Consider the following 40,600-nt stretch of genomic DNA (forward strand, 5'->3'; position numbering starts at 1 on the left):
CGACCTTACCGATCTTTCTTGAAAAGGAAGTCATTGGTGCTGTTGAAATTGCGAAGGACTATTCAAGGATGAAGCTGCTTGCAGAGAGACTTTTAGACTTGCAAAAGGGCTTAAATAAAGGAAGCAAGAAAAAAACGGTAAATGATGTAAAGTACACTCTAGATGATTTAAAAACAGAGAATGATATCTTTAAAAATATGAAAAACGAAGCAAAAAAGCTGGCAAAATCAGATGCTCCGATCCTTGTATATGGTGAGTCAGGTACAGGAAAAGAATTGTTTGTTCAAGGAATTCACTATGAATCACGTCGAAGCGATGGGCCATTTATCGCACAAAACTGTGCCGCAATACCTGAATCTCTGCTGGAGAGTATTCTTTTCGGGACCGCGAAAGGAAGCTACACTGGTGCAGTTGAGCGTAAAGGGTTATTTGAACTTGCAGATGGCGGAACGCTTTTCCTCGACGAATTACATGCCATGCCAGTGGAATTGCAGGCAAAGCTTTTAAGGGTATTAGAAGATGGTATCGTAAGGAGAGTGGGGAGCGCGCAGAATATCGCTGTTGATGTTCGGGTGATTGCGGCCATGAATGTTCATCCGACTGTAGCATTAGAGGAGCAAAAGATTCGCTATGACGTTTATTATCGGTTAAATGTCTTTACCTTTTCACTGCTGCCGCTCCGGGACAGGCCAGAAGATATATTCTTTCTAACAGACCATTTTATTAAAGGTTTTAATCAAAAATTGCAAAAAAACGTAAAGGGATTAGATGATCGCCTCACTGCTTTCTTTAGGGACTATGCTTGGCCAGGCAATGTCAGGGAGTTAAAGCATACAATTGAATACATGATGAACATATGTGAAGGAAACAATCTAACAAATGAAGATTTGCCGATTATGCTTAGACAGCAGGCTGTAACCCATAAGCCTAAGCGGATTGAAGTAGAAAGTGAGACCCTTTCATTAAGAAAAAACATGGAGGAGCTTGAGAAGAAACTAATTGAAAATGCGCTTAGCGAGTCAGGCGGAAATATCAATCAAGCTGCTAAGCTATTAGAAATTCCAAGACAGACCCTTCAATATAAACTGAAGAAAACAAGTTTTTAGATGCCGAATTTTCGGCATCTTTTTTATTAAAATTATGAATTTTCGATTAAAACTCCAACTATTTTAAAAAGAAATGGATATTATCAAGGTTTTATCGCTTTGGCACACTTCTTGCATATTGATAAAGTGTAAACATTGAATGGAGGAATGCAGTTATGAAACAAACTTTATACAAGCCAGAGCGTCACTGGAAAGATATTGAGCTTTGGAAGGATGTAACCGAAGAGCAATGGAACGACTGGCTATGGCAATTAACAAATACCATCCGTACAGTGGATGATTTAAAAAAGGTCATTAATTTAACTCCTGAAGAAGAAGAAGGCGTTAAAATTTCAACTAAGACGATTCCTTTAAATATTACACCCTATTATGCTTCACTTATGAATCCAGATGATCCGCGTTGTCCAATTCGGATGCAATCTGTTCCGATTTCAGCAGAAATCCATAAAACAAAATATGATTTGGAAGACCCATTACATGAAGACGAGGATTCACCAGTTCCAGGCTTAACACATCGTTATCCGGATCGTGTTCTTTTCCTAGTAACCAATCAGTGTTCTATGTATTGCCGTTACTGTACAAGAAGACGTTTCTCCGGCCAAGTTGGTATGGGCGTTCCAAAGAAACAGCTAGACGCAGCGATTAATTATATTCGTAATACTCCACAGGTTCGCGATGTGTTAATTTCCGGCGGTGACGGATTGTTAATTAACGACAATATTTTAGAATACATTTTGAAAAATTTAAGGGAAATTGACCATGTTGAAATTATCCGTATCGGAACAAGAGCACCGGTTGTATTCCCGCAACGTATTACTGAAAACCTTTGCAATATTTTGAAAAAGTATCATCCAATCTGGCTGAATACTCACTTTAATACATCAATTGAAATCACTGAGGAATCAAAGAAAGCATGTGAAATGCTTGCAAATGCGGGTGTACCGATTGGGAACCAAGCTGTTATCCTTGCCGGAATTAATGACAGCGTAGCAATCATGAAAAAATTAATGCATGATCTTGTCAAAATTCGTGTTCGTCCTTACTATATTTATCAATGTGACCTATCAGAAGGAATTGGACACTTCCGTGCACCAGTATCAAAAGGATTGGAAATCATTGAAGGTTTACGTGGACATACGAGCGGCTATGCGGTACCTACATTCGTTGTAGATGCTCCTGGAGGCGGCGGAAAAATTTCCTTGCAGCCAAACTATCTTATTTCTCAAAGTCCTGAAAAAGTTGTTCTTCGTAACTTTGAAGGTGTTATTACTTCTTATCCGGAACCAGAAAACTATGTTCCAGGGAAAGCAGAAGCTTATTTCGAAGGAATCTATCCTGAATATCAAGAAAAACGCTCCTTGGCGGGAATTGCCGGCATCATGAATGACCAGCACTTTAACCTTATTCCTGAAGGTCTAACACGTTTAGATCGCCGCAATGATTACACTCAAGACCCTGAACATCATTCATTAAAGGATAACCGCAGCAAGCGGGATGAGATGAAGGAGAAGAAATTCCAAGCACTTGCAAAGAAGGAAGAATTGAAAAAAACCGGTACAGCAAATGATCAAGCAAAAGAATAGGGGGTTCCGTCATGAGCCAAAGTTGTGAATGGTGCGACAGCACGAATATTAATGAAATTTCCGATTCAGTATATTGGGAATTGCCGGATGGAACAAGAGCCATTGAAATAACGGATACCCCTGCAGTTTCCTGCAGTGAGTGTGCAATGATCTATCAAAAAGAAGCGACTGTTAAGGGAATTGAAGATCAATTATATTTAATTGATTGCAAACAAATTGGAAAAACTATTACCTATCAGGAATTAATGAATATTCCAAGATTATTAAAGAAAAATTACTTTGATTTTTCTTCATAAGATTCTAAACAGCCAGCAGGATTGCCGGCTGTTTTTTGCTTTTCTCTAGACGAAGGGTTTTCTTTCCGTTATAGTTTTCTTTAAAAACATGAAGGGTGTTTTTTTAATGAGGAAATCCTTTTATCATTTTTTAATGAAATACAGACATCCCGAGCCAAAGGATGCGATTAGCAGATTTGCAAATGAAGCTTTCGAGGATCACAGCTTTCCAAAAACTTCAGAGGATTACAATGATCTATCCTCCTACCTTGAACTAAATGGACATTATTTAGAATCAATGGCGGTATTTGATGAAGCCTGGCAGGAATATCTTTTATCGGAAAAATAATGCTTGAATCGTCTCTAAAAAAAGGGGCGATTTTTTTATTTTCTTTACTTACTTAATTTTTCACTTGCATGTGCCGGTAAATAAATTAGTGCATATACTATTGTAATCAAAATTCACGGCTCAACACCTGAGAGGATGGAGGATATGGAGAAACGAAAAAAACCGAAGTATAAGATCGGTGATACGGTCGTGATTACGATGTATGGTACAGTTGGCAAGGTTACAGATATCAAATGGCTTGATGATCGATACGTCTACGAGGTAAATAAGAGCGATGGCCTTTTTGTTGAATCGGGACTTCAGCTACTTTCAGAATATGAAGGTACTGTGATGGAGCAGGAGCAAATCGATATTGAGTATAAGTTTTTTTTCGGTGATTTGGTTCAAGTGAGCGGGTATGGCGCCGATTTATTTAAAATTGTCGGCTTTAGAACCGAAATCTGGCGCTACAAAGAGGATGCATGGGAAGATGTCATTTATGAGCTCTCACGGGTAAGTGATGGGGAATGGCTTGAAGCAGGAGAGGAAGAATTAACTCTTGTTGCAGATGCAGAGAGTGCAGATACGTTTATCCAAAAACTAGGTCTCCTATACTTAATTAACAAACAGCAGAAACCAGCCAAAACTCAAAAACTACAAAATACCATCAGAAAAGCAGAGTATGAAGAAATCGAGCGAAAAAAAGAAAAAAAAGAGTTAATTGATAATTTACTGGATATATTCAATGATTATCGAATTTTATATGAACTATTTCACGATCAAGAATACTACCATGTGATGAGAGTAATCCTTAGAAAATTGGAAAGCCTCGTGAATAACGATGGTAAAAGCCATGTATAGACTTGCTACCACCTCGTAATTTCGAATAAGAGATACAGAACAAGAGGAATTCCGCCCCATTTAATAAAAAAGAATAATAAATTCGTAATCTTTTCAAATAACTGGAGGGTGAAACCATCCTCCCGATTCACGTCTTCAATAAATGCCTCTAATTTCATTTGTAAGTTTGACATCATCTCACCTCAGAATTGTTCTTTTCACCATCCTATGCTTGTCCAAATCAAAATAGACATGTTTTTTAAGAGGAAAATCGGTAATAATGAAAGCTATTACAATTTGAAACCGACTTTGCATTTTTGTGAACTTACTAGCATGAAAAAGCCTGTTTCATCATAGATTTTCTAAAAAGGGGGCGATGCTAATGAGAGAAATTGAAGTATTTATTGATACAGAAGAAATCGCAGAATTTTTCTTTCATGAGCTTGTAAAAAGGGGATACGTTCCTAGTGATGAGGAATTGGAAGAACTTGCAGATATCACCTTCGAATATTTAATCGAAAAAAGTATTATCGATGAAGAAATTCAAGATGAATAATCTTTTAGAATAAAGCGAACAAAGGCGAGCCTAAGATGCTCGCTCAGGCTGTCGAAAATCTTTCGATAGCTTTTTATTTTGTTTGCCCTCTTTAACAATTCACCGCATTAATTTATTTCGATGTTATTAGAGTTTAGTCTGTGCAATAAGTCTGTTGATTTACGCTACAGGCACTTCGCTTTCCGCGGGCGTGCCGGGGGAGCCTCCTCGTCGCTTCGCTCCTGCGGGGTCTCCCCAGCCCCGTACTCCCGCAGGACATTGAATTGCTTCCTCGAATCCGCCCACGCACGAAGGAAATGCGATAGCATTTCCGAGGAGTCTTCGTGCCTTCCGCTCCAATCAACAGGTGCATTCAATAAAAATTTCAACTCCTAAACTATTTATAATAAGTGAGAATTTGATGTTTAAGCTAATAGAGGTTACTCAAAGTGAGTATGAATTTGTTTCTTTTATGAATTAGTTCCAAATGACCCTCTTTTAGGCTTGATTGCAATAATATTGATTTTTCGGTTCTTCTTGAAAATGTTTATACTTATTGTAATGAGGATAATTGCCGCTGAACTGATCCGCTTATACTTTTTAAGATATGTTTATTAGGTATCTTTTGGGATGCGTTCTGAAAGAAAATATGGTTGAAGGACTTGTTTTATTTACGGAATTGACCCGTTTAAAAGCATGCACAAAAAACATAAATTTACAAATACGTAAAGGTAGAGACTGGCGAATATTTGGAGGAATTAATAATTGATTTGCCCCCCTGTTGATTGGAGCGGAGGGCACTCGACTCCTGCGGGATAGAGAGGTCACTGGAGACCCCACAGGCGCAAGCGCCGAGGAGGCTCCAGGACCTACCCGCGGAAAGCGAGTGACCGGAGCGGAAATCAACAGGCCCTTTTGGAGGGCTAGCAATTAAAATTGGTATTTAGATTTAGCAAAGAAAAAAATTGCCGAGCATAAGATGCTCGTTTTTTGTTTTTAAATGAAAAATTTTACGAAACCTTTTGATATATCCTTCGTATACATGAGTAGTCAGAGATGAAGGAGGGAAGCGGATGTTTAAAAAAATTCTAAAATCGATTTTGAATAACAAACTTAATTCTCATAAATACTCATCTTCAAGCGACGCATGGAAAAAAATGAAACATCATAAACATAACCAACTCGGGTCTTATCATTATAAGAAAAAATATAAAAGTGGAAGCTTTATGTCTAGTTTTTTTAGCAGCTAAGCCAATGATTGAAGGAATTACGATATGTGGAAGAGAATGATTCATACTGTCTCTGGGTTCATCGAAAGACCGTTTCCAAAAGATGCGCTAATTGAGAATCGATATAAAGTAATCGACATAATAGGTGCGGGCAGCTATGGTTTTTGTTATCTTGTGGTTGATCAAACGGATCATGAAATAAAGGTGTTAAAAACATTAAGGCTTCACAAAAGAATAACAGATTCCGGAAAAAGCAGCTTCGAGTTCGAAAAAAAACTTTTGGCATCGATTGAACATCAAGGATTTCCCCAATATTTTGAAGAGGGAGTCCATAAAGGGATTCCTTTTTACACGATGGAATATCTGAATGGGAAAAATTTTGAGCAGCTGATCTTTATCGAAGGAAAAAATTTTTCAGAAAAAGAGGTCTTTTTAATCGCCAGTCAATTGCTGCAACTTATAGGGCATCTACATGACAGACAAATCATTCATCGAGATATTCGTATTCCAAATGTTATTGTTGCAGATTCTACAATCCGGCTTATTGATTTTGGGCTGGCTCGGAAACTAAATCAACTGGATGCCACGAAACGTAAATGGAAAAGAGACCTGCGAAAAGAAATCAACCCGCAAGCTGATTTTTATGGTCTTGGTCATTTTCTTTTATTTTTGCTTTATTCTGATTTTCCATTACCTAATGATAAAAAGGAAAGAAGCTGGGAAGAGGAACTATCGATTTCAAGCGGGGCAAAGCATATTATTAGACGGCTTTTGCAAATTGAGCCAGAGTATGAAAATTGCAGACAAATTGAAACAGATATTTTAGAGGTTATATAGGGGGGAAACCACCAGATGTCATTTTTTAATAAGGTTTTTGCAAGTGTTGGAATAGGAGCGGCAACCGTCGATACAAAGCTTGAAAAGGATACGTATATGCCAGGTGAAACGGTAAAGGGAATCGTTGAAGTAAGTGGCGGCAAGGTTGAACAGCAGGTTGACGATATTTATTTATCATTAAATACAACATACTTAAGGGAAGCCGATGACCGTAAATATTCGGTTACTGCTTGTATTGATCGTTTTCGTTTAACTAGCCCTTTTATGATTCAAGTAAATGAAAAAAAGCGGATTCCTTTTTCTTTCCAGCTTCCAGAGGATACTCCTGTTTCGATTGGCAGATCGAAGGTTTGGGTGTCTACAGGATTAGATATTAAAAACGGGGTAGACCCAAGTGATAAGGATTACTTAAAGGTTGTGCCGAATCCATTAATGACAGCGGTCTTTAATGCAATTGACAATTTAGGGTTCCGCATTCGCGAAGCTGATTGTGAAGAGGCACCGCATCGGTTGCGGCGGAGATTGCCATTTGTTCAAGAGTTTGAATTTGTTCCAGCATCCGGACCGTTCCGTGGGAGATTAGATGAATTAGAAGTGGTTTTCTTTCCTTCAGCCAATGGGTCCATGGACATTATGCTGCAGGTTGACCGCCGTGCCAGGGGATTAGCCGGGCTATTTTCAGAGGCACTGGAAATGGATGAAACAAATGTAAGATTAAACGTTACAAATGCGGACATTCCGTCTTTACAACCAAAAATCGAGAGTGTTATCCATAGATACGCTTAAGCCTTTTACGATGAAGCCTCAGGTTTCATCGTTTTTTTTTTTAGCATTTTCTTTTCAATTTAATGAAAGAATATATTTTTCGACAAAATTAGACCTTTTTCTTGGAAGGAATCGATAGGGTGTTTCTTTAATTAATATAGTAATAATCTTTGATTGGAGGAATATGATGATCAGAATGCTAACCCGAAGAGCAAATATGCAATATGATGTGACGATCTTTCAAACTCCAAAGTACAGAGAGCGTAAAGGCTATAAGGCTGTATACCGGACGTACATTAAAGCAAATAACCGTGAACAATGCCTTCAGGAAACATTTAGCTGTTTTAATGTGGCCGACCGAATCCCTGACAATTATAAAGGACGGTTCCTTTCGACTGGGGATATCATTTTGATCGATGAAGGAAGGGGCGGGCAGCATTACTTCCAATTAAAATCTGGCGGCTGGGAGCCAATAAATCGCCTTCTCATCCGCTAGGAACGTTTAAAAACCTAAGGAAATCCTTAGGTTCTTTTTCGGCCGCCTGTAGCTTGATGTTCTTTTGCATGTGCCTCATGTTCAGCCACTATCGCTTCCGGCGGAATATGATTATTTTTCTTAGGTGAAGCTGTGCGGTTTCGATGTTTTTTTCCCATTCCTTAATCCTCCCTCCTTTTTTTCTTCATAAAATAGTTTCCCACAAAAATAAAAATTCATGTCCGTTCTTAGATTGGTTTTTCATTACAAAATGATTGTGATATATTGTCATTGGTGGGTAGAATATCCACACCAGGGAATAATCGATTTTGATTTTCCTAAGATATGATTGGAGGATTATAAATGAGCGTACATATTGCAGCGAAAGAAAATGATATTGCTGAAACAGTCCTGCTTCCAGGAGATCCGCTTAGGGCAAAATATATTGCAGAAACCTTTTTAGAGGGTGCAGTATGCTATAACGAAGTTCGCAATATGTTTGGTTTTACTGGTACCTATAAAGGAAAAAAAGTTTCTGTTCAAGGAACAGGCATGGGGATTCCATCGATTTCAATTTATGTAAACGAATTAATCCAAAGCTATAATGTCCAAAACTTAATCCGTGTTGGAACCTGCGGTGCCATCCAAAAGGATGTAAAGGTTAGGGACGTTATTTTGGCGATGTCAAGCTCCACTGATTCTAATATGAATCGTCTTACATTTGGTGGAATTGATTATGCCCCAACAGCCGACTTCGATTTATTAAAAAAAGCCTATGATTCAGGCATTGAAAAAGGGTTAAATTTGAAGGTTGGCAGCGTCTTTACTGCTGATATGTTCTACAATGATAATGCAGAACATGAAAAATGGGCCCAATATCAAATTCTTGCACTTGAAATGGAAACAACCGCACTTTATACACTTGCTGCTAAATTCGGCCGCAAAGCGCTTTCTGTTCTAACTGTAAGTGATCATCTACTTACTGGTGAGGAAACGACTGCTGAGGAAAGACAACTAACCTTTAATGATATGATTGAGGTAGCATTAGAAGCCGCAATAAATGAATAAAATATCAACATAACTCTTCTTGGTTCATACTAAGAGGGGTTTTTTGTTTTTAAGAAAGGAACTATATCACCCTGTGGAGAATTTAATAATGACTAGGTGTGACAACAATCATCAAAAAATTGTCGAATTAATGTAGAATGAATGTAAACCGTCATGTTTTATTAAAGATTGTGTGGTGAATTATTTTTATGAAAGAAGAACTCAAGTTAGATATTACCGGGATGACTTGTGCAGCCTGTTCAGCAAGAATCGAAAAAGTCCTGAATAAGATGGATGGTGTCGAGGCCAATGTAAATTTAGCAATGGAATCAGCCGCTGTATCTTATGAAAATGAAATAGTTTCGAGTGATGAAATTATCGGAAAAATAGAAAAACTTGGCTATGGGGCAACTGAAACAGAGGATCGAAATGTAAAAGCACAACATAAGGAAGAAGAGCTGCAACAACGAAAGAATAAACTTTTGTTTTCGTTTCTTTTATCGATTCCCTTACTTTACACTATGCTTGCCCATATCCCTTGGGATTTTGGATTTCCTATGCCTCCTATTTTAATGAATCCATGGTTTCAATTGCTGCTGGCTACGCCGATTCAGTTTTATATCGGGGGTCCGTTTTATACAAGTGCATTTAATGCATTGAAAAATAAAAGTGCAAACATGGATGTCCTCGTTGCGCTCGGTACTTCGGCCGCCTATTTTTACAGTCTTACAGAAGGGGTTAAAACGATCGGAAATCCCTATTACGCTCCCCGCCTTTATTTTGAAACGAGTGCTGTCCTGATTACATTAATTCTGTTGGGCAAATTTTTTGAGGCTCTTGCAAAAGGACGGACGACGGAGGCAATTTCGAAACTGTTAGGACTGCAGGCAAAAGAAGCAACCATTTTAAAAAACGGAAACGAAATCAGAGTTCCACTTGACGAGGTGAAGGTTGCAGATGCTGTTATCGTAAAGCCTGGCGAGAAAATTCCGGTAGACGGGGAGGTTGTTTCCGGACAATCTTCCGTAGATGAATCCATGATTACAGGTGAATCCATTCCGGTTGAAAAAATGATCGGGGATCCTGTTATTGGGTCAACCCTCAATAAAAATGGTACGTTAACAATAAAAGCAACAAAGGTTGGGAAAAATACGGCACTAGCCGGGATCATTAAAATTGTGGAGGAAGCGCAGGGAAGTAAAGCCCCGATTCAAAGGGTTGCTGACACAATTTCAGGTTATTTTGTTCCAGTGGTTGTGGCTTTATCAATTTTAACCTTCTTAATCTGGTACATAATCGTGGAACCTGGCCATTTCCCTTCTGCATTTGAAACGGCTATTGCCGTCCTTGTCATTGCCTGTCCATGCTCGCTTGGACTTGCGACCCCGACCTCCATAATGGTCGGAACTGGCAAAGGGGCGGAAATGGGAATTTTATTTAAAGGTGGAGAACATTTAGAAACCGCCCATAAAATCAATGCAATTGTCCTTGATAAAACAGGGACGATAACAAAAGGGCAGCCAACCGTTACCGATTTTATTGCCTATCAGGATGATAAGAAGGTCCTGCAATATCTTGTTTCTGTAGAGAAGTCGTCAGAACACCCACTGGCAGAAGCCATTGTCCAATTCGGAATGTCAAAAAGAACAAGTACACTTCCGGTCAAACGATTTACAGCCGTTCCGGGTCACGGAATTGAGGCGAAAATTGGTGATGAAGAGGTGGTAATTGGAACAAAGAAGCTGATGGAGATCAGAGGGATTCAATATCAAACTGTTCAAAATGACCTTCTCCACTTTGAAAGCCAGGGTAAAACTGCAATGTTTATTGCAATTCAAGGAACAATAATGGGAATTATCGCAGTTGCCGATACTGTAAAAGAAAATGCCAAGCTGGCAGTTGATCAATTAAAGCAGCTCGGGATAGAAGTATATATGTTAACAGGAGATAATGAAGGTACCGCTAAAGCAATTGCTGGTCAGGTAGGCATTCAGAATGTAATTGCCGAGGTTTTGCCGGACGAAAAGGCAAATCAAATTAAGGAACTTCAATTGCAAGGGAAAAAAGTGGCGATGGTGGGCGATGGAATTAATGATGCTCCGGCACTTGCTCTTGCTGATATCGGAATTGCGATTGGAACAGGTACGGATGTAGCCATTGAAGTAGCTGATATTACCATACTTGGTGGAGAGTTGACATTAATTCCAAAAGCAATCGCATTAAGTAAAAAAACGATGTTAAATATTCGCCAAAACCTTTTCTGGGCTCTCATTTACAACTCCGCCGGAATACCGGTCGCTGCCTTAGGCTTCCTTGCGCCATGGGTAGCAGGAGCGGCAATGGCATTCAGTTCAGTATCAGTCGTAACCAATTCACTTCGTTTAAAACGGATTAAAATTTAATTTCATTTTTGGCGCTGCCTAATGGGGAGTGCCACTTTTTTAGACAACTTTATCTTTTCTTTGTTAATTTTAATAAAAAGATGTTATTCTAAACACTAAGGGTTCATTTTTCATAGAAGACTTATAAATGGAGCTCTGTACATAGAAAAAAGGAAGATGATTGTTCTAGAGGAACATAATTTTTTGGTGAATGAAAGTGGTGAAGGCTTTGGATGAAGAGAAAGTTGGACAAGAGCAAGCAGCAGCAGAAAACAAATCAGGCTATATTCGCTTCAAGAAATTCCATTTTATTATGCTATTGTTTTTCATAATTTTTCTGTCAGCAGGAATAACGGCTTTTGTACTGGCCTTTGGTGAAGAGAAAGTCGTAACAGTTGAAAAAGAAAGGGCAGAATTTAAAAAATTCTATACTGCCTATAATACTTTGAACAATGGATATTTCAAGAATGTGGATCGTCAAAAGCTAATCAATGGGGCTATTAATGGGATGGTAGAATCCTTGGATGATCCTTATTCTGATTATATGAGTGATGAAGAGGCGAAAAGCTTCCATAATACTATTTCTTCTTCGTTTGAAGGAATTGGAGCAGAAATTCAGGAGAAGGATGGACACATTCTAATTGTATCCCCGATTAAAGGTTCTCCAGCAGAAAAAGCCGGTTTAAAACCAAATGATATCATTACATCAGTAAATGGAAAAAGCCTGCAAGGGATGACCTCGACTCAGGCTGTCACCTTAATTCGTGGAAAGAAAGGGACAAAAGTTGAATTAACCATTCATCGCCCGGGCACGGAAGCTCCAGTTAAGGTCCCAATCGTACGTGATGAAATTCCAATTGAAACCGTATATGGTGAAATGGTTGGAAAAGGTATTGCCAAAGTTCAGATTACCAGTTTTTCAAGTAATACCGCAAAAGAACTTGTTACGACCTTAAATGATTTACAAAAGAAAGGCATGAAAGGCCTTGTGTTGGATTTACGTCAAAATCCGGGTGGTTTACTAGACCAAGCCATTAGTATTTCCAGTATGTTTGTTCCTAAAGGAAAAGTAGTTGTCAAAGAACAAGATCGAAGCGGTAAGATTAAAGAGTTTGGCTCCCAAAATGAAGGAAATCCTACGCTTCCTTTAGTTGTTTTAATTGATAAAGGCAGTGCAAGTGCTTCTGAAATTCTTTCCGCAGCGGTTAAAGAATCCGCTGGGGTTCCATTAGTGGGTGAAAAATCATTTGGAAAAGGAACAGTCCAAACAGCACAAGACTTTTCTGATGGTTCTAACCTTAAATACACGATTGCGAAATGGTTAACTCCAAATGGAAATTGGATTCATAAGAAGGGGATTATGCCTGATTATCCGGTAAAACTACCTGATTATGCGTCATTACCAATTATTAATCCGGAAAAGAAGCTGGAACTTTCCAGCTCCTCTGAAGATGTAAAGACAGCACAAAAGATGTTAAAGGCACTTGGCTTTAATCCAGGCCGGACAGACGGATTCTTTGACCAGAAGACAAAAGAAGAGGTTGAAAAATTCCAAAAGGCTCATAAATTAGAAGTAAACGGGTATCTAAAAGGAGACTCGACTATGAAGTTAATGGAACTCTTACGGGACAAAATCCAAAAGAATGATACCCAATTGAAAAAAGCGATTGAAGTGTTAAAAACAAGAATGAAATAAAATGGATAAATCCGGATTCTTTCTTTAGCAGAGGAATCCGGATTTTTTATTTAACATGTATATTTCTTCAGCTGTTTTCCGAAAATGGACAGTAACAATCAGGATAAAGTTGGTGTTTGCAATGAGGAAACTAGTAATCGTGGTGATTGTACTTTCTTTTTTCGGGTATGGACCGCTAAAATCGTTGTTTCATTCTGCTAAAGAGACAGCGAATGAACTGCAAATTTCAGAGCAAAAAAAGGCTGTAAATTTCTTGATTACCGAAAATAATACAGATTCTCAAGCTTCGAAAACAGGTGCTGCTGTTATTGTCCGTTATGACCAAGAAAATCATAAACTAAAGTCGGCCCCCGTATTATTACCGGTCTCAGAAACGGTTGATAATAAACCTAAATTGAAAGAATTAAAACAAACGGTTCAAAAAAATTATGGCATATCCATTGATCATTTTTTCATGCTAAACCCCTCATCTATAAGTAAAATCATTGATCAACTTGCACCGGATGGAGTAACAATTAATGAAGGAAAAGGGCCACTACATGGTAAGGAAGTGCTTGAATACATTCAGCAGGTAGCGGTGGATCCAGAAAATACAGAGGAATTAAAAACGATTATCTCCTCACTGAAAAATGAAATTAAAAATCAATCATCCGATAATCTATTGTTGATAGCACCATCCATTATCAATGAAGTGGCTAACAGCATTAACACCGATTTAGGGAAAGGACAATTAGTGGGCTTGGGGTTATCGGCAATTATGAATCCAATTACCAAAATTGAGCCATTGCAATTTGTCAAAGGAAATGAAAAGGATGATTCAGCTACTGTGAATTCAATCCCTGAAGAGGAAGACCAGTCTAAATCGATCATTAATTAAAAAAGCGGATGAAGGCTCATCTGCTTTTTTCTTTTTACATTAATCCATATCCGTTATAATGAAGGGATGCAAAAACGAAAAAAGGCAGGGCAATAGAATGATTAAATCTGAGGTTTATATTTTGTCAGGATTTTTAGGGAGCGGGAAAACAACTTTATTAAAACGAATCCTTGAAGAGGAGCATAAGCAGGGAAGAAAAGTAGCTGTCATGATGAATGAGCTGGGGGAAGTTTCCATTGATTCCGATGTTGTGGATGAAGACGTTGCGTTAAAGGAATTACTTGGCGGCTGCATTTGTTGTTCGATTCAGGACAAGCTAGAGGCGCAGCTTCAAGGGTTATTAATCGATGAAAAACCAGATGTGATTTATATCGAAACAACGGGGGCAGCACATCCTGTAGAAGTGTTAGATGCGATTCTCTCACCGCTATTTGCAGATGCTTTGCATATTAAAGGTATTGTTACCACTGTTGATGGTTTAAGATGGTTGAATCGGAAATCAATGAGCCCTCAGCTTCAGCAGTTAATTCTAGAGCAAATTAGACACGCTGATTTCATTATCGTGAATAAAATGAGTGAATTATCAGAGTCGGAACAAGCGAAAATTACATTCGAAATCCAAGCATTAAATTCAAAAGCAAGATGCCTGCTTACGAACTATTCTCAGGTTTCGCTAAAACAGCTTAAAGAGATATCAGTTTCTTATCGAGATAAAACGAATACTCACCTAAGCCAGAAAAATTTAAATTTATCTACTTTTGTATACCGATTTCAGGGTCCCGTCAGTCATTCCAGGTTTGAAGAGTTTTTAAAATCCTTGCCTGATACGATCTACCGAATTAAAGGATATCTAAAATTTGATTCAAAAAGCTATCCTTTTTTATTTCAATTCTCTTATGGAATGCCCTTATATATGAAGGAGCAAATGAATTTACCGTTAAACCTTGTTTTTATTGGGGAAAATATCGATTGGGGCCAAATGAATACAGCACTAGAGAAGCTTGAAAATGAATTTGAAAATCAGCATATGGATGAATGATATTTTAGTCTTCAGGTAACTCTTTAAATGTAGTTTATATTCCATGGAAATGGGGGGTTACATGAAGAAGGCAGCTGTGTTTATATTTTTTATGCTCATCCTCCTGAATGGTCAAGCGGTAAGTGCAGCGGAAATCAGTTATAAGATTGAAATGCTCCCTTGGAAAGATGTCAATCATATCTTACCGAAGTACACAAAGTTTATCGTGCTGGATGTGGATACAGGGAAAAAATTTAAGGTGCAACGGCGTGCAGGCAGCCACCACGCGGACGTGCAGCCTTTGACTTCAAAGGATACTAAGATTATGAAAAAAATCTATGGGGGTAAATGGAGCTGGAAACGTCGTGCGATTATTGTTATTCATAAAGACCAGTGGATAGGCGCTTCAATGCATGGGATGCCACATGGTGCCGGAGCTTTGAAAAACAATTTTCCCGGACATTTCTGTATTCATTTTTATGGGAGTACGACACATCGGACGAACTCCATGGACTTATCTCATATGTTAATGATTTTAAAGGCATCAGGGAAACTGGATGATTATTTCGAGAAGGCAAACCCATATGAGATCATAAATGCCTATATTGCAGGATTTATACAGCAGGATTCGAAAATTATTTCCACGCCTTCCTTGCAAAAAATTAAGTGGAAACCGGTCCTTATGAAAATTGATGCAGTTAGAATCTCAAGATTACCTATGCTTCCACCTGAGGATTTATCAGAACAAATTAGTTTGGATATTCCTATTGAAATTGATTGGTACATAAAAAATAGAGGAAGACAAACATTTAATGGGCAAATTCATATGGTGCGGTTTTCACCGATTGAGGGATGGAAAATTGATTCAAAGCAATTTTTAAAAGATAATTATTTACAATAAATTCCTGTTATACTTGGTTGTTGATATCCGCTCCAGGCGCTTCGCTTTCCATGGGCGGTTCGGGGAGCCTCCTCGTCGCTTCACTCCTGCGGGGTCTCCCCTGCCCCGTACTCCCACAGGAGTCTTCGCGCCTTCCGCTCCTATCAACATTGTTTCAAAACTCAATATTGCTCTTTAAAAACTTTACCTACATTAAAAAAACACCTTTATAAATGAATAGGTCATTTATAAAGGTGTTCTTATTTTAAGGTTGTTGTCCAAATTTAATGAAGGTACGCTCATCTTCGATTAGTCCGCAAGCGCCGCATTGAATCCGGAATTCTGGGCCTTGATATGGGATATGAAAAGGTTCTAATTCCGTTTCACCATACTCTCTTACAACCACACCGGATTGTGGGTCAAGCTTAACCGAGTGTGCTACTTGTTCAATAATATTAAATCGACTTCGATTGGTTTTACAATTTGGACATTTATATGGGGTAGACATATATTTCTCCTTTCAAAAATGGTCCTTTTTATTTTTTACAAAATACAAGGAAATATGTAACAATGAGCATAAGGGTGATGATTGGGGTGATATAAATGCCAACTGGGTTGGAGTTTTTTGATCGGTTATTGCATGAATATCGAAAGGTATGGAATAATCGTTTATTAAACGTGGAAAATCAGAACAGTGAGGAAATTTTGAAGGATGCGATAAAAAGAGAATTATTAGATGAAAACTCGCACCCTAGGGTTCGGAAAAACAGATATGAAAAATATTATTCTGCTATCAAAAGATTAGTGGATTCAAATATTTCCACTGAAACAAAAGTTCATTTAATTGAGGTTCATAATCAAATGATGGATGAATTAAAATAAAAAGACAGCCCATTCGCGGCTGTCTGCTTCTTCATTCTGGAGTAAGTTGATCGAATGTAATGGGAATCGTCTCGATTTCCTCTTTATTGATTGGCATGAAAATAAACAATAATCCATTTCGTATTTCTGTCCGAATTTGAGTTGTTTTAATGGGAAAGGGGAGGATTATTTCCTTTTTAAATGTCTGATTTGCTCTTTCCTTAATAAAATATTTTCTTCCTTCCTGTAAGGTTTTAAATTCTCCTGTCATCGTCAATAGCTGTTGATTGACAGTAATATGAAGATCTTCCTTACGCATCCCCGGAATTTCGGCTTCAATCACAAGCACATCATCCGTTTCATATAAATCGCATTTTGGAAAAGAACTCTGTATTTTTGTAAAGGGGCTAATGGAGGGACTCTTTATGACTTTTTCAACACTTTTTTCATCAAAGATTTGCTCCCAAAAATTATCACCTTGAAATTTTTGGGTCAATTCCAGCCATTTTTTAAGTTTATCCATTTCCATTCCAACCACCACCTCTAATTCATCATATTTTACTGGAACAAAAACATACCATAAAAATAGATGCTACATTATTTCTGTCACATCAATTTGAGAAAACTGCATATCGATATTTTTGGGAATTCTTACTTCTAGAGTCCCATCCTTATAATTCGCTGAAGCACCTTTCTTTCTAACAATCGCCGGAAGGGTAATCGTATGTTTATCTTCATATTGGGGGATATGGTCGACAATAAGCTGATTGGAGGTATGGTAAATACGCAGCTGCTTGAGCCATTCCTCACTTTTAATCGCAATCCGCACGTAAACAAAGTCATGTGTTTCAAATGCCGAGGAATTCAATGTACCTGTAGCGCTCTGCTGCTGGGTAGTGCCAGCTGAAGCGAATCCATTAAACATTTCGTTTGGGTTCATCATTCCACGCATGCTGCCGGGTATTACCTTTCCAATGAGGTCCTGGACATAATTATTGATTTCTTCTGGTTTCATGTTTTGCAGGTTATTCTTCATATCCTTATTAAAAGGGAACATATTCCATGGGAACATTTTTTTCATCCTTTCAACTGCCTGAAAAGGGCCTTATTCGTCCTACCACATACTATGCTAGCAAACGCCTATCCGTTATTAAAACCTGCTTTTCTTATTTAAATCAAAGGCTGGGTTAAAGGCCAATGTTTTTATTTTACATCGTTGATTGGAGCGACGAGGAGGATCCCCGGTCAGCCCATGGAAAAAGAAGCGCCTGGAGCGGAAATCAACAACCAGGTTTAACATGTCAAATTCATAAGGTAATGTTTAAAATTTGCATATATAATCAAATCTTTTTAACATATAGTATAAAGATAAATTGGAAAATAGAGAGGTAATGGTGTGTGAAGAAAAAAACTGCTTTGATTACCGGAGGGGCAACCGGCATTGGAAAAATTACTGCTTTACAACTTGCAGAAAAAGGGTATCAGTTGATTATTAATTATCGAAGCAGTGAATTGGAAGCAAAAGAACTTGCAAAGCAGCTCGAGGAAAGTTTTGGAACCGATTGCCTGTTACTTCAAGGGGATGTGGCCAAACAAGAAGATTGTATCCGAATGGTCCACCAAGCATTAACAAGATTTTCTTCGATTGATGTTTTAATCCATAATGCAGGGCCATACATACACGAAAGAAAAAAACTAACGGATTATTCATTCGAAGAATGGAATTATTTATTAAATGGAAATTTGTCAGCTGTTTTTAATTTATCAAAGCTGACCATACCTATTATGAGAAAAAATAAATGGGGAAGAATTATTACAATGGGGTTTGACAGGGTCGAAACAGCGCCTGGTTGGATTTATCGTTCTGCTTTTGCTGCAGCAAAAACGGGTCTAGCATCCTTGACAAGAACGATTGCCATTGAGGAAATGATAAACGGGATTACGGCCAATATGGTAAGTCCAGGGGATATTAGCACCGAATGGAAGGAAAAAACAATTGAACAAGCCTTTTCTTCTGATAATAGTCTTACTTCAGTCGGGAGATCAGGGACAGGTGAAGATATTGCAAGAGTGATTTCTTTTCTCGTCGATGAAAATTCAAGTTTTATAACCGGGAGTATTATCCCTGTGACCGGGGGAATAGATGTATTGGGAAAAGCATTGAAAGACGAACATAATATAAAAGAGTCCTGACCAAAATCATTAGGACTCTTTTTGTATGTTTGCTTGATTCGCGGTTTTTTGAACCCAAAGTAAACGTAATAAAAGACAAATTGCTCCGACTGCGAGTCCCGCAATCAAACCGATCCAATAACCAAATGCACCCAGATCAGTATAAACTGCCATTACATATCCAAGTGGGAGGCCGATTACCCAATAGGATAGAAGAGAGGCTAAGAAGGTAATATTTACGTCCTTATACCCTCGTAGTGCACCTTGGATTGGTGCCTGGATGGCATCAGATAATTGAAAGAATAACGCGTAAAGCAAAAATTTCGCCGTTAATTTTAAAACCACTGGATCTGTCGTATAAATTCCCGCAATATCATAGCGGAATAGCAGTAAGATTATTCCGCATAACCCTGCCAGTAAAATTGCGATTCCAACTCCAAGCCAGCTGTATTCCTTTGCATCCTGATTTCTTTTGGCGCCAATTTCAAAGCCGACCAAGATGGTTAAGGCCATGGAGATGCTGAGAGGAAGCATATACAAAAATGAAGCAAAATTTAATGCTGACTGATGGCTGGCTATTGTATTGGTATCAAAAGTACTCATTAGCAAAGTAACAGCAGCAAAAATGCTGGTTTCAAAAAAAATCGAAAAACCAATAGGAATGCCAATTTTTAATATTTCCTTTGATCTTGAAAGGGATATTTTATGAAAGTGGCGGAAAATACCAAAATTTGAAAATGGTTGATTCGTACAGATGATAAAAATCGAAATACAAGTAATCAGCCAATAGGTAATCGCTGTTGCAACACCTGCTCCAATTCCTCCAAGTTCAGGGAAACCAAATTTTCCATAAATCAACAGATAATTAAAGACAACATTAATCGGAAGTGAAGTTAAAGTAATGACCATCGTAACACGCGTTTTCCCAAGCGCATCAATAAATGATCTTAATACGTTATAAGCGAAAAGTGGGATCATTCCAAAGCTTAAGGCAGCAAGATAGTCATGGGCTACTTTCCGAACATGTGGTTCAAGGCTCATACCGTTTAAAATGGGGTCAAGAATGATAGCGCCTATAGCGATAACGATAATGGCAATGATTACAGATAAATAAAGTCCTTGAAACACAGAGTGTGCAACCTTATCCTGCTGTTTCGCCCCATTTAATTGCGCAACTATCGGCGTAACGGCCAACAATATTCCACTAAGTCCAGTAAATACCGGAACCCACAGGGAGGAACCTATTGCAACACCTGCCAAATCGGATGGGCTGTAATGCCCGGACATGGTTACATCAAAAAAGTTCATTGAAAAAAGCCCAAGCTGGGTAATCAGAATCGGGAATAAAATATAAATTAATTGTTTTAACTTTTGCTTCTTTGTAATGGTTTGTTTCAATTTTTAGTTTCTCCATCTTCTTTAGGTTACAAAGAGTTATTATATCATGGAACCTATTCCAGTGGTTTACAAAGATATCGTTAACAAGCTGTTTTTCTGTCTTAAAAAACATACCCAATGTACAAAGGATATACAAACTGCTTTTACAATTTTTCGAACAATTTGATTACAAGGAATGAAAATGGATTATTTTGCGGATAATAGTTGTGTATCATCTATGGAAAGGAGCAAAGAAAATGAGCTTTAATATTAATCGTATTAATCCTAATCAAACCCAGGTATTTTTTCATGATGGTCGATTTGAAACGTTAACGAATGAGGAATTAGAAGAATTTTTGCTCCAGATGGGTATAAGTGAAGTAGATGGAACAACCGAACAAAGCGTAATAGATTAACGAAAGTAAGATGATGACTATGCACCCAAGGGCGCTAGTCTTTTTTCTTGTAAAAAAAGCAATCGGCGGTGGCCGATTGCTTTTATGCTTCCAATAAATGAGTGGAATCTGTTTGAAGAGAGTCGTTTCTCATTATATAGAAGGTATATTGATCTTTTGGAATTTCATATAAATCGTAAACCTCACCATTGGCATTTAATTGCTCATACAGTGATTTTCGTGTTTCATTTGCTTTTATGACATATGGTAGTTTTTCCGCTGCTTTAATCGAACGGATATTGATCTTACGGATTCGCATATAAATCGTTTCAATTCCCATTTCGTAGAAAAGCTCACTGAAAAAAGCTTCTTTCGCAGGATTATTATACCCTTTTCCATGATAAGGTTTGCCTAGCCAGGTTCCCAAAAATCCGGCATTTTCTTCAATATCAAATAGATTAATTGTACCAATAGGGGAACCCCATTCATCAAGAATAGTGCGGGAGATTAATTCACCACGTTCTTCAGCTTCAATGGTTTTCTTTGTCACGAATAAGAATTCGTCATAGGATGCTGCTTTTTGGCGAACAAAAGGGAAGACATCTGGATGCGTCATTAGTTCATAAAGTGTGTGGCTGTCGTGAAGATCTCTTTTCTTCAGCATGAATATCCCTCCATTAGGGCAATCCGATCCCATGTCAAAAGAAAACGGCCCACCCTCGAAATTTTTTATTAGAATTGCTAAAAAATTTCGGGGTGGGAATCGAACCCACTAGAACCAGTATACTGGTGGCGCACCATTTGCCTTCCCTATATCATTTTTTTTGAAAAATAAAGATTAAAATAGTCCCCCAAATTCAAGTTACCATTAGTATCATCAAAAGTATGATACCATAAAAAAAAGCGAAAAATAAATAGGTTTTTGTTTGTTTTTAAGTGAAATTTTTTTCCAATTTTCTACAAAGTTTTTGCCTCTTCGAAAACCATTTCTCCACCTATCATTGTCCATTTTGGTTTTGCTAGATAATGGAAAGGATGGTGGCTCCATAATACAAGGTCAGCATCTTTTCCTTCTTCAATACTTCCGAGACGGTCATCAATTTTTAAATTTTTTGCTGGAAAAATCGTAATCCCCTCTAATGCTTTTTGTTCCGGAAGACCTTCTCTTACTGCAATTCCTGCACAAATATTCAAATATTGAATCGGAGTATAAGGGTGATCTGTGGTAATGGAAACTTCTACCCCATTATTGGTAAGTTCCTGATAAGTTTTCCATGTTTTATTTTTTAGTTCAACCTTGGACCTCCTTGTTAAGGTTGGGCCAACGGATACTTTTAGGTTCATCCCTGCTAATTCATTTGCAATTAAATGCCCCTCTGTACAATGCTCAATTCTCAGGTCCAGATTAAATTCTTCCGCAAAACGGGTGGCTGTAATGATATCGTCCGCCCGGTGGGCATGGATTCGAACGGGGATCTCCCTTTTTAATGCCATTACAATGGGTGCAATCCTTAGATCTTCTGGGTTATCGGCGTAAATGGCCTGATAAAATGCTTCGCGGAGCTTGCCCATGATTCCCATCCTCGTAATGGAGTCGCTATTTCCATGGCTGTGGATTCTTTTTGGGTTTTCACCTAGAGCGATTTTTAATCCCGCAATCTCTTGAATAAGCATTTTTTTAATATTTTTGCCCGTTGTTTTTATCACCGATGTGGTCCCTCCGATGATATTTGCGCTTCCCGGCATAATATGAACGGTTGTAATCCCGCTCCGAACAGCATCCGTAAATGCGGCATCTAACGGATAGGCACCGTCGAAAGCACGTATATGCGGGGTTAGGGCCTCTGCTGTTTCATTCGCATCGTTTCCCGCCCAGCCCGTACCTTCGTCATAAAGTCCAAGATGTGTATGGACATCAATAAAACCTGGTAAAAGATAGGCATTTCCACAATCAATTATTTTAACTTCTAAATCGGTGATGATATGCTGTCCAACTTTAGCGATTTTTCCATCTTCAATTAAAACATCCCCTGAATGAATAGGGGTGTCGGTAATCGGATATACCGTTGCATTCTTCAAAAGTATTTTCGTCATATTTAAACCTTTCTTCCTATATTTCATGTATTTAACTATTTTACCAAGCAGTATATTTTCCGAAAAGTTAAAAATGTTCCGAGCAATAACTTTTATTCTTTTATATGCAAAAAAGCCCAATTTTGAAACTTGTGTTCATTATATTTATTTTTAGGTTATTTTGCCCGTGTACTCTGTTAGCAAGCCTGAAAATAATAAGCGGATTTTACCAGAAACAATGAAATCTTTTCCAGAATAGAGCGTACATATAAAAGAAAGGATTTTTTTAATGAAGAAGGAGGTGCTATAGTGGTAAAAAGTGAAGAAAGGCTCTTGGCAGCAGTTCTTTATATAGTTAGTTTTATTTTTCCGATTATTGGACCATTAGTCATTTGGTTAATTAAAAAAGATGAATCATCATTCATTGATTATCATGGGAAAGAGTACTTTAACTTTTTTATTTCCTATACCATTTATTGTATTATAGGCGGGATATTAACGATCATCATTATCGGTATTATTGCCTTGTGGGTTTTAGGGATTGCAGCGGTCGTCTTTACCATCATAGCCGCTATAAAAGCGTATGAAGGTCAAGAATACCGGTTTCCATGGATCTTTCGCTTAATTCAATAGAAAAATTTTTCAGAACCTGGTATAAATATTTGCCGGGTTCTGAAACGTTTTTCTAGGTCAAACGTCATATATTTATAAATAGAAAAAAGGGGGAGATAGCATGGCAAATATAAACTGGGCACTTCTTGCGCCTATTCTGGTGATTGAGTTAATTTTAGTAATTGTTGTATTGGTGGATATCATTCGCATTGAAAAAACAAATGGACCTAAGTGGCTTTGGGTACTGCTAAGTTTATTCTTTAATCCAATTGGGCCGATTCTTTATTTTGTAATAGGAAGGAGTAAAAGCTGATGTCCCTTATTCAAATTTCTGGATTAAAGAAGAGTTTCCAGGGAAACGAGGTAATTAAAGGTCTTGATTTTCATTTAGATAAAGGAAAATGTATTGCCCTTTTAGGCCCAAACGGCGCAGGAAAAACCACGACGCTTAGGATGTTAGCTGGTTTAATGAAACCGACTGCTGGAACGATCGCTTTTAAAGATGCAAAGAAAGATGGAGATATTCGCCACATTATCGGTTATCTCCCTCAGTTTCCAGTTTATTATGATTGGATGAGTGGTCTTGAATTTCTTCAGTATGTTGGGAAATTGGGGGGCTTAACGAATAAAGAAGCAAAGGAACGATCACTTAAACTTCTTGAACTTGTTGGGATTTCAGATGCGAAAAATCGAAGGGTAGGCAAATATTCAGGCGGAATGAAGCAGCGCTTAGGTATTGCACAAGCCCTTATCCATCGGCCGCAGATGATCATGCTCGATGAGCCAGTTTCAGCTCTAGATCCCATTGGGCGAAGAGAAGTACTCGATTTATTGGAAGGACTAAAAAGAGAAACCACCATCCTTTTTTCCACCCATATTTTAAATGATGCGGAAGAGGTTAGTGATGAAATCCTGTTTTTACATAAAGGTCTAATTGTTGAATCCGGAACCATGGAGGAATTAAGGGAACGCCATCAACAGTCCAGAATTGATTTGTTTTTCAAAGGGAAGGCCGAGCTATATGCAGATGCTTTTGGAAAAAATCCGTTCACAAAAACCATCTCCATTGAAGGCAATCGACTAAGTGTAACCGTGAACGATATTGAACAAGCTAGACAAGTCTTTCTAAGAGAAATTTCGGAACATAACTGGCCGCTAGAAAAATTTGAAATGAGCAGCATGACGCTTGAAGATGTGTTTATGAAGGTGGTGGGAAAATGAGCCAATGGATTACGCTCCTTAATAAGGAGCTATTAGAAATGTGGAGAAATTTCAAATGGATTTGGGTGCCCATCACGTTTATTCTGCTAGGTGTGCAAAAACCGTTATCCTCTTATTATTTGCCGCAGATTCTTGACTCAATAGGGAATCTGCCAGAGGGAGCAAAGATTGAAATTCCAAAACCCTCCGCACAGGAGGTATTTGTTAGTGGTTTAAGTGAATATTCCTCCTTAGGTGTGTTAATTATTGTTCTAACGACAATGGCGCTAATTGCCGGTGAAAGAAAAAGCGGTGTTGCTGCCATGATTTTAGTTAAACCGGTTTCATACCGCTCTTTTGTAACAGCGAAATGGGTGGGGGCTCTTCTGCTAATGTGGGTATCTTTTTTTATCGGTTCGGCTGCAACTTGGTATTATACCGGGATATTATTTGATTGGGTTGCAGCTGGCGAAGCCTTTCAAGCATTCTTTCTTTATGGACTATGGTTTACCGTAATTTTAACCATCGCCTTGTTTTTTAGTGCGGCTCATCTCGTTCCTGGTGTGGCTGGTTTTGTCTCCCTTTTGGTAGTGATTATTTTAAGTTTGGTATCAAGCTCTCTTTCCGATTGGCTGGAATGGAGCCCGGCAATGTTAACAAAATATGCGAACGATTTAGTATTAATAGGCAAATTAGCGGATTATACTCTGCCAGCATGTTTGCTCTCGATTGCAAGTATTCTCATTCTGCTAGCCTTAAGTATTTTTATTTTTCGAAAAAAAGAGCTGGCATCATAAGAGGCAGTTTAGTTTTCAAATTCGTCCATATATGACAGAATAAACATGATAAAAATAGAGGAAAGGGACGAAGCAATGTGTTAAATGGAGTCGGTTTGGTTCTTGAGGGCGGGGGAATGCGTGGTGTTTATACGGCGGGCGTTCTTGAATACTTTTTAGAAAATCAATTATTTTTTCCTTATGTAATCGGCGTCTCTGCGGGGGCTTGTAATGCAGCATCTTATTTGTCAAAACAAAAGGGAAGAAATAAAACCGTAACAATTCAGTATGCTTCGGATCCGCGATATATATCTTGGAGAAATTATTTTAAAAATCGTCAGTTTTTTGGAATGGATTTTATCTTCGATGAAATCCCCAATCAACATGTTCCCTATCATTATGATGTCTTTTATAACGGTCCCTCTGAATTTGTTGTGGGAGCAACCGATTGCTTAACAGGGGAAGCGGTTTATTTCAATAAAAGAGATTATGGCCAAGAACTACTGACTGTTTTACGGGCATCGAGTTCGCTTCCATTTATTGCACCTGAAATAACCTATCAAAATAAAATTTTGCTTGATGGTGGAATTAGCGATCCAATTCCAATTAAAAAAGCACAATCAGATGGCTTTAAGAAAAATATTGTGATTCTTACAAGAAATATGGACTATCGGAAAAAGCCCTCGAAGTTTCATTTCCTTGTTAACCGAAAATATCCTGACTATAAAGGGCTGCAAAGGGCTTTAAGGAATCGGTATCAAATGTATAACGACACTCTCGCTTTTTTAGAAAAAGAAGAGGAGAAGGGAAATGTTTTTATTATCCGGCCATTAAAGCCGCTCCAGGTAGGAAGAATGGAACGGAATCCAGTGCGGTTAGAGGAGTTATATAACCAGGGCTATGAGGATGCCAAAGTATTAAGCGGAAAAATAGTAAAATATGTGCAATCAAATAATTAAGAGACTTTTGCAGGTCTCTTTTTTGATTTAATGAGGAAATCTTCTATCATTTTTCTTAGTATTATTTAATAGACTGATATAAGAGGAATGGATAAGGAGTTTTCATGATGAAAATAGATAAATATTATCGCGAATCTGCTAGCATCAGTCTAAATGGTAGCATCGCTGCACTAGTACCCGCATTTTTAATTATAATAGTAGATCTTTCTTTCTTTCAGAACAAGAAAATGATGCTGTTAACTATTCCCTTTCTCATTTACAGCTTCATCAGCTTTCAAATCTATTTATTCAAGGTTAGACAAGCACTATTAATAAAGAAAAATTTGTTGAAATCCCGCAGTTTCTACCATTCCATTTTTGAAACAGGGCATTTATTAGCCGTTTATTTACCGAAGCGTTTGCAGCTCTATTTTCCCGATGGAAACCTAGCAGGAGAGATCAAAAAATACCGAGGAAAAAAATTGGGTTTTCCAGTCTTTTCAAAAATTTATGCCCTTAATGATATGAATCATCAATTAATTGGGATTTATAAGGTTAAAAAGGGTAAATACAAAAAAATTGAGGTATTTGACCGAAACAAAGTTTATCAAGGATATTATCAAATCCGGAAATTGAATGCTCGAAAATATAAAAAGGAACTTTTTGACGCAAATGAAAGGTTCATAGGGGCAGTAGAGGGTGCTTCCCTATTTATGGATGAGAAAATCATAAATCCAGCCAACCACCAATTGGGACGTTTGCGCAGGGGCTGGATGCCGGTGGAATGGAGTGATTTTTTTCCGGAGCCAAATACACCGGTGCTTTCATTTACGGAAGGCATTTCAGAAAGTGACAAGCTTTTACAAATGTCTTTTCTCATAAATGAATATTTTATAGAAAGATAATTAGCAGGTTTAAGTTCCTTTCCCTACCAGAATTTGATACTATAATGAATAAATGCAATTACGTGATGCTGGAGGGTTTTAAAGTGCAAATCAACTTAATTAAAGGGCACGGTTCAGGCAATGATTTTCTTTTAATCGATGAAATTTCTAATTCCTATACATTTTCTGAAAAAGAAAGGGCCGATTTGGCAAGGGTTTTATGTAACCGAAACTCTGAACTCGGGGCAGATGGAATTCTGTTCATGTTGAAAAGTGAACATGCGGACGGAAGAATGAGAGTTTTTAATACAGATGGTTCGGAAGCCTCAATGTGTGGAAATGGTCTTCGTCTTGTTTCACGATATATTTGTGAGATGCGGGATCAGAAAGAAGCGATTATTGAAACAATGAAGACCGACTTAAAGGTGAGCAAACAGGCTGATATTTTTCCGGATGTAACAACATATCAGGTAGAGATCTCTCCTGTTTCATTTTTATTGGAGGATTTACCTTTACAATTAAACCAGCCTGACTTAAGAAATGAAAAAATTCCAGAGTTATCTCAAGAATTATATTTCACTGCCTTAGCGGTTCCCAACCCGCATTTAATTACAATTGTAGAATCGGAGCAAATTCAATCAGATCTTCAAAAAGATCTCAGCGAAAAAGTAAATGGGCCGAATGTTTTATTTCCTGATGGAGTCAATGTAAGCTTTGTAAAAGCCTTGGTCAAAGGAAATATTTATGTGAGGACGTTCGAGCGGGGAGTTGGTTTTACCAATGCCTGTGGAACGGCAATGTCTGCCTCCACCCTAGTTACCTGCTTGAATGGGTTAAATGATTTTGAAAAGGCCGTAAATGTTTATAATAATGGCGGTAAGGTTCAATGTGTGGTTCATAAAAACAACGGAAATTACCATATTGATTTAATTGGTAATGCAACGTATCTTTATACTGCTTCTATTGATGTGAATTTTGCTGAGGAAACATTTACAGTAAACTCTAAAGAGGATCTTGCAGAACAGGCAGCATACGAAAAACTCCAGTCAGAAGCACAGGCGTTTTTGGCTGACATCATGAAAGGATAAGGGCTCCTTATCCTTTTTTATTATACTTTAGAACTTCGAGAACAGGTGCAAAGGGCTGGACTGATTTTGTAGAAAAATAGGTTCGAAACGGGTCCCCTTGTTTCCGAACCCGGGTTAAGGCGTTTTTCATTGTAAATTGTGCCGATTCAAGCTTCTCATTAACTTCATCCCAATAAAGTGGTGTGGCTACACCGCCATGTTCATTTCCCCTCATCGAATAAGGGGCAACAATCGTTTTCCCTTCACCATGCTGGATATAGTCCACATATAAGCGATTCCCGCGGTTCTTTTTCATTCGCTCGATTGTAAACGAATCAGGGTCACGTGATATTAAGTAGTCGGCAATAAAGCTTGTGAACAGCCTTGTATCATCATAGGTAAACGTATTTTCAGGTAAAGGAAGGTAAATTTGTAATCCCTTATTTCCTGAGGTTTTAATAAAGCCAATCAAGTTCAATTGATCGAGGACTTCCTTGATAAGTAAAGCGGCTTTTACCGCTAAATGAAAATCATCCTTTGACGGTGGATCTAAATCAAAGACGATTTCACTTGGCCCTCTGCTGTAAATGGTTTGAAACGGAATATGAAATTCAATGGCCAATTGATTCCCAAGCCAGATTAGTGTTTTAAGATGATTACAAAGGATATAGTCAATATTTTCATGTTTAAAGGTTTCCACAAATTCGGGAGCATAATCGGGACAATTTTTTTGGTAAAAAGGTTCCCCGAACATTCCGTGCGGGTAGCGAATAACCGTCAAGAGCCGGTTTTCCAAAAAGGGCAGCATATAGGGTGATATTTCTCTTAAGTAAAGAATAAAATCTGCCTTTTGAATGTTTAGTTGATTCCAAAGAGGTTTATCCGGATGTGAAATGTCTAAGTCCTCAGGAAGATTTTTCTGTTGAAATAAAAACCGGTCATTGGTACAATCTGCAGGCTCTAAGTCAAAGCGGAACCGGTCAAAATGCGGCTCGCGGAGCTGTCCATCATATAACTCTAAATATTTTACTTCAAGGCAAATGGCTGGTTCTACATAAATAAACTGTTCATCTTCCTTTATTTTATTTTGTTTAATTGTTTGTTGAAGAGCCTGCTTCTCCTCCGGTTTAAACCCAAAAAGGACCTGACCAATCGGATGAATCTTTTTGTCCTGATAGACTCCCACGTAAAAGTACCCATTTGTTTTTTCTAAAGAGGTGATAAAACAGCTCACATATTTCCAATTTTTATACTTCAGCCACTGGGAGGAACGCTTTCCTTCTTCCCAGAGACTGTTTTGCTGCTTAGCGACAATTCCTTCGCCATCAAAAAGAACAACTTTTTCCCAAAGCATCTCAAAATCTTCATAGGCTTTAACGAACTGCACTAACTGTTTGGAGTAAGGATCAGCCTCTTGATTAAAGTGGAGCTTCTCAAACAATTTTATTAGTTCTTTTTTTCGTTTCGTAAAAGGCTCCGCATGAAGGGGCTTCCCTGAAAGTTGAAGTGCATCAAATATCATCAGCTGGCACGGTGCATTTTGTGCCTGTTCGCTAATTTTCTTTTCTGACTTTAACCGTCCGCGTACTTGTATTCCAGAAAAATTAGCTTTGCACGGATTTTCCAATAACACAAGCTCCCCATCAAGCTGCAGTGGTAAAAAGGGCTCAAATTCACGTTGATATTGTAATAAAAATTCTTCTATTTCCGGGAATTGTGGAATTAGGGGCTTGCCATTTCTGCTTGTTAAAGTTATCCCCTTTGTATTCCATTCCAATAGTGCACGGAATCCATCATATTTCACCTCGTACAGCCAATCAGGATGGACAGGACGATCAAAAGTCAGACTTGGAAGCATCGGTTTCATCTGTAATGGTCCCTTCTTTTTAGCCTTATTTTGTTTCAAAAAGACTCTCTTCATCCTTTTCCAGTTGTTTATAGGAATGACAGGTTTGTCCGTTTAGCAAAATAAAAGTAAAAAGAATGGAGAATCAGTATATGCATACGATGTGGAAGGGAAGTATCAGCTTTGGGCTCGTGAATATTCCCATAAAGCTCCATACGGCAACAGAGGATAAGGATATTAAGCTTCGGACTCTTCATAATAAGTGTCATGCTCCCATCAGGTATGAAAAAATTTGTACGGTTTGCGAAGAAGAGGTCAAACCTGAGGATATTGTCAAAGCCTATGAATACACAAAGGGGAAATTTGTTGTCTTGGACAATGATGACCTTGAAAAATTACGAAAAGAAAACGAAGATAAAGCGGTTGAAATTATTGATTTTGTCAAAATGGAACAAATTGATCCCATTTATTTTGATCGCAGTTATTATATGTCTCCAAATGAAGGAGGCGGTAAAGCTTACTCGTTATTACGTAAAGCCCTTCAAGAAACCGGAAAGGTTGGACTGGCTAAAATCGTGATTCGCTCGAAGGAGCAAATGGCCGTGATAAGGGTGTATGAAAATACTTTGGTTATGGAAACCATTCACTATCCTGATGAGGTCCGAAATGCAAGTGATGTCCCTAGCGTTCCTTCAGAGGATAAAGTCACGAAAAAGGAATTGGACACCGCCATTATGCTCATTGATCAATTAACAACCGATTTTACTCCGGAAAAATATACAGATAAATACCGAACAGCCCTATTAGAATTGATTGAGTCCAAACGAATGGAAAAAGAAACTGTGGTGACGCCTGCTGCCAAAGAGTCTCCATCAAACGTTACCGATTTAATGGCAGCCTTGCAGGCATCAATCGATCGCACTAAACCGGAAAAAGCCCCAGCACCAAAGAAAAAAGCTGCTGCCCCAAAGAAAAAGACTGTTTCAAGGGTGAAAAAAGAAGCATAAGGAGAAATTGCCGATTTGAATGCAGGTCAAATCGGTTTTTTTCATGTAAGACAGGTAGAGGGGAATACAATAGATAGAAAAGGGGTGAAATAATGGTTCATGTCCTGATGATTACTGATCCTGGAATCGATGACTCGTTTGCAATTATGTATGCCCTGCTAAATCCGGAAATTAATCTTGTCGGGATTGTCAGCGGCTATGGAAATACTCCAAAAGATATTTCGATTAGGAATACTGCTTATTTGTTAAATTTAGCAGGAAGAGAGGATATCCCGATAGTCGCTGGGAGCGCCGGCCCATTATCAGGAGAACCAGTCCAATTTTACCCCGAGATTCATGGAAAGGAAGGTTTAGGCCCTATAAAACCTCCTGACAATATCAAAAATATAAAGGTATATGATTTTAATAAAATTTTAGAAATCATTAAGCAATATAGCGGGAATATCGTGATTGTCTCTGTAGGAAGGCTGACAGAGCTGGCATTGATGTTTATTTTATATGGGAACAATGCGCTAAAAGACGTGACAGCTTTTTATATAATGGGAGGGGCTTTTTTAGTGCCGGGTAACATAACAGCTGAAGCAGAGGCTAATTTTTATGTTGACCCAATCGCGGCCAATTCTGTAATGGAAAAAGCCCATAATGTTTACTTATTTCCCCTAAATATTACCAATCGTGCAATTATCACGCCGGAAGTGATTCATTTTCTATCAGAAAATAGCCCAACACCGTTTCGGCCCCTATTAAAACCAGCATTTGATTATTATTATCATGCTTATCAAAAAAATGTTCCTGGTATTAAAGGGGCACCACTTCATGATGTGGTTCCGCTTATGGCTTTAGTCAATCCTGATTTTGTCCAGTACATTCCTCGTAGAGTGAGGGTAGAGGAAACTGGTCCGGCAAAAGGGAAAAGTATTGCAGATTTTCGTCCAAAACCTGATCCAGAACCAATTGAATCTCTTGACCAAATCGGCTTAGATGCTAATTTTCAAAAGTTTGTTGTTCAGTTCATGGAGGTTTTTCTAAGGGGAAATAAATGACATGTACTTTTATAAAATTTGACTTTTAAAGGAATATAGTATACTATTAAATTACGCTTTAAGTTCGTTAAATATTTATTGGATTAAGTAGTCGTAACTACACGAACATGTGGGTGATGTCTATTGCCTTGCCCCAATTTGTGAGGTTATGGCTTTTCTATATTTAAATGTAAAATCAACTTAAAAGTGAACAATATGTTGGGGGTAAGATCCATGAATAACGGTAAAGTTAAATGGTTTAATGCAGAAAAAGGTTTTGGATTTATTGAAGCTGAAGGCGGTCAAGACGTATTCGTTCACTTTTCTGCAATTCAAACTGAAGGTTTCAAAACTTTAGAAGAAGGCCAATCGGTTTCTTTTGAAATTGTTGAAGGTGCTCGTGGACCACAAGCAGCCAACGTTAAAACAGTTTAATCTTTTAAATAAAAGGTGATGCTCGTGAAATGCATCACCTTTTTATCTATATCTTGATTCTAAATCCTTTTGATTAGGAATAGAATACAAGGATGCATGTTTTTGATTTTGCTCTATGGCTTTTTTATTTGGGAATTTTTTGGACGATAATAAGCGCAAGGAGTGAAGAATTTTGGCTTTCGGCAGAAGAAATGATGTGGAAGTAAAATTAGAAGAAACAAAAGTTTGGGAATGTACTTCAGAAAATTGTAAATGCTGGATTCGCGACAATTTTAAAAGCAGTGAAGTACCGCTCTGCCCAATTTGTAAAAGTGAAATGAAACAGGCTACTAGAGAATTACAGGTTATTCATAACCATAGTAAAAACTTTATGTAAATATAAAAAGCAGGGGTTTTCGCCCCTGCTTTTTATTATTCCCCAATATTTTCTTTGCAGTAGGCGATAATTAAATCTTCTTCGTCTTCTTCTAAGGCAAAATCGAGAACTTTCTCTGTTCCTCTTTCGTAAAAATGATAATTCGTGATTTTCTCCCCATTTTCATCCATTACAAAGATTACCCTTAAGCCAATTCCTTTTTCCGAATAAAGTTCATCCTCTTCATCAATTTCTAGTTGAAGGAAAAACTCATAGCGATCGCCTGAAAGCAGACCAAATGGATCTTCAAGTTTTTCAACTGTATGCCCAGTAATGTTCAAATTTATCATCCTTTACTTATGTATAAACTCTTTCTTATTATACACAATTTTTTATAGAACTAAGATTCCGTGATTATTAAAAAAAACACTTTATTTTAAAGTGTTTATTGAAACAATATGTATGGAGGAGAAGATGAGATTCGAACTCACGCAACGGTTGCCCGTCCTAGCGCATTTCGAGTGCGCCCCCTTATAACCACTTGGGTACTTCTCCATTTTGGAGCGGGTGACGGGAATCGAACCCGCACCGCCAGCTTGGGAAGCTGAAGTTCTACCATTGAACTACACCCGCACTATCCCTTTAACATCAAAAATTATACCACAATATTTTATTTTCATCTAGTTATTTGCAAAACAACGATTGTTTCTTTCGAAATCATTCAATCCCATTCAAAATATGATTGATTTTGAAAGAAAATGATTGATTTTTGCAATCGGTTTCAGTAATATAGAATCAAGAACAATAATTATAGGTGGTGATGACTTGTTAACACCTGAACGTCATCGACTGATTTTACAACTTTTAAAGGAACAGAATATCGTTAAAATCCAGGAGATTGTGGACCTTACCAATACATCTGAGTCAACAATCCGACGCGATTTATCACAATTAGAGAAGGAAAAACATTTAAAAAGAATTCATGGCGGTGCATCAAGACTGCAAGGAAAGCTACAAGAACCGAGCATGATTGAAAAATCAGCCAAAAACCTTCAAGAAAAACGGAGAATCGCCCAATATGCTGCAAGTTTGGTAGAAAAAGGCGACTGTATTTATCTTGATGCGGGGTCAACAGTTCTTGAAATGGTAGAATTCTTAAATCTAACTGACATTGTTGTCGTTACAAATGGTCTAACTCATTTAACGCCATTACTAAATAAAGGAATTCCAACCTATTTAATTGGGGGATTTGCAAAACTGAACACAAACGCGATTATCGGCCGGGGAGCATTAGCAAGTCTTGACCTTTATCGGTTCGATAAATGCTTTATGGGAGTAAATGGAATCCATTCTCAGTTTGGTTTTACAACACCAGATCAAGAAGAGGCAATGGTGAAACATAAAGCGATTTCTCTTTCTAGAGAAGCATACGTCTTAGCAGACGACTCCAAGTTTTCGGAAGTTGCCTTTGCAAAAATAGCCGATATTTCGGAGGCTGTGGTGATAACCAATGCTCTTGACGATGAAACCCAAACACAATATAAAAATAGAACTACAATAAAGGTCGTGACAGCATGATATATACATTAACCTTAAACCCTTCAGTTGATTATATCGTTCAACTCGAAAGCATTCAGTTAGGAGAGCTGAATCGAACAATAATGGAAACAAAGTTTCCTGGCGGTAAGGGAATCAATGTTTCAAGGGTTTTAAGCCAATTAGGTTTAACGAGCAGGGCATTAGGCTTCAACGGTGGTTTTACCGGAAGATACATTGAAGAATACCTGCAAAATGAAAAAATAGAAACGGATTTTATCAAAGTTAACGAAGATACTCGAATCAATATTAAGTTGAAAACTGGCGAGGAGACCGAAATCAATGCGAACGGTCCGAGGATTTCCGAAGAGAATTTCAGAGAGCTAAAGGAGAAAATTAACCATTTAACTGAAAATGATCTTTTGGTCCTAGCGGGAAGCATTCCTTCGACAATGCCAGTGACCACATATGAAGAGTTGGTAAGGATTTGTAAGGAAAGTAAGGCTAAATTTGTTGTTGACGCTGAGGGCGACTTGTTAAAAAAAGTTCTTCCTTACCATCCATTTTTAATTAAACCAAACCATCACGAGCTTGGCGATTTATTTCAAACTACTCTTTCAAGCTGTGAAGACGTCATCCCATTTGGAAAGAAGTTAATTGATATGGGGGCTAAAAACGTGATTGTTTCACTTGCGGGTGAAGGGGCTGTTTTTATAAATAACGAAATGGCCCTCATTGCCGATGTGCCAAAAGGCGTGGTGAAAAATTCAGTTGGTGCCGGAGATTCAATGGTGGCAGGCTTTTTGGCTGAATATCAAAAAACTTCTAGTGTGAAAAAGGCATTTCAATATAGTGTTGCCGCAGGCAGCGCAACCGCCTTTTCACTCGGCTTGTGTACAAAAGATTTAATTGAAGAACTCCTTGAGCAGGTAAAAATTAGAGAGGTTAATTAGGAGGAGAAGCCATGAAAATTACAGAATTGCTCACAAAGAATACTATTCTTTTAAATATAGATGGCCAGGGGAAAGAAGACGCTATCGACCAGCTCGTTGATGTGCTATTTAAGGCCAATAAAATTACGAACCGTGAAGAGTTTAAAGCAGCCATTCTAAAACGTGAAGAGCAGAGTACAACGGGTATTGGAGACGGAATTGCGATTCCTCATGCAAAAGTAAAAGCAGTAAGAGAAGCAGCCATTGTTTTTGGTAAATCCACTTCGGGTGTAGATTATCAATCATTAGATGGACAGCCAGCTCATTTGTTTTTTATGATTGCAGCACCAGAGGGCGCTAATAATACTCACCTTGAAGCACTTGCACGTCTTTCAGGTTTATTAATGAAACAGGAAGTACGTGAAAAGTTACTTCATGCTGTTTCTGCTGATGATGTCCTTGAGGTTATTAATTTTTATGACCAGGAAGATGAAGAAGAACAAGATGTGTCAAATAAAAAGAATGCCATTGTAGCGGTTACGGGATGCCCCACGGGGATTGCCCACACTTATATGGCAGCTGATTCTTTAAAAGCTAAGGCAGCGGAAATGGGTGTTGACATCAAGGTTGAAACCAATGGTTCCGGTGGAGCGAAGAATGTTTTAACAAAAGAGGAAATTGAGAATGCCGTAGCTGTTATTATTGCTGCTGATATCAATGTAGAAATGGAAAGATTTAATGGTAAGCATGTGATTCAGACGGCCGTTGCCGATGGTATACGCAAGCCGCAAAATTTGATTGAGCGTGCTTTAAAGCAGGATGCACCAGTATATTCGGGGAATGGCGGCAAAAGTGAGAATAGCGGTGCCGATTCAAGTGGTAGAAAAGGCTTCTATAAGCATTTAATGAATGGTGTTTCCAACATGCTTCCATTTGTTGTCGGGGGCGGTATTTTAATCGCTATCTGTTTTATGTTTGGCTATAACTCGTTTAAACCAGATGATCCATCCTATAATAAAATTGCCGAAGCATTGATGACCATCGGCGGTGGAAATGCATTTGGTTTAATTGTACCTGTTTTGGCTGGTTTTATTGCACTTAGCATTGCCGATCGTCCTGGATTTGCACCTGGTATGGTTGGCGGTATGATGGCAGCATCAAGCGGCGCCGGTTTCCTTGGCGGGATGATTGCTGGTTTCCTTGCGGGTTATGTTGTGGTTCTTTTGAAAAAGGTATTTGCTGGTCTTCCACAGTCATTGGAAGGAATTAAAAGTATTCTGCTCTATCCTTTATTTGGGATAGGGATTACCGGATTTATCATGCTCTTTGCAGTCAACCATCCGGTTACCTGGTTAAATAAAGAAATTACTCATTGGTTAACAGGTCTTGGAACAGGAAATGCTATTTTACTAGGAATTGTGTTAGGTTTGATGATGTCGTTTGATATGGGTGGCCCGATCAATAAAGCAGCCTATGTATTTGGTACCGGGTTACTAGCGAATGGTGTCTATGAGCCAATGGCAGCGATTATGGCAGCCGGAATGGTGCCACCACTTGGTATCGCGATAGCAACGACATTATTTAAGAAGAAGTTTAATAAGGAGGACCGTGATGCGGGTAAGGCTTGTTATGTAATGGGTCTATCTTTCATTACGGAAGGAGCGATTCCGTTTGCAGCAGCAGACCCGCTTCGCGTGATTCCATCTGTGATGGTTGGTTCAGCAATATCAGGTGCGATGTCTATGGCGTTTGGAATCGGTCTTCGTGCACCACATGGCGGGATCTTCGTTGTTCCATTAGTTGAAGGCGGGGCTCTTCAGTACGCATTAGCAATCTTTGTTGGTGCGGTTGTGACGGCTGTGTTACTTGGGATTCTTAAGAAGCCTGTGAAGTCTGAATAGTGAATGTTGAGCCGGCAGCGGGGTGCTGCCGGTTTTTTTGCTGTTTGTTTCGTTGTTCAGTGGAATTGTGTTCATATGAGCACGGGGGCCAAAATTTTTTAGGTGACAGATGGAGAATGGTCTTCATAGGAGGAATGAAGGCCAAAAGTCTGAGGGTACATGGTGGAAAAGGTCTTCATGGGAGGGATGAAGGCCAAAAGTCTGAGGGGACATGATGGAAAAGGTCTTCATAAGAAGGATGAAGGCCAAAAGTCAAAAGGTTTTTGATGGAAAAGGTCTTCAAAGGGGGGATGAAGGCCAAAAGTCTGAGGGTACATGGTGGAAAAGGTCTTCATAAGAGGGATGAAGACCAAAAGTCTGAGAGTACATGGTGGAAAAGGTCTTCATAAGAGGGATGAAGACCAAAAGTCTGAGAGTACATGGTGGAAAAGGTCTTCATAAGAGGGATGAAGGCCAAAAGTCAAAAGGTTCTTGATGGAAAGGGTCATCAAAGGGGGGATGAAGACCAAAAGTCTGAGAGTACATGGTGGAAAAGGTCTTCATAAGAGGGATGAAGGCCAAAAGTCAAAAGGTTCTTGAAGGAAAAGGTCATCAAAGGGGGGATGAAGGCCAAAAGTCAAAAGGTTCTTGATGGAAAAGGTCTTCAAAGGGGGATGAAGACCAAAAGTCAAAAGGTTCTTGATGGAAAAGGTCATCAAAGGGGGGATGAAGACCAAAAGTCAAAAGTTACCTTAAGGAAAAGGGTTTCATAAAGGTAGTGTAGGCCTAACTTTTTTGGTAGCAGATAAAATTATCCTTCAATTGGTCAATCCCCCTAAATAACCACCACGGTAAGCACTCATAATGAGATGTCAGATGGAGTATGCAATTTTCTTACTCATAAACTGCCCATTGATGAACTCCAACAATTTTAAGACTTTTTCCAAGGGTCCTGCCAATTCTCCTCTTAGAAATAGCACCTCCACACCAATCAAAGATTATATTTGAGTTGATTTTCCAATTTGGAAAAAGAAGCTTATATTCCTCTACGCTTCGCAAAACAGCTGTTGATATCATTTCAACATACCCACACTCATTGCAAATTTGCTTTTTCCCCTGTACAGACACTGAAAATGAGTCACATCCCTTGCAATTCAATCCTTTTTTAAGTTGGTCATATTCATAAGTGGGTAATTTAATCATGGATACCTTACTTTGATGCAAGGCGACCAATTGATTCGCTAGCTTAATATGAATATTATTTAGCCGTGATGGTTTCATATCTAATTTCTTCAAAAAACGATTTAGCTGGGATGGATATATAAACGATAAGTCATAAGGGGCATTTAATAAGGTGAATTCGGGGTTTATAAAAATTACGTGTCCTTCAACTTGTAAATTATATCCGAGATTTTGTAGAAGCTGGCGGATTAGGGTTTTGCTTCGTTTTAGTTGATCCAGCGGATTTTGAATAGGTTTTCCTGAACCACTTTTGAAGTTTTCAGGGTCGTAAATATAATCACCTTCATAATTCTTAACCTCAAAAAAATGATAAGTATTTTGAAAAATGATAGTAGAATCAATTTGAAATTTTGTGTGGTTCACTTCAAGCACTAAATCGTTTAAAATAAATGAATCACTTTGCAGCTTTTCGGTTAAAGAATCAAACTGTACTTCACCTTCATAACCTTTTAAAAGTGCTTTATAATACTTCTTTTCATCTGCGGTAAGTAACATACGTTGATCTAAAATCTTAAATCTTTTCAAATCCTCCGATTCTACTCTTGCCTTAAAAGGCATATAACCACATCCTCTCTTTTAAAACCTAAGTTCATTCTATAAAAAAATTCATGATCGTATAAAAAAATAAATGAATATTTTGTTAACATTTTTTTCTGGGAATTCGAATAAACTTTTAATTGGATTTTTAATAAGGGGGAGAAGAAATGAACGATGTTTTTGAGAGAACCGCCAGATTCGAGCATCGGTTTTGGCTGCAAATATTAGGTGATCATTCCCGATTTATCCACGAAGCATTAGCTCCTGTAGAAAAAAATGAGATTCAAATTGCATCAGAATTTATTCATTCTTTTGATAATCTTCTTGAACAAGCTAAATCCGCGGATATTAACCAATTAACTGATAAAGCAGAAACTGAAACCCTTAGGCTGCGCGACTTTAAGCTGAATTTAATCAAAAGACATCTAACCAGTAAAATAAAGATCCATTTATCGCCATCTTTTCTAAATCACATGGTAAATGAACTTGAAGAATATGTTCGGGTCTTAAAACATTTAAAGTCCCAAGAAATCCCCCCTATCTTCCACGAACTGCACCATCATCTCGTATGGATATTGGATGCTGCAGGGCATGCGAGCGCGATTTCCTCCAACCTGGATAGTGTGGAAAAAACGTTAAAAGAAAAAAGTGATTCTTATACAAAGCATTTTGAAGATTTTTACCTAAAGGCAGTTGAAATGACGGGCTTTCTAAGAACACAACTCACCAATTTTCCGGCCTTAGAAAAATTAAATTCAGATGTAACATTAGAAATTAAGTTATTTCAAAACTTCCTTCAAGAAATTGAAGAACTCGAATTAAGCGCCCAGGCTTTAGGTACATTCTCTCCGTTAATGGCTGACCATATGTTTAGGGAAGAATGTTACTACCTTATGAAATTGGCGGAATCAACAAATGTGGATAAACCAAACTGTGACCCGACCAAGCCTCGATTAAATGATAAATAATGGGAATATCTTCAAAAAATCAAAGATATAATTTCGAATATACTGACATGAACACCAAAACTAGACAGGAAACCATAAGATGCGGCTTTCAACCTGTCAGTGAAGGCTAAAACTACAGAGGAAGCCAAAAGATATAGCCTTCATGGTGTCCATGAGGGCTAAAACTACAGAGGAAGCCAAAAGATATAGCCTTCATGGTGTCCATGAGGGCTAAAACTACAGAGGAAGCCAAAAGATATAGCCTTCATCAAGTCCATGAAGGGCAAAACTATACATGAAATTAAAGGATTAGGCTTTCATCCTATCCATGAAGGCCAAAACTATACATGAAATTAAAAGATTAGGCTTTCATCCTATCCATGAAGGCCAAAACTATACATGAAATTAAAAGATTAGGCTTTCCTCTTATCCATGAAGACCAAAACTATACATGAAATCAAAAGATTAGGCTTTCATCCTATCTTTGAAGGCCAAAACTATACTTGAAATTAAAAGATTAGGCTTTCATCCTATCCATGAAGGCCAAAACTATACATGAACAAAAAGATATGGCCTTCATCAAGTCCATGAAGGCCAAAACTATACATGAACAAAAAGATATGGCCTTCATCAA

The 40,600-nt window shown here is 38.2% G+C and carries 45 protein-coding genes and 2 tRNA genes (1 of these 47 running past the window's edge); 34 read left to right on the plus strand and 13 right to left on the minus strand.

All coding sequences use genetic code 11. The features are described from left to right. The 5 genes from E2K98_RS16930 to E2K98_RS16950 all read left to right on the plus strand — a co-directional run. Positions 1–1,106, plus strand: partial view of a sigma-54 interaction domain-containing protein gene (locus E2K98_RS16930; RefSeq protein WP_133336123.1) — the 3' portion only. Its footprint begins 295 nt before the window's first position; 1,106 of the gene's 1,401 nt are visible here — the last part of the coding sequence; its start codon lies beyond the left edge, outside the window; its stop codon occupies positions 1,104–1,106. Between the two features lie 155 nt (positions 1,107–1,261). Further along, positions 1,262–2,689 (plus strand): lysine 2,3-aminomutase, encoded by a 1,428-nt coding sequence (kamA, locus tag E2K98_RS16935; RefSeq protein ID WP_133336125.1) that lies wholly within the window; start codon positions 1,262–1,264, stop codon positions 2,687–2,689. 11 nt (positions 2,690–2,700) lie between these two features. Beyond that, positions 2,701–2,985 (plus strand): YokU family protein, encoded by a 285-nt coding sequence (locus E2K98_RS16940; protein WP_133336127.1) that lies wholly within the window; start codon positions 2,701–2,703, stop codon positions 2,983–2,985. Positions 2,986–3,091: 106 nt separating this feature from the next. Then, positions 3,092–3,313 (plus strand): YozE family protein, encoded by a 222-nt coding sequence (locus tag E2K98_RS16945; protein ID WP_026576604.1) that lies wholly within the window; start codon positions 3,092–3,094, stop codon positions 3,311–3,313. Positions 3,314–3,457: 144 nt separating this feature from the next. Further along, positions 3,458–4,153, plus strand: a complete 696-nt coding sequence (locus E2K98_RS16950; protein WP_026576603.1) for a hypothetical protein — start codon at positions 3,458–3,460, stop codon at positions 4,151–4,153. Positions 4,154–4,158: 5 nt separating this feature from the next. Here E2K98_RS16950 and E2K98_RS31020 read toward each other — a convergent pair whose 3' ends face one another. Next, the gene (locus tag E2K98_RS31020; RefSeq protein ID WP_165976302.1) at positions 4,159–4,326 is read right to left on the minus strand and encodes a hypothetical protein; all 168 of its coding nucleotides are present in this window, start codon (positions 4,324–4,326) and stop codon (positions 4,159–4,161) included. Positions 4,327–4,514: 188 nt separating this feature from the next. Here E2K98_RS31020 and E2K98_RS16955 point away from each other — a divergent pair, with 188 nt between their 5' ends. From E2K98_RS16955 to E2K98_RS16970, 4 genes are all read left to right on the plus strand, one after another. After that, positions 4,515–4,688: a YozD family protein gene (locus E2K98_RS16955; RefSeq protein WP_071355860.1), complete on the plus strand. Its 174-nt coding sequence runs from the start codon at positions 4,515–4,517 to the stop codon at positions 4,686–4,688. A gap of 1,253 nt (positions 4,689–5,941) precedes the next feature. Beyond that, positions 5,942–6,733 carry a serine/threonine protein kinase gene (locus E2K98_RS16960; RefSeq protein WP_133336129.1) on the plus strand — a complete coding sequence of 264 codons (792 nt, stop codon included), beginning with the start codon at positions 5,942–5,944 and terminating at the stop codon, positions 6,731–6,733. A gap of 15 nt (positions 6,734–6,748) precedes the next feature. Then, a complete protein-coding gene (locus E2K98_RS16965) occupies positions 6,749–7,519 on the plus strand; it encodes a sporulation protein (protein ID WP_133336131.1) in 771 nt (256 codons plus the stop codon). 166 nt (positions 7,520–7,685) lie between these two features. Beyond that, on the plus strand, positions 7,686–7,994 hold the full coding sequence (locus E2K98_RS16970; RefSeq protein WP_133336133.1) for a YodL domain-containing protein: 309 nt from the start codon (positions 7,686–7,688) through the stop codon (positions 7,992–7,994). A 26-nt stretch (positions 7,995–8,020) separates the two neighbouring features. Here the strand turns inward: E2K98_RS16970 and E2K98_RS32060 are convergent, their stop codons facing one another. After that, positions 8,021–8,152 carry a hypothetical protein gene (locus tag E2K98_RS32060; RefSeq protein ID WP_268884107.1) on the minus strand — a complete coding sequence of 44 codons (132 nt, stop codon included), beginning with the start codon at positions 8,150–8,152 and terminating at the stop codon, positions 8,021–8,023. Positions 8,153–8,336: 184 nt separating this feature from the next. On the opposite strand from E2K98_RS32060, the gene deoD reads away from it, so the two are divergent. The 6 genes from deoD (at position 8,337) to E2K98_RS17000 (ending at position 15,893) form a co-directional block, all read left to right on the plus strand. After that, positions 8,337–9,041: a purine-nucleoside phosphorylase gene (deoD, locus tag E2K98_RS16975; protein ID WP_133336135.1), complete on the plus strand. Its 705-nt coding sequence runs from the start codon at positions 8,337–8,339 to the stop codon at positions 9,039–9,041. 188 nt (positions 9,042–9,229) lie between these two features. Beyond that, positions 9,230–11,422, plus strand: coding sequence for a heavy metal translocating P-type ATPase (locus E2K98_RS16980; RefSeq protein WP_133336137.1), 2,193 nt, complete (start codon positions 9,230–9,232; stop codon positions 11,420–11,422). A 208-nt stretch (positions 11,423–11,630) separates the two neighbouring features. Continuing rightward, positions 11,631–13,097, plus strand: coding sequence for a lmo1851 family serine protease (locus tag E2K98_RS16985; RefSeq protein ID WP_456236710.1), 1,467 nt, complete (start codon positions 11,631–11,633; stop codon positions 13,095–13,097). A 121-nt stretch (positions 13,098–13,218) separates the two neighbouring features. Further along, positions 13,219–13,974 carry an LCP family protein gene (locus E2K98_RS16990; protein WP_133336141.1) on the plus strand — a complete coding sequence of 252 codons (756 nt, stop codon included), beginning with the start codon at positions 13,219–13,221 and terminating at the stop codon, positions 13,972–13,974. Positions 13,975–14,071: 97 nt separating this feature from the next. After that, positions 14,072–15,013, plus strand: coding sequence for a CobW family GTP-binding protein (locus tag E2K98_RS16995; protein WP_133336143.1), 942 nt, complete (start codon positions 14,072–14,074; stop codon positions 15,011–15,013). Between the two features lie 61 nt (positions 15,014–15,074). Further along, complete coding sequence (locus tag E2K98_RS17000) at positions 15,075–15,893, plus strand: hypothetical protein (protein WP_133336146.1); 819 nt, start codon at positions 15,075–15,077, stop codon at positions 15,891–15,893. A gap of 244 nt (positions 15,894–16,137) precedes the next feature. On the opposite strand, the gene E2K98_RS17005 is transcribed toward E2K98_RS17000, so the two are convergent. Next, positions 16,138–16,380 (minus strand): hypothetical protein, encoded by a 243-nt coding sequence (locus E2K98_RS17005; RefSeq protein ID WP_026576592.1) that lies wholly within the window; start codon positions 16,378–16,380, stop codon positions 16,138–16,140. Positions 16,381–16,475: 95 nt separating this feature from the next. Here E2K98_RS17005 and E2K98_RS17010 point away from each other — a divergent pair, with 95 nt between their 5' ends. Further along, positions 16,476–16,754: a hypothetical protein gene (locus E2K98_RS17010; protein ID WP_133336148.1), complete on the plus strand. Its 279-nt coding sequence runs from the start codon at positions 16,476–16,478 to the stop codon at positions 16,752–16,754. 31 nt (positions 16,755–16,785) lie between these two features. Here E2K98_RS17010 and E2K98_RS17015 read toward each other — a convergent pair whose 3' ends face one another. Both E2K98_RS17015 and E2K98_RS17020 read right to left on the minus strand, forming a co-directional pair. Continuing rightward, positions 16,786–17,262, minus strand: coding sequence for an Hsp20/alpha crystallin family protein (locus tag E2K98_RS17015; protein WP_133336150.1), 477 nt, complete (start codon positions 17,260–17,262; stop codon positions 16,786–16,788). 63 nt (positions 17,263–17,325) lie between these two features. Beyond that, a complete protein-coding gene (locus tag E2K98_RS17020) occupies positions 17,326–17,805 on the minus strand; it encodes an Hsp20/alpha crystallin family protein (protein WP_133336152.1) in 480 nt (159 codons plus the stop codon). Between the two features lie 326 nt (positions 17,806–18,131). On the opposite strand from E2K98_RS17020, the gene E2K98_RS17025 reads away from it, so the two are divergent. Further along, the gene (locus E2K98_RS17025) at positions 18,132–18,926 is read left to right on the plus strand and encodes an SDR family oxidoreductase (RefSeq protein ID WP_133336154.1); all 795 of its coding nucleotides are present in this window, start codon (positions 18,132–18,134) and stop codon (positions 18,924–18,926) included. 9 nt (positions 18,927–18,935) lie between these two features. Here E2K98_RS17025 and E2K98_RS17030 read toward each other — a convergent pair whose 3' ends face one another. Next, a complete protein-coding gene (locus tag E2K98_RS17030) occupies positions 18,936–20,303 on the minus strand; it encodes an MATE family efflux transporter (RefSeq protein WP_133336156.1) in 1,368 nt (455 codons plus the stop codon). A 236-nt stretch (positions 20,304–20,539) separates the two neighbouring features. Here E2K98_RS17030 and E2K98_RS31025 point away from each other — a divergent pair, with 236 nt between their 5' ends. After that, complete coding sequence (locus E2K98_RS31025; RefSeq protein ID WP_165976303.1) at positions 20,540–20,698, plus strand: hypothetical protein; 159 nt, start codon at positions 20,540–20,542, stop codon at positions 20,696–20,698. 82 nt (positions 20,699–20,780) lie between these two features. Here the strand turns inward: E2K98_RS31025 and E2K98_RS17035 are convergent, their stop codons facing one another. Further along, on the minus strand, positions 20,781–21,341 hold the full coding sequence (locus tag E2K98_RS17035; protein WP_133336158.1) for a GNAT family N-acetyltransferase: 561 nt from the start codon (positions 21,339–21,341) through the stop codon (positions 20,781–20,783). A gap of 293 nt (positions 21,342–21,634) precedes the next feature. Continuing rightward, positions 21,635–22,771, minus strand: coding sequence for an amidohydrolase (locus E2K98_RS17040; RefSeq protein WP_133336159.1), 1,137 nt, complete (start codon positions 22,769–22,771; stop codon positions 21,635–21,637). A 288-nt stretch (positions 22,772–23,059) separates the two neighbouring features. Here E2K98_RS17040 and E2K98_RS17045 point away from each other — a divergent pair, with 288 nt between their 5' ends. The 7 genes from E2K98_RS17045 to dapF all read left to right on the plus strand — a co-directional run bounded on the left by E2K98_RS17045 (position 23,060) and on the right by dapF (position 28,248). Beyond that, positions 23,060–23,383: a DUF4870 domain-containing protein gene (locus E2K98_RS17045; protein WP_026576584.1), complete on the plus strand. Its 324-nt coding sequence runs from the start codon at positions 23,060–23,062 to the stop codon at positions 23,381–23,383. Between the two features lie 100 nt (positions 23,384–23,483). After that, positions 23,484–23,675 (plus strand): PLD nuclease N-terminal domain-containing protein, encoded by a 192-nt coding sequence (locus E2K98_RS17050; RefSeq protein WP_026576583.1) that lies wholly within the window; start codon positions 23,484–23,486, stop codon positions 23,673–23,675. Next, positions 23,675–24,583 (plus strand): ABC transporter ATP-binding protein, encoded by a 909-nt coding sequence (locus E2K98_RS17055; protein WP_133336160.1) that lies wholly within the window; start codon positions 23,675–23,677, stop codon positions 24,581–24,583. The genes E2K98_RS17050 and E2K98_RS17055 overlap by 1 nt, the downstream gene beginning before the upstream one ends. Continuing rightward, positions 24,580–25,359 carry an ABC transporter permease gene (locus tag E2K98_RS17060; protein ID WP_133336161.1) on the plus strand — a complete coding sequence of 260 codons (780 nt, stop codon included), beginning with the start codon at positions 24,580–24,582 and terminating at the stop codon, positions 25,357–25,359. Before E2K98_RS17055 ends, E2K98_RS17060 begins: the two co-directional genes overlap by 4 nt. A 77-nt stretch (positions 25,360–25,436) precedes the next feature. Next, positions 25,437–26,297: a patatin-like phospholipase family protein gene (locus E2K98_RS17065; RefSeq protein ID WP_133336163.1), complete on the plus strand. Its 861-nt coding sequence runs from the start codon at positions 25,437–25,439 to the stop codon at positions 26,295–26,297. A 107-nt stretch (positions 26,298–26,404) separates the two neighbouring features. Beyond that, complete coding sequence (locus tag E2K98_RS17070; protein WP_133336165.1) at positions 26,405–27,181, plus strand: hypothetical protein; 777 nt, start codon at positions 26,405–26,407, stop codon at positions 27,179–27,181. An 83-nt stretch (positions 27,182–27,264) separates the two neighbouring features. Beyond that, positions 27,265–28,248, plus strand: a complete 984-nt coding sequence (dapF, locus tag E2K98_RS17075; RefSeq protein WP_133336167.1) for a diaminopimelate epimerase — start codon at positions 27,265–27,267, stop codon at positions 28,246–28,248. A gap of 7 nt (positions 28,249–28,255) precedes the next feature. Here dapF and E2K98_RS17080 read toward each other — a convergent pair whose 3' ends face one another. Further along, on the minus strand, positions 28,256–30,094 hold the full coding sequence (locus tag E2K98_RS17080; RefSeq protein WP_133336216.1) for a DNA ligase D: 1,839 nt from the start codon (positions 30,092–30,094) through the stop codon (positions 28,256–28,258). A 131-nt stretch (positions 30,095–30,225) separates the two neighbouring features. Between E2K98_RS17080 and ku the strand changes: the two genes are divergently transcribed. From ku to E2K98_RS17100, 4 genes are all read left to right on the plus strand, one after another. Then, positions 30,226–31,080, plus strand: coding sequence for a non-homologous end joining protein Ku (gene ku / locus E2K98_RS17085; protein ID WP_133336169.1), 855 nt, complete (start codon positions 30,226–30,228; stop codon positions 31,078–31,080). 92 nt (positions 31,081–31,172) lie between these two features. Then, entirely contained in the window at positions 31,173–32,123 is a 951-nt protein-coding gene (locus E2K98_RS17090) for a nucleoside hydrolase (RefSeq protein ID WP_133336171.1), read from the plus strand. A 213-nt stretch (positions 32,124–32,336) separates the two neighbouring features. Continuing rightward, the gene (locus E2K98_RS17095; RefSeq protein WP_026576574.1) at positions 32,337–32,537 is read left to right on the plus strand and encodes a cold-shock protein; all 201 of its coding nucleotides are present in this window, start codon (positions 32,337–32,339) and stop codon (positions 32,535–32,537) included. A gap of 172 nt (positions 32,538–32,709) precedes the next feature. Further along, positions 32,710–32,913, plus strand: coding sequence for a cold-shock protein (locus E2K98_RS17100; RefSeq protein WP_026576573.1), 204 nt, complete (start codon positions 32,710–32,712; stop codon positions 32,911–32,913). A gap of 35 nt (positions 32,914–32,948) precedes the next feature. On the opposite strand, the gene E2K98_RS17105 is transcribed toward E2K98_RS17100, so the two are convergent. From E2K98_RS17105 to E2K98_RS17115, 3 genes are all read right to left on the minus strand, one after another. Then, positions 32,949–33,242: a DUF6509 family protein gene (locus E2K98_RS17105; protein ID WP_133336173.1), complete on the minus strand. Its 294-nt coding sequence runs from the start codon at positions 33,240–33,242 to the stop codon at positions 32,949–32,951. A 113-nt stretch (positions 33,243–33,355) separates the two neighbouring features. Continuing rightward, positions 33,356–33,447 (minus strand) — tRNA-Ser (locus E2K98_RS17110). A gap of 4 nt (positions 33,448–33,451) precedes the next feature. Then, positions 33,452–33,525, minus strand: a tRNA-Gly gene (locus E2K98_RS17115). A 192-nt stretch (positions 33,526–33,717) separates the two neighbouring features. On the opposite strand from E2K98_RS17115, the gene E2K98_RS17120 reads away from it, so the two are divergent. The 4 genes from E2K98_RS17120 to E2K98_RS31030 all read left to right on the plus strand — a co-directional run bounded on the left by E2K98_RS17120 (position 33,718) and on the right by E2K98_RS31030 (position 38,013). Further along, on the plus strand, positions 33,718–34,470 hold the full coding sequence (locus E2K98_RS17120) for a DeoR/GlpR family DNA-binding transcription regulator (protein ID WP_133336175.1): 753 nt from the start codon (positions 33,718–33,720) through the stop codon (positions 34,468–34,470). Beyond that, a complete protein-coding gene (gene pfkB, locus E2K98_RS17125; RefSeq protein ID WP_133336177.1) occupies positions 34,467–35,381 on the plus strand; it encodes a 1-phosphofructokinase in 915 nt (304 codons plus the stop codon). Before E2K98_RS17120 ends, pfkB begins: the two co-directional genes overlap by 4 nt. Positions 35,382–35,392: 11 nt before the next feature. Then, positions 35,393–37,261, plus strand: a complete 1,869-nt coding sequence (locus tag E2K98_RS17130; protein ID WP_133336179.1) for a PTS fructose transporter subunit IIABC — start codon at positions 35,393–35,395, stop codon at positions 37,259–37,261. 602 nt (positions 37,262–37,863) lie between these two features. After that, complete coding sequence (locus E2K98_RS31030) at positions 37,864–38,013, plus strand: hypothetical protein (RefSeq protein WP_165976305.1); 150 nt, start codon at positions 37,864–37,866, stop codon at positions 38,011–38,013. Positions 38,014–38,134: 121 nt separating this feature from the next. Here the strand turns inward: E2K98_RS31030 and E2K98_RS17135 are convergent, their stop codons facing one another. Next, a complete protein-coding gene (locus E2K98_RS17135; protein ID WP_133336181.1) occupies positions 38,135–39,040 on the minus strand; it encodes a nuclease-related domain-containing protein in 906 nt (301 codons plus the stop codon). A gap of 146 nt (positions 39,041–39,186) precedes the next feature. Between E2K98_RS17135 and E2K98_RS17140 the strand changes: the two genes are divergently transcribed. Then, positions 39,187–39,987 carry a DUF2935 domain-containing protein gene (locus tag E2K98_RS17140; protein ID WP_133336183.1) on the plus strand — a complete coding sequence of 267 codons (801 nt, stop codon included), beginning with the start codon at positions 39,187–39,189 and terminating at the stop codon, positions 39,985–39,987. Positions 39,988–40,600 lie beyond the last annotated feature (613 nt).

The sequence above is a fragment of the Bacillus salipaludis genome (assembly GCF_004358205.1).

Coding starts and splice junctions, on each gene's coding strand:
- E2K98_RS17005 (WP_026576592.1), bottom strand. CDS start 16,380: ATGTCTACCCCATATAAATGTCCAAATTGTAAAACCAATCGAAGTCGA.
- E2K98_RS16955 (WP_071355860.1), top strand. CDS start 4,515: ATGAGAGAAATTGAAGTATTTATTGATACAGAAGAAATCGCAGAATTT.
- E2K98_RS16990 (WP_133336141.1), top strand. CDS start 13,219: ATGAGGAAACTAGTAATCGTGGTGATTGTACTTTCTTTTTTCGGGTAT.
- E2K98_RS16995 (WP_133336143.1), top strand. CDS start 14,072: ATGATTAAATCTGAGGTTTATATTTTGTCAGGATTTTTAGGGAGCGGG.
- E2K98_RS17140 (WP_133336183.1), top strand. CDS start 39,187: ATGAACGATGTTTTTGAGAGAACCGCCAGATTCGAGCATCGGTTTTGG.
- E2K98_RS17090 (WP_133336171.1), top strand. CDS start 31,173: ATGGTTCATGTCCTGATGATTACTGATCCTGGAATCGATGACTCGTTT.
- E2K98_RS17010 (WP_133336148.1), top strand. CDS start 16,476: ATGCCAACTGGGTTGGAGTTTTTTGATCGGTTATTGCATGAATATCGA.
- E2K98_RS16950 (WP_026576603.1), top strand. CDS start 3,458: ATGGAGAAACGAAAAAAACCGAAGTATAAGATCGGTGATACGGTCGTG.
- E2K98_RS17135 (WP_133336181.1), bottom strand. CDS start 39,040: ATGCCTTTTAAGGCAAGAGTAGAATCGGAGGATTTGAAAAGATTTAAG.
- E2K98_RS17060 (WP_133336161.1), top strand. CDS start 24,580: ATGAGCCAATGGATTACGCTCCTTAATAAGGAGCTATTAGAAATGTGG.
- E2K98_RS17130 (WP_133336179.1), top strand. CDS start 35,393: ATGAAAATTACAGAATTGCTCACAAAGAATACTATTCTTTTAAATATA.
- E2K98_RS17020 (WP_133336152.1), bottom strand. CDS start 17,805: ATGTTCCCATGGAATATGTTCCCTTTTAATAAGGATATGAAGAATAAC.
- E2K98_RS17055 (WP_133336160.1), top strand. CDS start 23,675: ATGTCCCTTATTCAAATTTCTGGATTAAAGAAGAGTTTCCAGGGAAAC.
- E2K98_RS17015 (WP_133336150.1), bottom strand. CDS start 17,262: ATGGAAATGGATAAACTTAAAAAATGGCTGGAATTGACCCAAAAATTT.
- E2K98_RS17000 (WP_133336146.1), top strand. CDS start 15,075: ATGAAGAAGGCAGCTGTGTTTATATTTTTTATGCTCATCCTCCTGAAT.
- E2K98_RS16940 (WP_133336127.1), top strand. CDS start 2,701: ATGAGCCAAAGTTGTGAATGGTGCGACAGCACGAATATTAATGAAATT.
- E2K98_RS32060 (WP_268884107.1), bottom strand. CDS start 8,152: ATGGGAAAAAAACATCGAAACCGCACAGCTTCACCTAAGAAAAATAAT.
- E2K98_RS16960 (WP_133336129.1), top strand. CDS start 5,942: ATGTGGAAGAGAATGATTCATACTGTCTCTGGGTTCATCGAAAGACCG.
- pfkB (WP_133336177.1), top strand. CDS start 34,467: ATGATATATACATTAACCTTAAACCCTTCAGTTGATTATATCGTTCAA.
- E2K98_RS17040 (WP_133336159.1), bottom strand. CDS start 22,771: ATGACGAAAATACTTTTGAAGAATGCAACGGTATATCCGATTACCGAC.
- E2K98_RS31025 (WP_165976303.1), top strand. CDS start 20,540: ATGAGCTTTAATATTAATCGTATTAATCCTAATCAAACCCAGGTATTT.
- E2K98_RS31030 (WP_165976305.1), top strand. CDS start 37,864: ATGAAGGCCAAAAGTCAAAAGGTTCTTGATGGAAAAGGTCTTCAAAGG.
- E2K98_RS17070 (WP_133336165.1), top strand. CDS start 26,405: ATGAAAATAGATAAATATTATCGCGAATCTGCTAGCATCAGTCTAAAT.
- E2K98_RS16980 (WP_133336137.1), top strand. CDS start 9,230: ATGAAAGAAGAACTCAAGTTAGATATTACCGGGATGACTTGTGCAGCC.
- E2K98_RS17080 (WP_133336216.1), bottom strand. CDS start 30,094: ATGAAACCGATGCTTCCAAGTCTGACTTTTGATCGTCCTGTCCATCCT.
- E2K98_RS16965 (WP_133336131.1), top strand. CDS start 6,749: ATGTCATTTTTTAATAAGGTTTTTGCAAGTGTTGGAATAGGAGCGGCA.
- kamA (WP_133336125.1), top strand. CDS start 1,262: ATGAAACAAACTTTATACAAGCCAGAGCGTCACTGGAAAGATATTGAG.
- E2K98_RS17035 (WP_133336158.1), bottom strand. CDS start 21,341: ATGCTGAAGAAAAGAGATCTTCACGACAGCCACACACTTTATGAACTA.
- E2K98_RS17050 (WP_026576583.1), top strand. CDS start 23,484: ATGGCAAATATAAACTGGGCACTTCTTGCGCCTATTCTGGTGATTGAG.
- E2K98_RS16970 (WP_133336133.1), top strand. CDS start 7,686: ATGATCAGAATGCTAACCCGAAGAGCAAATATGCAATATGATGTGACG.
- deoD (WP_133336135.1), top strand. CDS start 8,337: ATGAGCGTACATATTGCAGCGAAAGAAAATGATATTGCTGAAACAGTC.
- E2K98_RS16945 (WP_026576604.1), top strand. CDS start 3,092: ATGAGGAAATCCTTTTATCATTTTTTAATGAAATACAGACATCCCGAG.
- E2K98_RS31020 (WP_165976302.1), bottom strand. CDS start 4,326: ATGTCAAACTTACAAATGAAATTAGAGGCATTTATTGAAGACGTGAAT.
- E2K98_RS17095 (WP_026576574.1), top strand. CDS start 32,337: ATGAATAACGGTAAAGTTAAATGGTTTAATGCAGAAAAAGGTTTTGGA.
- ku (WP_133336169.1), top strand. CDS start 30,226: ATGCATACGATGTGGAAGGGAAGTATCAGCTTTGGGCTCGTGAATATT.
- E2K98_RS17105 (WP_133336173.1), bottom strand. CDS start 33,242: ATGATAAATTTGAACATTACTGGGCATACAGTTGAAAAACTTGAAGAT.